Here is a 55,067-nt window from a genome sequence, read left to right on the forward strand (position 1 = left end):
CCGCGTGGCGCGGAGATTTCTATCCGAAAGGTCTTGCTCACCGCAAAGAATTGTCTTATGCCGCAGAGAGATTGACGTCGATCGAGATCAACGGCTCGTTCTACGCGCTGCAGAAGCCGGAAAGCTACACCAAATGGCGCAGCGAAACTCCCGAAGATTTTGTGTTCGCGATCAAGGGCGGCCGGTACATCACACACATGAAACGGCTGCTCGACGCCCGTGACGGACTCGCCAACTTCTTTGCCGCCGGAACACTCGCCCTCGGCCCCAAGCTCGGGCCGATTCTGTGGCAACTACCTCCGACGCTGCAGTTCGAATCGCAGCGATTGGCCGACTTCTTCGACGGTCTTCCCCGTACCACTCAGGCTGCAGCCGATCTGGCAGCACAGCACGACGACAAACTCACCGAAGACCGAGTGTTCGCCCAGACCGAGAGGGACGTGCCGATTCGCTACGCGGTGGAAGCGCGGCACGCCAGCTTCGAGACCGACGAAGCCGTGGACCTGATGCGCGAGCACTCCATCGGTTTTGTCGTCGCAGACACAGCCGGCAGGTATCCCCGCATCACCACTCCTACTACCGATTTTGTCTATGTGCGGATGCACGGGGACAAGGAACTGTATGCGAGTGGGTACACCGACGAAGCTCTGGACAAGTGGTCCAAGCGCTTTCGGGATTGGATGGACGAGGGCCTCGACGTGTACGTCTACTTCGACAACGACATGAAAGGCTTTGCGCCGCACAACGCAATGTCCTTGTTGGAGCGGCTGCGCTGACGGATCGCCTGGCCTGTCGGTGGGATGTGGAAGGCTTCCGCATGAACACGAGGACCGAGGAGATACCACGATGACGCCAGAACAGTGGACGCCAGAACAGAGCTGGCCGACGCATTGGCCGAAGGTCGCCCGTGACATCGCCGATGCCACGGCCGACGCACTCGCCGCGGTGCGGGCGGCAAATCGTGACGGACTACTCGTGGCTGTCGAGGAACTGCGCGGGCTCTCTTTCGAGCAGGTCAGCTCGGTTCACGCGGCGATCGTGCGCGAATTGCTCGAGGACACGCATCCGGACGGCTTGTCCAGCGAGGACGTGCAGGATGCGCTCACCGCCTGCGCCAAGTCCACGATCGTGTGGCTGCCGGATCTGGACGTGCAGGCGCTCGCTGCGGTCTACACCGGGGCGCTCGGGATCTCGGATCTGGAAGACGATTCGTTCCGTATCGGGCACGGCGCGTACCTGCGTTCGGCGGTTCTGGTCATCGGGAGTTTGTCGACCGGAGTGAAGAAAGCTCAGAGCGCGTACATCATTCGTGCAATCGGCGAAATCGCACGTGCTCAGACCATCGAGATGCCCTGAGCGTCAGTTCGTAAATCGAATTAGGCTGAGGTCATGTCCAAGATCGCCAGCGCAGATCGTGTGTCGTTTGCCGAGCTCCTCGAATTCGTCAGGCCGCGCCATCGGGCCACGTTCGTCACGGTGAAGAAATCCGGCGAGTTGCAGATCTCTCCGGTGACGTGCGGGGTCGACGACGAGGGTCGGATCGTCATCTCCACGTACCCGGAACGGGCCAAGGCCGCGAATGTCCGCCGCACCCCGGCGGTGTCTCTGTGTATCCACTCCGACGAGTGGAACGGCCCGTACGTCCAGGTGAACGGAACCGCGGAGTTGATTGACCTCCCGGACTCGGTGGAACCGTTGGTCGACTACTACCGATCCATCGCCGGTGATCATCCCGACTGGGACGAGTACCGCGAAGCCATGCGCAAGCAGGGTAAGAGCCTGATCCGCGTCACCGTCGACTCCTGGGGTCCGATCGCAACAGGCGGGTTTCCGCCCGGACGCTGACGCTATCGAGCAGGCGGCGAGAGTTCGACTACATGCGCGTCTTTGGCGGCCAGCGGCTCTTTGCAGTGCGCGCACACAACTTGGGCGTGCAGGATCTCACCGCAACGGTGTTCGACGACGGTCGGCGGTGGACCCGTCGTCGCAAAGGCGTCCCCCCATTCCATGAGCGCCATCAGAATGGGATAGAGCGCCTTCCCTGATTCGGTGGCGACGTATTCGTAGCGCGGTGGATGGTCTTCGTAGCGTCGCTTCGTGAGGACGTCGGCGTCGACAAGGGTGCGCAGACGCGCGGCGAGGATGTCGCGGCTCGCACCCGTGCCCGCGGCGATCTCGTCGAACCGTCGTTGCCCGAGGGCGATTTCTCTGAGCACCAACAGTGACCACTTCTCGCCGACGACCTCCAAGGCGTTGGCGATGGAGCAGTTGCGTCCTTTTGTCGCCGTCATCTCTGGGCCCCTGTTAGTTGGAAATGTTAGTTGGGAATTCCAACTTAGCACTTGACGGCATGTATTCGAGGGCGGAAGGTAGGTCGAGAAATCCAACGGAGCAGATGAGGGGTCGTCATGACGGAATTGAATCTCGAGGCAGCAAGCGGATTTGTCAGCGCTGCCGGATTGCAACTGGACGAGGTGTCCGGCACGAAGGTTGTCGGGCACATCGATCTGTCCGAGGAGCATCACACGCCGTGGGGCGTAGTCCACGGCGGTGTCTACACGACCGCCGTCGAGTCCGCCGCGAGCATCGGGGCCAGCACTGCAGTGGCGGACCGTGGCGAATTTGCCGTCGGAGTGCACAACGGAACGGATTTCCTGCGGGCGCGTACGGGTGGGCGCGTGGACGTCGTGGCTGTGCCGATACAGCAGGGCCGGGTTCAGCAGTTGTGGTCGGTGGTCATCACCGATCCGGAATCGGGCAAAGAGGTGGCGCGCGGTCAGGTGCGTTTGCAGAACGTACCGCTGCCGAAGTAGGTCAGTCCCAGATCCCCGAGTCGATGTTGAGTGAGATGCGTTTGAGCAGTGCCGTCAGTTGGGCACGTTCGTCCTCGTCGAGTCCGGTGAGTACTTGACGGTCGCGCTCGACGCGTCGGGGAAACTCTGCCTCGACCAATGCGCGACCGGCATCGGTGAGTTGAAGCAGAACCACCCGCCCGTCGTGTTCGAAACGTTGACGCTCGACAAAGCCCAGCTTGGCCAGGCGGTCTGCGTGTTTTGTGGTGGCGGCGCCGCTGACCATCGTGACGGCGGTGACCTCGCTCGCCCGCAGGGGACGGTCACTGCGAGCGAGTGCGCTCATCACGTCGAATTCGGCGCGAGAGACCCCGCTGGACGCCAGTGCGCGGTCGAGCTGGTGAAGAGACTGCGCGTTGATGCGGGCGATCCGGCCCATCACCTCGACGGGAGCAGTGTCGAACTCGGGGTAGGCGCGCTTCCATTCGCGACGGACTTTGTCGATGAAGTCGTCTTCGGATCTGTTCGCCGCGCCCATGTCCCTATCTTAGCGACAGAATTCACATTACTTCACAAGTAATTTACTAGTGAAATAAATGTATGCTGATTGGGTGAGCCGAACCGAAACCGCAGCCAGGACGCCCAGCCGTCTCACTCATTCGAGTGAAGCCATTGCACATACCGTCTCCGGGGCGACGTGGCGAGCGGCTTTTCGCGTCGGATCTGCCGACGCGACCATCGCCCCCGCGATCAGGGTCGGGCTCGCCACCGCCGTAGTCCTCGTGGTCGGCGGACTGCTCGGGCATCGGGAATTGGCTGGCTTCGCGGCCTTGGGCGCGCTGTGCGCCGCGTTCGGCAGGTACGAGCCGTATCCACGGTTGGCCGGCAAGCTGGCAATGGTGGGTGCTGCACTGGTGGTTTCGATTGCCTTCGGCGGCGCCATGGGTGTCGCGGGCGTTCCGATGTGGTTGCAGATCGGCATCCTCTCTTTGCTTGCGGGTGCGTCGTACTGCTTCATGTCGGGCTTCCGGATCACCGGGCCAGGGCCCGTCATCCTCGTCTTCGCGGCGACCGGTGCAGCCGGATATGCCTCCAGCGTTGATGATTTGGCGCGGGTGGTCACTGCCGGTGCGCTCGGAGTTCTGGTCGGTTGGGCGGCCGCGATGCTCCCAGCGCTCGTACTGCCGATGGGACCTGCCCGCCTGGCAGTTGCCCGTGCAGTTTCTGCGGTGGGGCGTCTCGAACAGTCCGGCGCAGACGGAGTGGAACCGGCGCTCGGATCGATTGCCAACGCCCGCTTGGTTATTGCGTCGAGTGGCCGGATCAAGTCGACCGTCGATCACGGACGCGAACTGGTGGCGGTGCTCGACGAAGCAGAAGCGGCAGTTCAGGAGTGGCAGTTGCACGGCGACGCCACCCTGATTCGCAGCATTGCTCGGCACGAGAAGGAGCTTCGGAAGCTCAAGCGATCCAGCATGATCGAACACGATCTCGCACCGGCAAAGAACCTGGCCGCGCCCGAAGGCTATTTTCTCGAAGGATTGAATCGGCTGTATTCGCGCCCGGTGCGGATGAATGCTCTCCGCATCGTGGCAGCGTCGGCTCTGGCCGGTTGGCTCGCGGCGGGAGCCGGGTTGGAGCATCCGCTCTGGGCGTCGATGGGTGCCATCGCCGCGATGCAGGGGCTGAACTACAAGCAGACCGTCCAGCGTGGGATTCAGCGGTTGGTGGGAAATGTCGGTGGCGCCGTCGTCGCTGCTGCTCTCATCGCATTGACGCTCGGCTACTGGCAAGCGGTTGCCGTGGTCGTGATTCTGCAGACTGCTGCTGAGTTGCTCGTGATCAAGAACTATGCACTGACATCACTGGCCGTCACCCCGATGGCACTGCTCCTCATCGGTTTCAGTGCTCCGATCGGGACCGAAGCGGCAGTGGCTCGCGTCGCGGACACTCTCATCGGCGTGGTGATCGGTGTTGTCGTCGCCGCTGTGACGATCAGTCGATCGGATCGCCACCACGTCACCGTGTAACCGGTTCTGCCGTGTTTCCGGTTCTGCCGTGTTTCCGGTACTGCGTAGGCTCCTGCAGGTGGAGGACAGCACGCCGATCGACGGCCGGAAACTGCGTTACCAGCATCGCCGTGCCGAATTGCTCGAGCAGGTAACCGCGTACGTCACGGCGAACGGCGTCGGTGAACTGTCCATGCGGCCATTGGCCAAGGATCTGGGGATCAGTCATGCGACACTCATCCATCATTTCGGTTCGAAGGAACAACTGCTCACTGAAGTGGTTGCCACCCTGCGAGACAGCTCTTCTCTCGACATCTCTTCCGGGACCGACATCGTCGAGATGTTGACGAGTTACTGGAATGGGCGCACATCAGCGGAATCGTTGCCGAACTTTCGCTTGATGTTCGAGATCTACGGACAGGCGTTGTTGCATCCGGAGCGGTATCGCGAGTTTCTCGACCATGTGGTGGGGGACTGGTTGGGTGGTTTGGCGGAAGCTGCGCTCGCGCACGGATGTCCACCCGATCGCGCTGATCGCTACGCGACGATCGTGTTGGCGCAGATTCGCGGGTTGACGCTCGATCTGGTGACCACCGGTGACCGCGTCAGAATCGACGCGGCGTTCGCCGAATTCGCGGCTGCGATGGGCGCTCTGGCCAGCTCCTGGAAGGCGATCTGACGCTCCGAATGCCGTGACGCTTCAGGCGATCTGCTCGAACAGGGACACGATGATCCCTTCAGGCCCCCGGACGTAGGCCATGCGCACGCTGTTCTCGTACTCGCCGATCCCGCCGATGAGTCCGTAACCGTCCGCAGCCACCGCGTCGACCGCAGCCTGGAGATCGCCCACCTCGAAAGACACGTTGCGTATCCCGATCTCGTTGGCCATCGGAGCAGGCGATCCGGGTACGTGCTCGGGCGTGACGAAGGACGAGAGCTCGAGCCGTGATCCTTCGCCCGGCGGGCGCAGCATGGCGATTTCGCACTTGGCTCCAGGGATACCGCAGACGGTTTCCACGAACTCACCCTCCACGGATCCGGTGCCCTCCACCTCGAGACCCAGACCGACGAAGAATGCCGTCGCTGATTCGAGGTCCGTGACGGTGATGCCGATGTGGTCGAAACGCTGTACGTGTGCCATGGACACATCCTCCTACTGTTTTTTCGTGCGGTTCGATGCTAGGTCGGAGTTAGGGCGTGAATCTCGACATATACGTTTCACGAAGCTGCAAGATTTTGCTTGACCGATCGGTTAAACAAAATCTACGATAACGTCCAACGAGGTCGCCCACCGCACGAACCGGAGTCGTCAGACGTGAAATTCCAGTCGAAGTCGTTTGCCCGCATATCCATCGCAGCCCTCTGTGCTGCAACGATCGGCTCCGCCGTTGCTGCGCCCATCGCGTCCGCACAGGCACCGAGCGCGTCGCAAGCCACCGGCACTGTGGTGTCGAGTGAGCCGCTACCGAAAGATCTGTGGATTCCGGGTACCGCCGACGCCAAGCGATTCACGTACTGGACCATCGGTTCCAACGGCGGGCCTGCGCTGAGCAGTGGCGCGTACTACGTCCCGGCCGGTCCGGCACCGGAAGGTGGTTGGCCCGTCATTGCGTGGGCGCACGGCACCACGGGACTCGACGATTCCTGTGCCCCTTCGCTGGTCGGTCCTGGCCTGCCCGAGCGCGACTACCCCTACCTGGGGCGTTGGCTCTCCGAGGGCTACGCCGTAGTCGCCACCGACTACGTCGGTCTGGGAACACCGGGGCTGATGCCGTATCTCGACGGAAAGGTGGAGGCGCACAGCGTCGTCGACTCGGTCAAGGCTGCTCGGGTGATCGACCCCACCATCTCGAATAGGTGGGCAGTGGTCGGGCAGTCGCAGGGCGGCGGTGCGGCCATCACGACGGCGCGCTACGCCACCGAATACGGTGGGGATTCTCTCGACTATCGCGGCGGGGTGGGTACCGGAGTGCCGGCCAACATCGAGTTGACCCTCCTGCCTGCCGGTCCGGGCTTCCCTCCCATCGCCCTCGGCGGCGGATTGACGTCGTACGCGCTCTACATCCTCGCGGGCTTGCGGGAAGCGCACCCCGAGATCGACTTGAATTCCTACCTGAACGACTTGGGAAGGGAAAAGGTCGACTCGGCCGAAAAGCTCTGCGCCGCAGACCTGGACGAGGCATCCAAGGATCTGGTCCTCGGTGACATCTTCTCCCGCCCGCTCAGTCAGATCCCGAACTTCCAGGGTCTGCTGAACGATTACATGGGTGTACCGACCAGTGGATACGATCGCCCCATCTTCATCGGCCAGGGCTTGCTCGACGTGGATGTCCCTGCACCGTCTGCACTTTCGCTGGTTGCAGCGTTGGTCGCCAACGGTGAACCGGTCACGTTCAAGACCTACAACACCGATCACAGCGGCGCTTTGGTCGAATCACAGGCTGACACGATTCCGTTCGTCGCGAACCTGTTCCGTTAGACATATCGAGAATCCAACTCATCCGAGGGTCGCTGTCGCACAACTGCGACAGCGACCCTCGGTCATTTCTGTGACTCCTTGATTGCGTTCAGCCGCGCCTCGAGGCCGTCGAGGACACGGTCGAGTGTGTAGCGATAGTGTTCTGCCCGTGTTGCTTCCGCAGCATCCGGTGGACCGGCGAACTTCCCGATCAGTGTCTCCATCGATGAACGAGGATCTGAGGGTCCGTCGTTACTCAGTCGTTCCAGCATCGCGCTGTGATCGGGTGAAGGCTGTCCGCTGGGAATGCGCCTGGCGTCGTTCATGGCGATCAGTGTGATTGTCGAGGTGAAGGCGACGGTGTAAGCCTGAGCGGCTTCTTCCCCGAACCCGGCGTCGATCAGCGATGCCAATCCGGCCTCCATGAGTTCCCGGCTGCGCTGGGTGGCAACTCCGTTCATCAGCAGCCACTGTGCCGCGCCTGGACACTCGATCAAGGCCTCTCGCATCTGCAAGAGCAGATGCGTCAGCCATTGACGCCAATCCTCTTGTGCGGATGGCACGTTCACGGCCGACACCGCACTGTCGACCACCGCAGCCGAGAGTGCGTCCCGATCTCCGACGAGTCGATAGACGACGGAGAACGACGTATCGAGTTCGCCGAGCAGCTGCCGCAGCGACCAGCCCTCGACTCCGTGCTCGCGACTGAGCCCGAACGCCACGGTCAGCACCGCGTCCGCAGTGATCCCGGTGTTGTAACTCCGGCGGCGCTGTGATTTCGCGGCGGACTTCTTGTCAGGTGATGGCGCAGTCATGGTCCGACCGAGCTTAGTGGCGTCGGATCGCGTCGCGTAGTCGACGCAACCGATTGACGGATGAACTTAGGTGAGGTTTACTTGCCAAATCCGAGCAGTGCTCCGATTTGTATCGATCCCCCGATTTTTCGAAGCTGAAGGACATTATGAAGTTGAAAACGCGACCCGGTTACCTATCGAGGCTGGGAGCTTCGCTGCTGGTCAGTGTCGTTGCCCTGACTGCGGCCGCCTGTAGCTCGAGTGAGGCGGGACCGACGACGGAACCTGCCGAGGGAACGCGTGTTGTGTCCCACGAATTCGGTGAGACGTCGGTTCCGGGCGACCTCGGGCGAATTGTTTCCCTCGACGAATACGCCGCACTCGGTCTCCTTGCCGTCGGCATCACCCCTGATGTGGTCTTCACGTCGTGGGGATCGGAGATCGGCCAGGACATCTTGGCGTCAGCTGGTACCGAGGTGGTCACGGTGCCGCCGCTCGGTGCACCCCCGATCGAGCAGGTCCTCGCCCAGGACCCCGGACTGGTCATCTTCACGTCGATGGGCGATCGGAGCTACTACGACTCCCTCGCATCGACCGTCCCCACAGTGCCGGTCCCGGCCGTCACCACTCCGTGGCGTGAGAATCTTGCCTTCTTCGGACGCGCTTTTGATCGTCAGTCGGTTGCCGACAAGCTGACTGTCGCCTTGGAGGGCAAGATCGCTGACGTCTCTGCTCGGTCCGGTGGTGAAGCGAACACCGTGTCGGTGCTGATGAGCAGTTCTGGAATCCTTGCCACCACCACCGAGCAGGCGCCGCCGTCCTTGTTGTTGGCGGAGAGCGGCTCCGGGCGTCCGGAATCCCAGCGATCGAATGCCGCTGGAGGACTGCCGTATGCGCCCCTGTCCGACGAGGCGATCCCGGCGCAGGATGCTCGGATCGTGGCCGTGTTCGACGAGGGCGTGTACGAGTTCGGCAAGGTTGCCGGTGTTCCCGGGTTCTCGAGTCTTTCAGCGGTGCAGGAGAACCGAGTGGCCAAGGTCAACGGAGACATGTGGCTCGCCACTCATCCCTTCGCCACCTTCTGGATGATCGAGGACATGGATGCCATGGCTGCCGGCAATCTGACCGGCACCGGAACCGAAGCTGTTGCCGCGAAGCGCTATCAGGAATTCACGGCGCTGACGGCATGAGTTCGAGTGCGTTGAGTCGGCGCCTGGCTCTGCGATGGGGAGCGGTGACGCTCGGCTCTGCGGCTTTGGGTTCTGTGGCACTGAGTGCGTGCAGCCGTGGCTCGGCGAACGAAACCACTTCTGAGATTTCACCGTTCGACGACGAAGTTCGTGCTGCCGAACAGGCGAGATTTCATAGCGGGCGCACAGTCGAACGGAATCTGACAGCTGCACCGGCTCGGGTGAGTCTGGGCGCCAGAGAGGTCGACACATGGTCGTACGGTGCGGAAGCAGTTGGCCCGGAGCTTCGAATCTCCAAGGGAGACCGGCTCAACGTTCTTTTGCAGAACGACCTTCCGACGGAGACCTCGGTGCACTGGCACGGCATTGCGATCCGCAACGACATGGACGGCGTCCCGCCGGTCACCCAGGAACGAATCCAACCAGGTGCCGAGTTCACCTACGACTTCGTGGCCCCGGATCACGGAACATATTGGTACCACTCCCATTCAGGATTGCAGGCCGATCGAGGGTTATTCGGTGCACTCGTGGTCGAGGACCCGAACGACCGGACCGGAGCCGACGAGGACGTCGTCATCGTGATCGACGACTGGCTCGACGGGCTGGGAACAACCCCGGATGCAGTGCTTCGCGCATTGTCACCGGACGTGCAGGGAGGACACCACGGGCACGGCGGCACTCCACCGGAAGTCGATGATGCAGAGATTGATTCTGCCGCAGAACTTCTCGCCAGCGGTCACGGCAATTCCGAGGCGCTCGGTGGAATGGCAACGCACATCACGTATCCACTGCACCTGATCAACGGACGGCCTGTGGAAGATCCCTTCGTCGTCAGTGCGACGGCCGGAACTCGGCTTCGATTGCGGGTGATCAATGCCGGGGCGGAGACTCCGTACCGTTTCTCGGTCGCCGGGCACGAGATGACCGTTGTCAGTGCTGACGGGCAGGACGTTGCCTGCACAGCCGGAGACGAGATTCTGATCGCACCCGCGCAGCGATACGACGTATTGGTGACGGTGCAGTCCGGCTCGTGGCCCATCGCCGCGAAGGTGGAAGGGAAGTCAGGTGGCGTCGCGTGCCTGCTTCGGACGCCGGATTCGGTAGCGGTCGTCGACCTGACTTCGCCTGCAGTGCTGTCAGGTTCCGGCGGTCGGCTCGTTCTGGAATCGGAGCTTCGCCCGTCAGGAGCACTGGAGCAGAGGGCACCGGATCGTGCGTATTCGGTGGATCTCATTCAGGCCGGCGATCGATACCTCTGGGGAATGGCGGGCGCCGATGCAGGTCGGTTGAGAATGAAGCAGGGCGAGCGAATACGAATCGTCATGAACAACGACACCGACATGTGGCACCCGATGCACACCCATGGGCACACCTTCTCGGTTCCCTCCTACGGCGGGCTTCGCCGAGACACCGTGATCGTACTTCCGCGTACACAAATGGCGATCGACTTCGACGCCGACAATCCAGGACGGTGGATGTTTCACTGTCACAACGCGTACCACTTCGAGGCCGGGATGACTGCCGACCTCCACTACGTTCGATGAGGAGAGCAGAATGTCATTTCGCACCGGATCGACCACATTGATCGCTGTTGCAGCGGTATTCACACAGACGTCGTGCGGCAACGATTCGACGGGATCTACCGAGCAAGCGCCGGTCGAGATCTCGGTGAAAAACCTTGCGTACACACCGAACTCCGTCACCGTGCACACAGGACAGACCGTCACGTGGATTTTCGAGGACCAGGGAATGCCGCACGATGTCGTGTTCGCCGAGTTGGGGATCAAGAGCGATCTCCAAGGAAGCGGAACCTACAGTCAGACCTTCGACAAAGCCGGAACGTTCACCTACACGTGCACACCACATCCGAACATGACCGGCACGATCATCGTCGAAGAATGAGTGCGGCAATGAAAATGAACGAGTCCGCAGCCCCGGAAGACTCGCCTGGACTCGTCGACCGAGACGCTTTGGGCAGGATGATCGCGCCGGTGAGAAATCAACTCCTCCTAGGGGCGGGTCTGTCGGCACTGTCGGTGCCGTTGCGATTCCTGCCCTACGTTGCGGTGGTCGAGATCACGCGGGTGCTCCTGACCGGCTCGTCGTTGAACCTGGTCTGGATGTGGGCCGCAATCGGTGCAGCGGGCACAATTCTCGGTTTTGTCGTCTACAACGCAGCACTGACCGTCTGTCACACCGCCGACGCGCATTTCAAATACTCGATCCGCTCGCGTATCGCTCGGCATCTGTCCCGAGTTCCTCTGGGGTGGTTTGCAAATGGTGGCACCGGTGAAGTGAAGCAGGCGATGACGGACGACGTGAAGCGGATGCATCTTCTCGTCGCTCACCTTCCCGCCGACGTGGTGCCCGCGATCCTGTCGCCGATAGTGGCCCTGATCTATCTGGTGGCGATGGACTGGAAGTTCAGCCTGGTCCTGCTCGGCTACATCGGAGTGTGTCTCGCTCTCGCCGCGCCGTCGATGCGCAGAGCCTATCGAACGAACGTCGACTCCTGGAATCTTGCAATGTCGACATTGACCTCTGCGACAGTAGAACTGGGCGACGGTATCGAGGTTGTCAAGACGTACGGGAGTGGGAGTCGCGCATTCGCGCGCTACTCGAGCGCTGTCGATTCGATGGTTGCGGTGTGCGTGCGATGGATGTCGGGGATGGGAAGGCCGGTGGTCGCGATGTCGATCCTCCTCTCACCGGCGGTACTCATCGTGGTCATCACGGCGACGGGAACTGCAATGTTGTCCGGGGGTTGGATTACCCCGGTAGCTCTTGTTGCCTTTCTGGTCGTCGGAATCGGTGTTCCGTCGTCGGTTCTGCACATGGGAACGATGGCCAACCTCTACCGCGAAGGCCAACTGGGAGCGACTCACGTCGAGAGCATCCTCGGCGAACCAGAACTGGCCGAACCTCAGGATGCAGTGCCTGCTCGCAGCACTTTGGTCGAATTCGACAGCGTCGGCTTCGAATACACCATTGGGCAGCGCGTCCTCGAGAACATCTCCTTCGAGATGCAACCGGGCACCGTGACCGCGATCGTTGGCCCCTCCGGCTCCGGAAAGACCACTTTGGCGCGTCTACTTCCGCGGTTCTGGGACGTCACGGACGGGTCTATTCGACTGGGCGGAAGTGATTTACGAGATCAGTCCAGTCGCGAACTCTTGAGATCAATGGCCATCGTCTTCCAAGATGTCGTGCTCCTGCGGGACAGCGTGCGCGAGAATATTCGGCTCGGTCGACCGGATGCAACGGATCTGGAAGTGGAGACAGCGGCGAGGCGGGCGCAGATTCACGACGTGATCATGCGACTGCCGGAGGGGTACGACACCGAGATCGGTGGTGGTTCGGGCGGTGAGCTGTCGGGTGGGGAGAAGCAACGCCTGACGATCGCCCGCGCCATCCTTCAGAACCCGCCGATCGTCATCCTGGACGAGGCGACTTCGCAGGCCGATCCCCACAGTGAATCGGCCGTTCAACGCGCACTGGGCGAGATCAGTGCAGACGGCGGCACCCTGATGGTGATCGCTCATCGACTGCACACCGTCTGATACGCAGATCAGATACTCGTTCTCGACGCCGGACGGATCGTGGAAAAAGGTACGCACGAACAGTTGTCGGCGCTCGGCGGAACCTACGCGCGGATGTGGGCGCTCCAGAACCCCCTCGTCGAAGACATCTCTCCGCGAAAGGCGCCGCAATGATTCGAGACCTGGACGAAATCCTCGGGCGCGACAATGGGATGCGAGGTCAGATAGCAGGTTTCACGCTCGCCGGGATACTCGAGGGTGTCGTCTTTGCACTGATGATTCCGATCCTGAAAGCGGTGGTTCGCGGCGATTACGACGCCGCAGTTCCGTGGGTTGTCACTGCTGCTCTCGTGGCGGTGGCCTGTGGCGCCGTACGGTGGATCGCCGAGAATCGGGCGTACCGCATCGGAATCGAGGGTTTTGCCGGTGGAATCATGCATCGCCTCGGTGAGCACTTGGTGCAGGTTCCGCTCGGGTGGTTCAGCAAGGCAAACCGTGGAGCGTTCACTCGCCTGGTCACCGAGGGCACGGCAATCTTGATGAGCATCCCGGGAATGATCATCGCGCAACTCGTCACCGTCACGGTGACTCCAGCGACAGTGGCGATCGCTGTCTTGTTTGTGGACTGGCGACTGTCTCTCGCGATGGTCGTCTTCGTTCCACTGGGGATTCGGGCTTACCGCAACGTGCAGCGGGCGGTTGTTCCCGAATACGAGGCGATCGGCAAGAGCGAATCCGAGTTGGCATCGCGCGTCGTCGAATATGCACAGGCGCAGCAAGTTCTACGTTCGGCCGGTAAGAGCGGCGAAGGCTGGACTCGGTTGGACGAAGCTCTTGTGTCCAACCGGGACGCACACCTGCAGGAAATCGGATCGGTCGACAAGTATCTGCTGCGCTTCATGATCGTCGTTCAGATTGCCTTTCTCACCGTCCTGGTTCTGGCGGCACTGCTGGTCACCACCGGGTCCATCGACACAGCAAGCGTGATCGTTGTTCTCGTGTTGGCCGTGAGGTTCGTGGAGCCGATGCAAATGCTCGCAGGATTCGGTGAAGGTATCTCACTGGCCCGGGTGTCGCTCGGATCTGTCCGCGAGATGATCGATGTACCGGTGCTGGCGGAACCTGAGGTGCCGAAAGAGCCTACGTCGTATGATATACGGTTCGATTCGGTCTCCTTCGGCTACGGCCCGGATCGCGTGATTCGTAACGTGAGCCTCGAATTCCCGGACTGCTCGGTCACTGCTCTGGTCGGTCCTTCCGGTTCCGGAAAGACAACTCTGGTTCGGCTGATCTCCAGATTCTGGGACGTCGACGAAGGTGCGCTAACCATCGGGGGAGCCGATGTTCGCGACATCGGAACGAGAGCATTGATGTCTCGGATATCGACTGTCTCACAGCAGGTTTACCTGTTCGACGGAACCATCCTGGAGAACGTTCGGTTGGCGAGACCGGATGCCACCGAGTCGGAGGTCCGTCAAGCAGTGGTGGATTCCAGACTAGGCGAAGTGATCGACCGTTTGCCGAGCGGCGAGGAGACCAGGGTAGGTGAAGGCGGATCACTGCTGTCCGGCGGTGAACGTCAGCGGGTCTCGATTGCGCGGGCATTCCTCAAGGACACTCCGATAGTTCTACTCGACGAAGCGACTTCCGCCCTCGACGGAGAGAACGAAGTCGCCATCACCGAGGCAATTCACCGATTGGCCCGTGGTCGAACGGTGGTGATCATCGCTCATCGCCTGTCGACAATTCAGGGAGCAGATCGCATCGTCTACCTCGAAGCCGGAGGGGTCGAGGAGGTCGGTTCCCACGAAGACCTGATCGCGCGAGGTGGAAAGTACTCGGATCTGTGGGCCGAGCGCAGTGGCGCGGAGGGATGGAGGATCGACCGAGCGCCTAAGCGGTGAAGAAACCGTGTGGTTTGATCGACGAATGGACGAAGCCGCTGCAGATCCAGTGAAACCGCCGCGCAAGCGCCGGTGGCCTCGTTGGGTCGCAGGCATTGCGGTGCTCGGAGCAGTTGTCTACGCGGGCTCGATCGTGTGGATCTCCGTGGCGTCGGCCGGCCACACGTCGGACGCCGCCGATGCTCCCGATGCTCCGGTCGTGATCGTGCTGGGCGCGCAGATCAAGGACGGCAAGCCGATGGCTTTCCTGAAAGGGCGGCTGGACGCAGCAGTAGAACTGGTGGAAGCGGGAAAGGCTAAAGCGGTCCTGGTCTCCGGCGACGCGAACGGCGGCTCGGGTGACGAGATCGCCGCGATGACGAACTACCTGGTGGAGCAGGGAATCGATGAGCGTCGTATCGTGGGGGATCCGTACGGCCTCGACACCTATGACACCTGCTTCCGGGCCATACATACGTATGGGGTGACCAAGGCGTTGATCGTCACTCAGGGGTATCACGTGCCCCGCGCTGTGGCGCTGTGCCGAGACGTCGGCATCGACGCAGACGGTGTGAACAGCGATTGCGGGTGCGCAACTCCGACGCTGATCAAGAACGCCGCCCGGGAGTGGGTTCTTGCCAAGCCCAAGGCAGCGCTGGACATGCTCTGGAGTCGGGACGCAAAGGTGACGTCGCCGTCGGAGGACTCGGTCCAGGTGGCGCTGTCGATTCCCTGACGCGGGGTGAGTGCGCACGGTTTCTGTCGAGTGAACACACGCTCCGGAGAGTCGGAGCGTGTGTTCACTCGAGGTGAAGGGTGCTAGCTCGACAGTCAGATCAGTGCTGCGGCGGCGAATGCTCCCAGTGCGATCAATGCCGCGCCGGTGACGCTCTGCACGCGACGGTCCACGACGCACATGATCGAGAGGAATCCCGGCATCGAGCCACCACGCTTGGTGTGCACGATTGCCGCGAGGCTGGGCATGCAGCGGCCAAGGGATACGACCGTGAACAGCGCCGCCCCGAGAGCCGGTGTACCCGAAGCCATGACGCCGAGTGCCAAGAGGTAGTACGCACTCGAGCGGATGAAGATCAGAAATCCCGGACCGATGATCGCGCCGAAGATCAGCGAGACCTTCCACGGCGCCATCGTGCGGCGGAGATGGCGCGGAAGCTGTTGGCGCCGCATCGGAGTCGGCATGCTCACCGCACCCAATTCATGCAGCCCGTATGCAACCGCGACGACGGCCCAGACGCCCAGCGCCCAGCCGATCGGCACGTACCCGGACATCGCCGCACCGAGAGCGCCGATCAATGCCCCGGTGACGGCTCCCGTCGTGACCGAACCCAGAGCGTGCCAGCCGAGTCGGCGGACGGGAGTCGAGGATCCCTTCCGATCGACTTGCTTCGGCGCCGCAACAACTCCGGCGACGGACATTCCGCAGGTCGACCAGTTCGCGGCCAGCGACGTAACCAGTCCGGCGCCGATAACAGCTGTGGTCAAAGCTGTTGTCGCAGATGGCGTGGCCACGAGTGCGAGGCCGGCACCCGCAGCGGCGCCCGCCGCGACGAGGCTGACACGGGTCGCGGTGCCGACCGAGCCTTGAAGGGTCGGCCGGATGTCAGGGACGTCGGTCTGCAGTGGGCCGTGTGAGAGAACAGTAGTCATCAGATCCTCCGAAGTGTTTGTGGTTCAGGAAAAGTGTCGAGCCGAAGTCGCAGCGAAAAGTGATGAGCCAGAGTTCACAGCACTGTGATGACTCCGATCATGTACGGGTGCACGGAGCACGAATATTCGTAGACGCCGACGCTCTCGAACGTGTGCCGGAACGTTCCGTCTCCGGTGATACCGCTGTCGAGCAGGCCGGGTGATTCCACGTGATGCAGGAGTCCGCCGTCGTCGAAGCGCCACTCGACGGTGCCGCCGTGCTCCACGGTGACGTCCATCGGACTGAACTGAACATTGCTGATCTCGACCACCACGTCGGGGACGGGATCTTCTGTGCCGCAAGCTGGGACACACGTCGCCGCGACGGCGAGGCCGAAGCCGGCGATCCACCTCCTCACTATTGAACGATCACGGTGCCCACCATCATCGGGTGGGGCGTGCAGTGGTAGGTGAAGGTTCCGGCGTCGTCGAACGTGTACGAGAAGGTTCCCTCGGTGAGCAACTCGCTCTTCAGTTTCCCGTCGAGATCACCGTTGCCGACCACGTCGTGGGGGAGTCCGCTGTCGTCGAACTTCCATTCGACGGTCTGTCCCTTCTCGATGGTGACCGATGCCGGTGTGTACGCCATGTTCTTCACCTCGATCACGACTGCAGGTTCGTCCGACGACGCACCGGCATCACTACTGCAGGCGGTGAGGCTCAAGGCAGCGCACGCGGCCAGGAAAGCGGGAACGAGTTTCTTCATGAGGTGTTCTCTCCATTCTTCGACTTGTCAGCGGACGTAACGCAGATTTGCCGTCATGCCGGCCTCGAAGTGGTAGGCGTTGTGGCAGTGGAACATCCACTCGCCGGGATTGTCGGCGTCGAACTCGATGGCAAGCTCGGTGCCGGGTAGGACGTTGACGGTGTCGCGGCGAAGTCCGCCGTAATCCGGTACCGCAAACGTGTGGCCGTGGGTGTGCATGGGGTGCCACATCGTGGACGCGTTCTTCATCGTGATCCGGACCCGTTCGCCCTGTTTCATGACGAGCTTGCCTGCATCGGCCCCCGCCATTCCCCAGACGTACCGATCGCCGGCCTGGATCAACTCGATGCGGTAGTCGCGATCAGGCGATTTCGTCTCGAGCCGTGCGGATTCCGCGGGCCGGAGTTCGCTTTCGGTGACCAGTCGGCCGGCCAGTTCCGAGAGGTTTCCGCCCACATCCGGGTTCGCCAGCGCCAACGCGTCGGTGCTGCGTAGGACGGTCGACGCATAACCATCTCGGCCCTCGACCTTCGCCACCACCGGCCATGTTCCCGACTTCACCGTCACCAGCACGTCGTAGCGCTGCGCCATTCCGACGATGATGGTGTCAGCGGGAGTTGGTTCCACGTCGTAGCCATCGGTAGCGACAATTGTCATCTCGTGACCGGCCACAGCAAACCGGTACGGAGTTTCGGCCGCTGCGTTGATGATTCGCAGTCGCAGGGTCGAACCGGGCGCTGCAGTGACGACAGCAGGATCGTTGGGTGGCCGCCCGTTAATCAAGTGCAGTGGATACGCGATGTGTTGAGTCATCCCGCCGAGTGGTTCGGAAGAACCGTGTCCGCCGCTCACCAACTGTTGCGCGACGGACATGTCGGCTTCCGAGTGTTCCGCCGGAGTTGTTGCCCCACCGCCGTGTCCGCCGTGCCCGCCCGAAATTGCCGGGTTCAGGGCCATCAGGACGGAATCCGGTGTGGTACCCAATCCGTCGAGCCAGTCGTCGAGCACCAGAACGGCATCGATGTCGGCCCCGGTGATGTCGTTCGGGTTCTCGACGATCAAGGCGCCGAACAGCCCCCGATCGGCTTGTAATCCGCTGTGCGAGTGGTACCAGTACGTTCCCGGATCCGGTGCGATGAAGTTGTACTCGAAACTCGAACCGGCGCCGATGGGAGCCTGCGTGGTGGGTGCCGCGCCATCCATGTCGTTGCGGATTCGAATTCCGTGCCAATGCAGTGTTGTTTCGGCGTCGAGGCCGTTCTGGACGCTGACGTTCACCCGGTCACCGGACTTCAGGCGAAGTTCCGGAGCCACCGCAGCGCCTCCGTACGTCCACGTGTCCACGAGGCGTCCGCCAAGATCTACCGTCGAGAATCCGGCGGCAAGGGCAAACGCAGCGGTGGTCCCGTTCCAGGCTCGCGCCGATTCTGCGGCGGCAACTTCCGGGTCGGTGGGCAGGATGTAGTCGAGATCGGTCGTCGGCGTCGGAGATGCTGCAGTGGAACTGCATCCGGCAATCGTCCCCATTGCGCCGAGCCCGAGTGCTCCGGCGCCGAGTGCTCCCAAACTCAGGAAGCGGCGCCGGCCCATCACCACACCGGATCCGGGACGACTCATCGGAATACTTCTGGTGTGATCAACCCGCTGACATCCCCGACGTTGCCCGAGACATCGACGGAACTGACCTGCTCGCCGGTGCTCGCGTTGTAACCCACGATCTTCTGCGGAGCGGAGCCTTCGACCTCAGGTCCGGTACCGAGCACGTAGAACGTGGCGCCGTCGACGGAAAAGGTCATGCTCTTGATGTCTGTCAAGCCGAGGTCTGCAAGCGTCAAGCTCTTCACCGGGGCGAAGGTCGTTGCATCGGACAAGTCGATCTTGACCAGTGAGCCTCCCCGAGCAGAGTCCGGATGAATAGCCGTGTCCGTGTACGCGATTGCGAGCCGGGTTGCGTCGGCGTTGATGACGTTCTCCGAGAATCGACCGGAGTCCTGCCCGGCGTTTCCGATCGGCTTGACACCTTCCTGAGGTAGTCCGTTGGAGAAGTCGAAGACGTACACATCGCCGTTCTCACTGACCAGCAAGGCTTTATTCGCTTTCGATGCCCACGTGACCTTGCGGGTGGAGACAAAATCCTCGGGTAGGACCTTGCTTCGGGCGGTTTCCTTCGGAACACCGTCGTCACCGATCGTGACGTGCAGCAGTTCCCGGGTGTCCTCGCAGACGCTGTACAGCTCGTGATCGACCGTCCACGTGAACGGACCGCAGCCGACTATCTGGAGTGCACCGGTCGCTTCCTTCTTCTCGAGGTCGACCACCCTGATGCCGTACAAACCGTCGTCCCACGTGACGAAGAACTTGCCGTCGGAGGTCACGGCGTTCGAGCCGGGACGGGAATGTACGCGTGCGACGTCCGGAAGCATGACCTCGGCTGGTTCCAGTAGGTTCCCGGAGTAAGTGCTGACCGTGAAATCTGCCGCGCCGCGGGAACCTCGGGGCCGCCACACCTCGGCAGCGAGCACCGCAGGATCCTCGGCGGAATCCCCGACGAATCCGTGAATGACCGGATCCCAGATACCCGGGCCGACGGTGATCCGGCTCTCGGCCACACCGGTTTTCGGATCGATGACGTTGACGCTGAGCTCGAGTTGGCCGAATCCACCTTCGACGCCCAGCAAGCGGTCAGCTGCGATCGGGGTGATCGAACCGACGTGCAACGGCTCGGGAATGGTGTCGCCGATTTCCTGGTCGTCGTGACCGAGGGAGATTCCCTCGCCCGGTGCAGTGAACGGAACTGTCGGATAGGTGACATCACCTGCGCTGGAGGGTTCGTCGTTGTCGGACGAACTGCAACCGGCCAGCGCGAGTACGACGGTGAGTGGGATGACGGCAACGGCGGGTCGCGCCAGTTTTCGGGTTCGCGGACTGCTCATGATCCGGCACCGACCTTGGGGCGCTCGGCCGGTCGAGTCTGGCAGTCCTCACCGATGATGGGCGCCATCGTGCAGGTGTATGCCTGGGACTCGTCGGAGACACACCAGATGATTTCCTGGTCGTAGCTTCCGGAGACCGGGTTGTACATCACGGCCTGCATGTCCGGTTCGCCGCAGAATGCGTTGGAACACGAAGGCGCACCGCAGCAGTCGTAGTAGGCGATCAGATAGGTCTTGCCGGTATCAGGGTTGGTGCAGCATCCGACCCAGAACTCTGCGCCGGGCTTGCTGCCGGGGGCACAGGTGGTGACACCGCCGCCGTTGCATGCGGCACAGGACGTTCCGTCCATGTTGCACCAGCGCCAGTACTCGCACTCGGCCGGATCTTTACCGTCGTAGACAGGGACAAGAGGTTCGGGGCCAGGTGCCGGCGCAGGAACCTCGGGCTCTTGGGCGAAGGCACTACGTGTCACGGGAAGTGTGCTGATCAGTGCCACTCCTGACACACCCATGGTCCACTTGCCGATCCGACTGATCATGGATCGCCGCGAAACTCGTTCGGAGAGTTTACGTCCGGTTCGGCTGGTAAGCGAACCGCCCTGGCCCGCCATCCATTCGGCCTGGGCCTGAACTGTCGCCTCGTCGACGGGATATCGATTCTCCGTCATGTTGTGCTGCGGGAATTCATTGTCGTCCAACGATTTTCTCCTGATTCGTGAAGAGGATCGAACTGTGCAGGAAGATCAGGCCGCGCTGCCGGATTTCGCCTGGGCATGAAGGTGCTGGAGTGAGGGGGTGCCGAATTCGAGCGCATTGAGGAGGCTTTCCACCTGAGCCATGTGATTGCACAGGCCCTTTCCTCGGATCTTGCCGTGCTCGTCGAGAATCACGCCGTACGGAGTGGTGCCCACCTGGTATGCGATACCGACGTCTCGAGCGTCGATGTAACTGAGCTCGGAACCGATCCCGCTGCCGGCCAGGAACTCGCGATGCTCTTCGGGTGTTCCGTCGGAGATGATGATCACGTCGAGATCCGATTCGGCTCGGGCCATTGCCCTTACGCCGGGAAGAAGGCTCTTGCACGTCGAGCAACTCGGTGCTGTGAACAGCAGGAGTTGAGGTTTGTCGCGGTGACCACCGACTCCGACGGTCCGTCCTTCCTGATCGATGAGACCGGCAAACGATGGGCCGGCCTGTTCGACCTTGGGCCCGGTATCCATCATCCGGGCACCGAGAGGTCCGAGACGTACTTGTACGCGGCCGATTTCACGAGCCAGAGCAAGAACCATCAAGAACAGTACGGCTACGGCGATCACCAGGATCACTGTCGCGACAAGGAGGAAAGTGGTCATCGTGGTAGTCCTGCCTTCGAGTTTTCAGTGGTGGGGATGTAAGTTCACGAGCCGTACCGGGACGCGGTTTCGGCGGTTCGGAGGCGGATGGAGGCGCTCGACAGGTAGTCGTCGACCGGGCGTCGTCCGAGGTGGACCACCGAACGAATCTGTGCGAGCGCAACTCCCGCCAGAACGAGGAGGAATCCGAAGGTCGTCGCCACGACCTGGACGCCGATCTCAGCCTGTCCGGCGGTGACCGACAGTGCCACAGCGATCACCGCGAGTGTTCCGGCGCGAACGGCGTGGAACCATCCGATACGCGGAATCTCGCCGACTCCGAATGCAAAACATCCGCAGTCCAGATCGCGTCGCCCACGCAGGAGGTTGATCGTGAGGCCCGTGAAGAACGACGCGAACATGACGGCAGCAACCAAGGCGGCGAGGCGATGGGCCACGCCGAGAACCAGAAGGATGCCTACGACGGTTTCCGCGACGGGAAGGATGCGAGCGAGCGGTACTTCGAGTCGCACCGGCAACACTTTGTATCCGCGCACCGAACGAAGGACCCCGTCGTGGTCGTTCAGCTTGGGAATGCCGGCGAGCAGGAGAACAAATCCGATGATCGCCGAAGTGGTGGCGCTGACCAAGTCCATGCTTCCTCCGTTCCTCTCGGGTAGTGCCGGTGGTGTGTGGGACACATCCTGTACGGGCGATGCTGCGAATCCGCGTCGACCGCGCTACGCCTGGACGAGGTGCAACTGAGAGAGCAGTTGTCGTGTGAGAATCGGAGAACTCGCAGGTCAAGGTGCTCCCGGAGGGGCCGGATACCGTCGGCCGCCCTTGATCCGGCATGACGCTGGGTGGGAAACAGAGTCGGATTCTCACTTGAAAGTTCTGTGCGCGCCATCGTGGAAACTGCGCGGAAACATAAGCGGACTAACTTGACCGAATTCTGACAATTCGCTCGTAGGTTCGGGCCTGGACGCGACGGACGGTGACTCATGGCCGTGAGTGCGGCACTGCGTGCGGCGATCACGCGAGCGCAGAATGCGGATCAACACAGTGAGCCCGTGTTCTCCCCGCTCCGTGGTCTCGGACGAGGACGTCTGACCCCGATCGACCTGTTGGGGCAATCACTTTCCACGATCGCTCCGGCAACGGGAATGGTGTTCATCGCCCTGTGGATGATCACCTACAGTCCCGGCTACGTCGGGTTGGCTGCGATTGCTGCGACAACTTCGGCGGTGTTTCTCGTTGCGTTCTGCATCACTCAGTTCACGCGGAGACTGGCCGCAGCAGGATCGTTGTACAGCTTCGTCTTCCAAGGCTCCGGTATCCGGGCGACACTGACGGCGGGTGCCGCACTGGTACTCGGGTATCTCGGAATCTCGGTTTCGGTTTTCTCGCAGGCAGTTCCGAGTCTGCTCGATACCATCGCCATTGTCGGCCCCGACGTGCGAGGGCCTGCCGCGACGGTGATCACGACGGTGGCGATTGCCCTGGCCGTCGCGTGGATTGCAGTGCGAGGCGTCCGGTTCGCCACCCGAGCGATCCTGGTCGTCGAAGCGTGCTCGTTGATTCTCATCGTCGTGGTCATGCTGGCGACGCACAGTGACACGACAACTGCTGTTGCCCTGCCGAATCCGTCGCTGAGTGCAGTTCCGTTTCTCGCGATGCTGACGGTGCTCAGCATGGCGGGCTTCGAAAGCTCGGCCTTCTTCGGCCCGGAAGCGAAACGACCACTCATCAGCGTCACACGCACGGTTCTCATTTCGCCGATCATCTGCGGGGTCCTCTTCGTTTTTGCGGCCTGGGCGGCGATGACCGGCCACGGCGCAACGATCGTCGGAGCGTACTTCGAAGGAACGGCATCCGGAGCCAGCGCGGAAGTGGTTCTGGCAGTCAAGATCGGAATGACGTGTTCCTGGTTCGCATCCACTCTCGGTTGTGCGCAGGCGGGTTCGCGGTTGTTGTACTCGATGGGGATCGAACGGGTACTGCCTGCGCCGCTCGCTCGCGTGCACAGACGGTTCCGCACCCCGTACGTTGCGGTACTTGCGTTTGTCGCGGTAAGTGCGGCGGGCGTATTCGTCTATTCGGATACGGTTCGCGACGATTCGGGATCCTTCGACGGCGTGGTGGAGACCGCGTTGGTCTGCGCTTACACGCTGGTGGCCTTTGCTTCGTGGAAGTTCTTGCGCCGAATCGGGGAACATACGCCGCTGACCCGGATTTGCACCCTGTCGGTGAGTACCGCCGGTGCCGGTCTACTGGTCTACATCGTTCTCGACGGTGCGGTTCACGGGATGTGGGCACTGCCGATCGCTGCTCTTGCTGTTGCTGTGTCGGGGACAGTGTGGAGTTCATTGCTCCGTAGAGCCAGACCGGAAAGCCTTCTGATGGTTGGCGCTTTCGACAGCGTCGAGACGGCGGACCTGTTGCCCGGTGCTGGCACTCTGCTGATCGACGGTGACGGGCGAAGGCGACTCGTTCCGGATCGTGGGACCGCCGAGGGTGACTCGCCGGAGCATGGGCGGTGACCGCGGACCGTGCAACCGCTGGTCCACGATCAGGAAAACAGATCGGCGACGAGACCCACTTCAGTGGACAACAACCGCGTGCGGTCCAGAAGGCGCTGGGGATGCTCGAGGCGGTGGCTCATCTGGGACCGGGAACAACCGCGAAGGAGATCGCCACTTTTGCAGGCGTTCCATCGGCCACGGCGTACCGGATGCTGAATCTGCTGGTGGCGGAGGGCTTTCTCGTGCGGGTGCCGGACCTGTCAGGGTTCGCGTTGGGACGTCGGACTGCCGAGCTCTCGCATGCGGCGTCGTCGAGTGGTCCGGCGCCGACGCTGCACGAGCGCGTCGAGGACATGCGGACACACACGAGGTTCGGATTGCACGTCGCGTCATTCGCCGGTGGGCGCTTGCGGTTCGTCGACAAGGATCCGGACCACGAGATCATCGGAATCGCCGCACTGGCCAAGAACCTTCACGCGAATGCGCTGGGGAAGGTTCTGTTGGCGCACGACGAGCGGTTGCTTTCGGGTTTAGAACTTCGCCGGGTCACGGAGTTCACCCTCGGTGATTTCGATGCGTTGTATGAGCAGTTGAGGTCTGTTCGCCTGCAGGGTTTTGCATTCGAGAACCAGGAATGCCGCCTGGGTCGATCCGCGGTGGCAGTACCGGTTCGAGATCACGCAGACCAGGTGGCAGGCGGGTTGTGTGTTCAGGGAGCGAGCGGGCGAGTGACGGACGAGGATCGAGAGTTGGTCGGTTTCCTACTCGATTGTGCGCGTCAGCTCACCGGATTGCTCTGACGTCACACGCGCAGGCTCAGGGGGAGCCCGGCGGTCATCAGGACCACGGACTCCGATTCACTGGCGATTCGGCTGTTCACCAGACCGAGTAGATCGCGGAACAGCCTCCCGGACTTCGTGTCGGGGACGACGCCGCTTCCCACTTCGTTCGTGACGGCGACAATCGGAACCGGACAGGCGGTCCAGGCGTCGGCCAACCGGTCGATATCTGCGTGGACGGCGCTGAGATCTTTTGTCGCCCACGCCTGGTGTCGATCCAGACGTGCGGTCAACCACGTGCCTAGGCAATCGAGCAGGACCGGTGTTGTTGCGCCTGAAAGAATTTCGGCCACCTCGGAGGTCTCTACCGTCGTCCACGTCGACGGCCTCCGCGCGCGATGCGACGCAATTCGTTCGATCCAGTCGGGATCGTCGTCCTGCGGATCCCCCGTGGCGATGTACGTCACGTTCCGGTAGCCGGCAAGCAGGCCCTCCGCGTAAGTGGACTTGCCCGAGCGGGCGCCACCGGTGACCAGAGTTCGATGGCTCTGTCCTACCCCGATCTCGAGCACAGCTCCATCCGGAACCGCTCGCGCCCCGGACGTTCGAAGTTCCTCCGCGAGTTCGTTTTCGACCGGGTTGTGGTGCCCGAGGTGTACGGCGACCACATCGGTTCGATCGGTGATCGCGGTGCAATTGCGTAGTCGGGTCACCGTCTCCGCGAAACTCGGCAGATCATGGTGCCCGGTGCCGTGGTCAGTTTTGTAGCCGAAGGTCTCTTCGAGAAAGACGGCGTCGAAACGGGCGTCGGCAAGTGCGTCGACAGTGGATTCGGGCAGAGGCCCGGTGTCGGTGGCCCAGAAGATTCGGGTTCCGGATGCGTCGGTGATGTCGTAGAGAAGGGTGGGTACTTCGTGCGCGGCTTCGAGTGCGCGAACACGATAGGTGCCCAACATGATCGACTGGCCGGTCTCGAGCGGTGTGAAGGTCACCGGGTCATCCGGGCCCACCCAGTCTCGGCAGGGAGCGAGCGCGTCGGGTGGTCCGAGAACCTGGAGCGGTTCGGTGCGAGACGCCCAGGACCGGAACAGCAATGCCATCGGGCCGAGGTGATCAGGATGAGAATGCGTCAGCAGGATGTGTTCGACGTGTGCCAGCGTGCGACCGAATCGCGACGCGGCGCGCGGTACTTCGGGTCCACAGTCCAACAGGATGCGGTTGTCCAGCAAGGCAGCGGTGTGTCCGCGAATGGTTTCGTTCGACAATGCCGCCAGGCAGGAAGGGCAAGTGCAGAACGGGTTCGGCCAACCGTCGGCAGCGCCGGTGCCGAGCATCACCAATTCCATCAGCGGGTGCCTTCCTGCCGAATCGGAACAACGATGGGACCGCTGGGCCGTTCCAGGATTTCGACGCGAGCGCCGTACACGCGGCCGAGGAGGTCTGCCTCCAGCACCGCTGAGGGTGTACCGTCGGCAACCACGCTGCCCTTGTCCAGCAGCACAATTCGTCGACCGTATTGACCCGCGAGAGTGAGATCGTGCATCGCGGCGATGACCGTGATGTTGTCGTCTTCTCGCAGTTCCTCCACCAAGTCGAGAACCTGCTGCTGGTGGCCGATGTCGAGGGCACTGGTGGGTTCGTCCAGGAGCAGTACCTGCGGTTCTTGAGCCAATGCCCGAGCCAGGACCACGCGCTGCAATTCGCCACCGGAAAGTTCGGTGGCTCGTCGATCTGCGAACTCGGTGAGGTCGAGCCTCTCGATCACCGAAGAGATCACCGAACGATCTGTGGCGGTTTCGGTTCCGAAGCGTCGTAGATACGGTGTACGGCCGAGCGCAACCAGTTCGGCAACCGTCGCGCCCTCGGGTACCACCGGGCGCTGAGGCATCAGCGCGACGACGGCGGACATGGCCTTGCGGCTCGAACTGCGTGGGTTGAGTCCCCCGACGGTGAGTTCACCGGTGGACGGAATCAATCCAGCGAGGGCATGCATCAAGGTCGTCTTGCCGGCGCCGTTCGGCCCGACCACGGCAACCCAATCGCCGGGTGTCACATCGAGATCGATGCCGTCGACGACGTCTTTGCCGCCGAGGCTGATTCGGAGGTCGCGGCATCGCACTGCGGTGTCGGTCATGCGGAAACTCGACTGCGGCGCAGAACCAGAAGGAAGAACGGAGCGCCGATCATCGCGGTCACAACTCCGATGGGGAGTTCGGCCGGTGCCATGACCGTGCGGGCGGCAACGTCGGTGAGGACGAGAAATGCCGCTCCGAGCATGAGTGACAGGGGGAGAAGCAGTCGATGAGACGGGCCGACGACCAGTCGAACCGCATGGGGAACAACGATTCCGACAAAGCCGATGAGTCCACTTGCACTCACGACCGCGGCCGTTCCCAGAGTTGCGGCGAGCACCAGCACCAGGCGTGATCTGGCCGGGTCGACGCCGAGGCTGGCGGCTTCGACGTCACCGACGGCCATCACGTCGAGTACGCGCCGGTGTACCAGGATGACGGCTGAGGCCAGCGCAACGTACGGCAGGACAACCAGAACTTCCGACCAACCGTCGGTGGACAGTCCGCCGAGTAGCCAGGAATAGACCTCGCGCAGTGAATCGTCGAACCGCTGCTGAACAAAAGTCTGCGCTGCATTCGTGAACGCCGCGACTGCGACACCGGCGAGGATGATGACTACCGCGTTCTGCGGCCCGCCAATGCTTCGGCCGAGCGAATAAGTTGCGAACACTGCCAGCACACCACCGACGAAGGCGGCCATGGGAATTCCGAAGATGCCCAGCGCTCCACCCGAAACGATGGCGAGGGTTGCGCCCAGTCCGGCTCCGCTGGAAACTCCGAGGAGATACGGATCTGCCAAGGGATTTCGAAACACGCCCTGGTAGGCGGCGCCGGCTACGGCCAACATTGCTCCGACCAACGCGCCCAGGACTACTCGCGGAAGCCGGATCTGCCAGAGAATGGCCTGCTGTGTTGCGGTGAGGCCGGAATCGAGGTGGATGCCGGGTATGCCGTCCAGAAGTTCGAGAATGGTCCGATCAGGCGTCAATCCGGCCGGCCCCACCAGAACACCGATCAGCAAGGCAGCGCACAGAATGAGCGCGGCGCCGAGCAGAACGGCGGTCCGATGTTGGGAGATACCGGCTTTGATCATCGAGTGCTCAGGCCGCGGGAACTTGGGCAACGATGGCCGCGACGGCCTTCACCTGGTCGGCGACACGAGGTCCCCAGCGGCTGGAGAGGTCTTCGTCGAGCACATGGATCTGGTTGCCGGTAACCGCTTTCATGCCGCTCCACCCGGGTCGAGCGGCGACGGATTCTGCTGTCACTCCGCAGCATTGGGAGTCTGCGAGAAAGATGAGATCGGGATTGGCCTGTACCACGAATTCGGCGGACAACTGCGGATAGTCACCCTGCCCCGCGGCGTCGGCGATGCTCTTCATTCCGAACAGCGAGTAGATCTGCCCGACGAAGCTCGAACTCGTGACGGTGTAGAGCGAGGAGTCGAGTTCGTGGAAGTACGTCAGCGGCTGTTGGCGCGCAGGAACACTGGCGACAGCGGCGTCGATGTCCGAGCGCATGGTGTCGACAACTTCGGTGCCCTTGTCCTCGTGGCCGGTGGCCTTCGCGACGCGCTCGATCTGGGCGTAGACGTCGTCGATGCTTGTGGCTGCCGGTAGTAGGAGGGTCGGCACCTTCGCCTTTTGCAGCCCGGAGACAAGATCGTTCATGTCATCCGATGCGATCACCAGATCCGGTGCGTAGCCGAGGATGGCTTCGACGTTCGGTTGAAAGCCCGAGAGATCGGTGACCGGGATACCGGCCGGGTAGTCGGACTGATTGTCGACGGCCTTCACCTGATCGCCCGCGCCGACGGCCCACAGGGTCTCGGTGGCGCTGGGACTGAGTGACACGATCGACTGCGGACGTGACTCGATGGTGATGTCCGTGCCGGAATCCGTGGGACCGGAAACAACAGTCACCGGGAACGAGCCGTCCGAGGCCGCTGTGGTTGCGGGTGCATCGGACGTCGAACTACTGCACGCACCGGCAAGCAGTGCGGTGCTCACCGTCAGTGCTGCAAGTACAGATCTGAATCTACGTGTCGGCCGAGTACTCACAGCCACCCCTCCGCTAGTGGTGAAGGGTCGCGAGCAGCGCGGCCGCGAGGCGAAGCGCCACGAGCGGTCCTTCGTCCGAGAACCATCGTGTCGCCACGAGGCCGGTGACCTGACTCGTTCGCCTCGAGTAGTGACGGGCGAATTCACAGTTGCGTCGACAGTGCCGGGGTTTCACCGAACTTCACACGAGCAGCGTGGCACCCCGGTGAACCGGGGCATCTGCACTTTACAGGGGTCGTCTGGCTTGACCCGGGAGGTCAAGGCAGGGTAAATATCTATTCCACTAATGAACTAGTGAAAGGGTTCGGATGATCGACTTCCGTATCGACCGCCGATCCGGCATTCCCACTTACGTGCAATTGGTCCTTCAGGTGAAGCAGGCGCTCAGGCTCGGTGATCTCCAAGTCGGGGATCGGCTGCCCACAGCCAAGGACGTCGTGGGAGCGCTCGCGATCAACCCGAACACAGTCCTGAAGGCCTACAAGGAACTCGAGCGCGACGGACTTGTTGCTCCGCGGCCTGGATTGGGCACGTTCGTCGTCAAGTCCCTGGCCAAGCCCGGTATGGCGGAAAGCTCTGCGCTACGGCGCGAGTTGGCGCGTTGGGTGGCAGATGCCGTGGCCGCTGGACTCGAGCGCACGGACATCGAAGCGTTGGTGAGTTTGGAGCTCGAGAAGACGTTCATCGAATCGGATCCGTCCGGAAAGCAGGGGGAGACATCATGACTGCGCGAGAATTGGCACTGACGATGCAGGACGTGGACAAGCGCTTCGGCAAGAAGAAGGTGCTCGACGCCTGCACATTCGAGGTCGCGACAGGAAGCATCACTGCCCTGGTCGGGGTGAACGGAGCGGGCAAGTCCACACTGATGTCCTTGGCGGTCGGGTTGACGATGCCTGACCATGGTTCGATCTCCGTCCTGGGCAGCACGCCGGATCAGGACGGCATCTGTCCAGGCCTGTCGTACCTCGCTCAGCACAAGCCCCTGTACCCCAAATTCACTGTTGCAGAACTTCTTCGATTCGGCGCATACACCAACGACGAGTGGGATGCGAAGTACGCTCTGGATCTGGTGGAGCGCGCTGGGATTTCTCTCGATGCAAAGGCGAAGACTCTGTCACCAGGTCAACGAACTAGGGTTGCACTGGCTTTGGCGCTCGGACGCAGGCCGCAGTTGCTTCTACTCGACGAGCCTCTGGCAGATCTCGATCCCGTGGCGCGGCGGTCTGTGGCGACCACTCTGCTCGAAGACGTTGCCGAGTACGGCACCACAGTTCTGTTGTCGTCACACATCGTTTCCGAATTGGCAGACGTCTCGGATCGACTTCTTCTGCTGGGCGGCGGAAACGCGAGATTGTCCGGTCCGTTGGATGAATTGATCGCTGCCCATTACGTATTGATCGGGGACGGCGATCCCTCGGACGTGGTCGGCGCCGGTGCGGTCATTCATACCGAGAAGGGGGTGCGGTCGAATTCTCACGTGGTGGAGGGAATCCGTCCGAGCCCTCGGGCCGGCTGGGTGATCGACGACGCAACTCTCGACGACGTGGTGCTCGGGCACCTGAGCGCAGAAACGATGGTGGCGGCATGATCTGGGTTACGTGGCGGCACCACCGGACATCGCTCGTTGTGTCGTTGGGATTCCTCGCGGCATTAGCAGTCATTGTCTTGTCGAGTGGTGCGATCATCAAGAGCGGCGGACAAGCCCAACTCTTCGGATCGCCTCTCAGTTGCTTCGATGACATCACCGCTATCTGCACGGCAGAGACTGCTCTCACACTGACGACAGTGGTTGCTACTGCTCTGCCGGTGTTCCTCGGCGTGTTGATCGGTGTCACCGTGTTTTCGCGGGATGTCGAACAAGGAACACACGTATTGGGGCTTACTCAATCGGTCAGTCGGACTCGTTGGTTCTGGACCCGGGTGTTAATCGTCTTCCTGCCGATTTCTGTGGCTTCGTCATTGCTCGGATTTGCACTGCAATGGGCTCGATCTCTCCCGGACAACTCCCGGTATGCATTTGTTGCCGGGCGTTCGACTTTCGTCGAGATATCGAACCTGTCGTATCCGCTCTTTCAATCCAGCGGACTGGTCTTGGGTGCATACACATTCATGGCACTCATGCTCGGAGCAGCACTGGCTTTGCTGGTGCGTAGTTCGATCGGCGCAATGGCGATCACGATGGTCGGTGTTGTTGCGATCCTGGCAGCATTTCAGTTGGTTGCACGACCCGATTACGCCGAGCCGAGTGTCCGAACGTCACCCGTCGCCGGATTCAGTTCCTACTATTCGAGCGATACCAGTATCCCCGCGGTCAATTGGGAACTCGCGCAGGGATATGTCGACCTCCGAGGTAACTGGGTCGACGTCAAATACGACGAGTGCACGTGGGGTGGATCAGGCGATGAGGACCCGTACGACCAGCGCCCGGAGGAGACCGGCGCCGAGTACAACCTCCGCATGGATGTGCTCTCAGCGCAGCAGAACAGAGAGATGGAGATCTGTTTGCGGCAGCACGGGGTCGACCACTACGAAGTTCGCTACCACTCGGATGATCGGTTCTGGCGTTTCCAGTTCACGGAAGCTGCACTCGTCCTGATCCTTTCAGGCCTGTTCCTCCTGCCGGCGCTCTGGGGTCTACGACGCCTCAAGCCGTGACTCAGCGGGCGACCGGCGCGACCGTCAGCTGGTTGATGTTCGCGCCGGTCATCGAGCAACCCTTGGTGGGGTAGGCGAGGAAGACCGAGTCGTAGCTGTTGGGTGGGTAAACCCTCAGTCCCGCAACGTCGGTCACGCCGCACTGATCTGCCGGGTAGTTCTCGACGTTCGTAGCTCGCACCAAAGACGTTGCGGCAGAGCCAGGGGCAAGGGAGACGAGTGAACCGGATCCGGAGCGGCCGGCTGCAGCACCCACTTCGCTTCCGGACGCTCCCGTGACATACGAGACGCCGGGGAAACCGTCGAGCGTGCACGTGCGGCCGCCCGTGTTGGTGAAGACCACCGGAAGCTCCACAGAACCGGCGGCGCCACTCGACTCGCCGAGGGTGACGTTCAGTTCCCCGATCGCGCAGCCTTCGGGATTGGGTGCCGTCGAGGTTGTCGTTTGGGTGTGGTCGGTATGGGTCGTCGAAGGTGAAGCGGTGCCGGTCTGGGTCGTCGGCGCAGAGGCGGTCGTCGTTGAGGCGGGTGCCGGTGAACTCTCGGCCGTTCCCGTTTCATCCGAGCCGCAACCGCTGAGAAGGGCGAGAGCAGCAAGTGGAGCCGCCAACAAGCCGACGTTGCGCATGCGGTTCGAATTCATCGCTCTGTACTCCTCAGGCTGGTCGACAACTGTTTCCGAACATCCGTGTCCGGTATATCCGAGTTTGAAGCCGGATGTGCAGAAACGAATCAGGCTCGCCGGTGATCAGGACCTACTTCCCGGATGGATTGCCGTTGCGGATCTAGCATGAGAAATGACCTGTCCGGATCGCGACCACCGGGAGTAGCGCATGTTCACCTTCACCAGCGACGACGGAGTGGTCATTCATGTCCACGAATGGCCCACCGAGCAGGAACCTCGAGGGGTTGTTCAACTCGCGCACGGTATGGGTGAGCACGCAAAACGCTACGCACACGTTGCCGAAGCCCTGAATGCTCGCGGTTTCCACGTCTACGCGGCGGACCACCGCGGCCACGGTGAGAGCATGCACGCCGGCCCAGGCAACATCGGCGACGACGGCTGGAACCGCTTGGTGGCAGACATGGTGACCCTCACGGGCATCATCCGCGACAAACACCCCGGCCTGCCCGTCGTACTGCTCAGCCACAGCCTCGGTTCGTTCGCTTCGCAGCAGTACATCCTCGATCATTCGCACCTGATCGACGCCGTCGCACTGTCGGGGACCACCGCGGTCGATCAACTGATCGAGAGCCTCGTCAACGACGGCCCGGACGTCCTCGCCCAGTTCAATGCGGAATTCGAACCGGCCCGTACTCCGCACGACTGGCTCAGCCGTGACGAAGCGCAGGTGGATTTGTACATCAACGATCCGCTGTGCGGTTTCAGCCTGGACGACGCCGGCATGGGTGGACTTATCGCAGCGGGACCGAGGTTCGTCGACGTCGAGGGCGTGCGACAAGACCTTCCGATCCTGGTCTTCGTCGGCACCTCGGATCCTCTCAACGCCGCGCTGAGCCGTACCGACGTCGCAGTCGAACGGTACAACTCGGCGGGGATCGAAGACGTCACCTACTACACCTATCCGGGTGCCAGACACGAGATCTTCAACGAGACCAACCGCGACGACGTCATCAACGATCTGACGACGTGGATGGACCGCGTACTAGAAGCGTGACCGCCTCACCGGAAAGGGGAACACGATGTCCACAGTTCCGGCCGCACGACCCGATCCAGACCCGCGAGATGTCAAGCGCTGGAGACGATACCTCGCCGACGAACAAGCCGAGGCCGCCGTCTACCGAGACCTCGCGAGTAGGCGCAGCGGCGAGGAGCGCGAAATCCTTCTCGCACTGGCCGACGCGGAGGGGCGACACGAGGCGCACTGGCGAGCGCTACTCGGCGATCACGTCGGCAAACCACTTCGCGGCGATATCCGCACTCGGATACTGGGCTTTCTGGCCAGGCGCTTCGGCTCCGTCTTCGTGCTCGCTCTTGCACAGCGCGCGGAGACGCGATCCCCGTATCCCAACGACGCCGACGCGACTGCATCGATGGGCGCGGACGAGAAGATCCACGAAGAAGTGGTGCGGGCCTTGGCCACTCGGGGTCGGAACAGACTTTCGGGGACGTTTCGTGCCGCCGTCTTCGGAGCCAACGACGGCCTCGTCAGCAATCTCGCTCTCGTGCTCGGCATCAGCGGTAGCGGCGTCTCCAATCAGATCGTTCTGATCACCGGCATGGCCGGGCTTCTGGCCGGCGCCCTGTCGATGGGCGCCGGCGAGTACGTTTCAGTCCGCTCGCAGCGAGAGTTGTTGGAAGCGTCCAATCCTGGTCCGGCTGCCAGCGAAGCTGTCGGACTGCTCGACGTCGACGCGAACGAATTGGCCCTGGTCTACCGGGCCCGCGGCATGTCCGCCGAGGAAGCGGATCAGCGCGCCGCCGAGGTCCTCGCGAACAGCACCTTCGGCGCCGCCGACGTTGTCGACGACCATGAAGCTGTCGGAACCGGGTTGGGCGCAGCGGCGGCAAGTTTCTGCTTCTTCGCCTCGGGCGCAATCATTCCGGTGCTGCCGTATCTGTTCGGCCTGGAAGGCATGACGGCTCTGATCGTCGCATCTGTTCTCGTGGGGATCGCGTTGCTGACGACGGGCGTTGTGGTCGGGTTGCTCTCGGGCGGGCCGCCATTCAAGCGGGCGCTACGCCAACTTGCGATCGGCTACGGCGCTGCCGGCGCGACGTATCTGCTCGGCATGTTGTTCGGGACTTCGCTCTGAGCGTCGGCTTATGCGCGTAGGGCGGGATCGCGGTGAGCCGGATCGATCCGAACCGGAATCTGGCACACCACGGCCTCGGTGTGTTTGCGCAGTGCATGAGCGATCTCATCGGTCCGTTGGCTCGGGAGGAACCGGTGCCATCTGGTCGCCGGGTCGATGGTGGCGACGACAACAAAGGTCTCTCGGTGGGGGAAGTGTGTGCGGATGTATCGGGCGAGGGTGTTCCCCACGGAATTCTCGGTGTCCTCGATGACGATCAAACGCGAATTCGGATGTCGGGCTTGCCATCGGCGTGTGAAGTCCGTCGTCGATTCGTGGGCCAGGCAGACTCGAATTGCGATGGGCTGTGACGACATCGCCGTTGCCGCGGCCATCGCGCGGGTGGAGAGCGACGTAATTTCGGACACCGGTACTAGGACCGCTGGTTTGTATCCGATGGACAGAGAATCGTTCTCACCCTGAACGGTTAACCGCGTACCGATATGTGTGTACGCACCGCGGATGCGTTCCATGCCGAGGACGAGCGCAGGGAGCGCGAGAGCGATCAGCCAGGCGCCCTCGGTGAACTTCATGGCGGTAGTCACCACTGCTGCGATCGAAGTCAACGCAGCCCGAAACCGTTGAGCGCCAATCGCCACTTCCAGCCCGGCGTCTGTTCGATGAGCCAGTGGCGCACCATGCCGAACTGCGCGAGCGTGAATCCGATGAACACACCGATGGCGAACAGAGGAACCAAGGTATTCATGTTTCCGCCGGATCCGATGAGCAGGAGAGCGCCGACGCCACCGAGCGACAAGACGCCATACGTGAAGACGTCGCGCGTCGACTTTCGGCTGAAGCGGTGCGGGAGCACGTTGTCGTCCGCGAGGATCCGCATCAGGTTGGGAAGTCCGCCGTACGAGGTGTTCGCGGCCAACGCCAACAGAATTACGGTGGAGAATTGGACGACGTAGTAGCCCACACCATTTCCGAGAGCAGCGGAAGTGAGTTGCGACAGGACTGTTGTTCCAGGGACAGGTGCGAGTGAGAACTTCTCGATCAACACGGCAAGGCCGATCAGCATGGTGCCCAACAGGATTCCCAGAGCTACTTCGGCACGCTGAGCGCTACGCACGCGAGGCTTCTTGAAACTGGGTACCGCATTGGCGATGGCTTCGACTCCGGTCAATGCGGCGCAACCACTCGAAAATGCCTTGAGCAGAAGGAGAATGCCGATCGTGTGTGCGTTGTCGGCGAGGAAGGGAGCCGTGGCGGCGGCAGGGTTTTCCCGAAGTAGTCCGGCACCGATCACCGTGAAGATGCTGACGACAAAAACCACGGTGGGCAACATGAATACCCGCGCGGAATCTGCGATGCCCCGCAGATTCAGTGCCGTGATGCCGCCGAGTATCGCCAGTGCGATCCAGACCGTGTAGGGAAGAAGCGCAGGGAAGGCGGAGGTCAGAGCCGCGACACCGGCTGCGATCGATACCGCGACGTTGAGGGTGTAGTCGACGATCAACGACGCGGCGGCGGTCAAACTTGCCCGCGGGCTCAGATGCTTCTTTGCGACGGCGTAGGCGCCACCGCCTTCGGGAAATGCGGCGATCACTTGGCGGTACGACGCCACCAGGACTGCAAGCAGCACTGCGATGGCGATCGTCACCGGCACGGTGAAGCCGATCCCCGCGCCGCCTGCGAGGGCCAACACCAACACGATGGCCTCTGGACCGTACGACACCGAGGCCATCGCGTCGAGCGACAGACCCGCCAGTCCGGTTGCGACGGAGAGCTTTTGCTTCTCAGGTTCGCCGCCGGCGCGGATGGTCGACGATATGACTCCACGGTGTCCGAGTATCACTGCATGTCTCACCGAGTCAGTATCGTCATTTCCCGTAGCTCTGAGACTGATCTTGACGATGCTTTGACGCGATGGCCTGCAAATCTGTACGGGTTCACAACGGGGGTTCGAGTCGCGGGAAGCCTTGTGACAGCTGATCAATCCAGCGAGCGCGCGTGGCGAGAATATCGCGGTTCCGAGACTCCGATTGGGCGGCGACGTGCGAAAGTAGGTCGCGAAGTCGGCCCAGAACGAGTGGCGAGTTCGATGCCGAGGCTATGACGTCGTCCAGTCCGGTTCTGACGAAGCTCGTGAAGTCGGGCAGTGCAATCACCACACGCAGATCACCACGCTCGTCGACGGCCCGGATCGAATCTGCGCGTACGGAGGCCACCAGAGAGAGGAGGTCCTCGATCTCGTCCAGAGCCTGCACGGCCGTCGCAGGATCGTTGATAGCGGGTGAGAGCGCTCTGAGCGCGATGTCAGCCAACAACCGAATCGCGAGTAGGGGGTCCTGGGTGAAGGTCCGCTCACTCCCACTGACCAAGGCGTCAAGGATCGTGTTGGCGGGCATGGGTCCGCCGTAGACGTCGGCGAGCGGCAATCCGTCTCGCAGCGTGCTACCCGGCGACACTCGGAGGACCACCATGGATCGGCAGTTCCGAGCGTTCTGCAGCAGATCTTCGACGAGGATCTGCTGCAGAACGGCCGGCGGTCGATGCCACTCGATTGTCGTGATCACCGGAAGTGTTGGTAGAGGAGGCAACTCCAGATCAGTGGTGGGGTACACGGCGGCGAAGACTGCTCGGCCACGACTCGAGATCGTGGTCAGTACCGGAGCCAACTGGATGGCCGAGAATGCGCGCAGCTGGAGCAGCCTGATCAGCGTCAGCGTGGCCAAGAGCGCCAGCACTGCGAGACTTGGCACAACCACGGACACATCCGTTTCGTTGCTGATGGCGAGCGCCGCCGTGATGTCGAAAACCGACTGGCCTATCGCGAAGGCAAATGTCCGCCACACGATGGGGTCGTCGCGGAACAACAACAAGCGAGGGGTGAAGGTGGTCGCGGCCCATTGGACGACGAGGAACAGCAGCGAGAAGATCACTGCCACTACACCCAATAGCCCCAGTCCGAGGGCAACGAGCATCTCGCTGACCTGACGGGCGGGAATCATCGGGCCGCTCCGGACGTACGGCATCCCCAGTCCGGCAGCCAGTCCCACGACGACGCACAGGATCTGGGTCAGGCCTGCACGTACACGGCGCCGGGGGACGAGGAAGGCATGCCCGATCGGGGTGGGAGCGAAACGTCCGGGCTGATCCACACTTCAAGCCTCCACGCTGCGGCAATGGTGCGCCTTCACCCGAAACGGATGATGTCGACGTCGTCGTGATCCTGAAACGCTTGAAAGAGCCATGTGAGAGACAGAAGGCGAGACGTCATGACGGATCCGACAGACCAGAGCCGCGCCGTACTACCGATTCCGGATCGACAACATCTTGGTCTGGTGACGTACGACGCGAAGGATCCGGACACCGAGTTTCCGCCGATCACTCCGCTACTACCGCCGGCCGGCGCACCCAATGTTCTGGTGGTCCTGTTGGACGACGTGGGATATGGCGCGAGCAGTGCCTTCGGAGGACCAGCGGACACACCGACTGCTGAGCGATTGCAAAGTAACGGGCTCACGTACACGCGGTTTCACACGACGGCACTGTGTGCTCCGACCCGCGCCGCTCTTCTGAGCGGGCGCAACCATCATTCGGTCGGCATGGGATCGATCACCGAAACCGCTACCTCGGCTCCTGGTCTTTCCGGCCTGCGGCCGAATACCAAAGCCGCACTGCCGATGACGTTGAAACTCAACGGATACTCGACGGCGCAGTTCGGCAAGTGTCACGAGGTTCCGCCGTGGCAAACATCCCCGGTGGGTCCGTTCACGTCGTGGCCGACGGGAGAAGGCGGATTCGAGCATTTCTACGGATTCATCGGCGGGGAGAACAACCAGTATTACCCGGCGCTGTACGAGGGCGTCGCGCCTGTCGAGCCGGACAAGACACCGGAGGAGGGTTACCACCTCACTGAGGACCTTGCCGATCACGCGATCGACTGGGTTCGGATGCAGAAGTCATTGGCTCCGGACAAGCCGTTCTTCGTCTACTTTGCACCCGGCGCCACACATGCACCGCACCATGTTCCGAAGGAGTGGGCAGACAAGTACGAGGGCCGGTTCGCAGGAGGTTGGGACGCTCAACGCGAATCGATTCTCGAGCAGCAGAAGCAGCGGGGAGTCGTTCCCGCGGATGCGGTCCTCACCCCGCGTCCCGAGGCCATTCCGGCGTGGGAGGACATGAGTGAGGAGATGAAGCCCGTCCTCGAACGCCAAATGGAAGTCTATGCAGGATTTCTCGAACACACCGATTTCCATGTCGGCCGGCTTGTCGATGCGATCGAAGAACTCGGAGCTCTCGACAACACCCTCGTGTACTACATCATCGGAGACAACGGAGCGTCCGCAGAGGGGACGATCAACGGCGCTTTCAACGAGATGGCCAACTTCAACGGACTCGCCGCCATCGAGACGCCCGAGTTCATGGCGGAAGTGAAAGACAAATTCGGTACCAAGGACGCATACAACCACTATTCCGTGGGGTGGGCGTGGGCAATGTGTACCCCGTACCAGTGGACGAAACAGGTTGCGTCGCATTGGGGTGGCACTCGCAACGGGACGATCGTGCACTGGCCTGCAGGGATTCGGACCAAGGGGGAGACGCGGTCGCAATTCACCCACGTCATCGACGTCGCACCGACGATCCTCGAGGTCGCGAAACTGCCGGAACCGACCTTCGTCAACGGCGTCCAGCAATCACCCATCGAGGGGACCAGCATGGTCTACACCTTCGACGACGCCGAAGTCGCCGAACGTCACGATCTGCAGTACTTCGAGATGGCCGGCAACCGTGGAATCTATTACAAGGGTTGGAGTGCGGTCACCAGACACAGCACTCCGTGGCTGTTCGCGGAGGCACTCCCCGCACTCGACGACGACGTGTGGGAGCTCTACGACGGGTCTCAGGATTGGACGCAGTCCAAAGACTTGGCGGCCGAGATGCCGGAGAAACTCGCTGCACTGCAACGCTTGTGGTTGATCGAAGCGGTCAAGTACAACGTGCTTCCGATCGACGACCGAAGATTCGAGAGGTTCAACCCTCACATCGCGGGGCGTCCGCAGTTGGTGTCCGGGAATCGACAGGTTCTGTTTCCCGGAATGAAACGGCTGAGCGAGCACAGCGTGCTGAGTATCAAGAACCGATCATTCAGTGTCACAGCAGCAGTCGACGTCGCGGATGGCATTACTGCCAACGGTGTGATGATCGCGCAGGGAGGCAGATTTGGTGGCTGGGCACTTTACGCGCGGGAAGGCCGCGCCAAATTCGTCTACAACCTATTGGGCATGACCGAGTTCGTCATCGCTTCCGACGTTGACATTCCGGCAGGATCACACCAGATCAGAGCTGAGTTCACTTACGACGGAGGTGGTCTCGCGAGAGGCGGTGGGGTCACGATCTATCACGACGGTCGCGAAGTGGGCTCAGGTCGCGTCGAGCAGACGCAACCGATGGTCTTCTCCGCGGACGAGACCACCGACATCGGGGATGACTACGGCATGCCTGTCAGTGTCGATTACAGTGGCGCAACCACATTCAACGCACGTATCGACGTCGTGCAGATCGATGTCGGTGACGACGACCATACCCACCTCATCGATCCGGAGGAGGTGGCGCGAGTGGCGGTGTCCAGACAGTGATTCCACAGGCAAGAGCAGCAGTCACAATCTCCTGAGGGAGGGTCGCAATGCCGACCGTCATCCGAACTGTTCACGATCTGGTCCGCCACGCGCGCGGGCCGACGCACCATCACCACCATCAATCCGTGCACGAGGCGCGGCGAATGCGTGCCCACCACATTCTGGTCACGCATTCGCTCGCCTGATTTCGGGGCTACAGGTCGCGCGCCAATGCTCGTCCGGCTGCGCGGCCCGAGAAGATGCAGCCGCCGAGGAAGGTCCCCTCGAGTGCGCTGTAACCGTGGACTCCGCCGCCGCCGAAGCCCGCGACTTCACCGGCTGCGTACAGGCCGTCGAAGACACTGCCGTCGGCCTTGATGACCTGCGAATCCAGGTTGGTTTCCAAGCCGCCGAGAGTCTTGCGTGTGAGCAGGTGCAACCGGACCGCGATCAGTGGGCCGTTCTTGGGGTCCAGGATCTTGTGCGGTGCAACGACGCGCACGATCTTGTCTGCCAACAGATTACGGGCACCGTGGATGGCGGTGACCTGGAAGTCCTTGCTGTACTTGTTGTCGACTTCGCGGTCGCGGGCGATCATCTCGCGCTCGATGTCCTCGTAGTCGAGGAGCGGTTCGTCGGTGAGGGCGTTCATGCCGTCGACCAGATCACGAAGGTTGTTGCGCACAACGAAGTCGGCGCCCTTCTGCTTGAACGCCTCGACCGGTCCCGGCGCGCCCTTCTTGATTCGTTCGAGGAGGAGCTTGAAGTCGCGGTTGGTGAAGTCCGGGTTCTGTTCCGATCCCGAGAGTGCGAACTCCTTCTCGATGATCTTCTGGTCGAGGATGAACCACGTGTACTCGTGGCCGCTGTCCAGGATGTACTTGAAAGTTCCCATCGTGTCGAAGCCCGGGAAGTTGGGGACCGGCAGACGCTTGCCGGTGGCGTCGAACCACATCGAGGACGGTCCGGGAATGATTCGGATTCCGTGGTTCGGCCAGATGGGATTCCAGTTCTGGATGCCTTCGGTGTAGTGCCACATGCGGTCGCGGTTCACGATGTTTCCGCCCGCGGATTCGGTGATTTCGAGCATGCGCCCGTCGACGTGCGCCGGTACTCCCGTCAGCATGTGCTTGGGTGCCTTGCCGAGTCGCTCGGGCCAGTTTTTCTTCACCAGTTCGTAGTTGCCGCCGATTCCACCGGATGTCACTACGACGGCCTGTGCGGCGAACTCGAACTCGCCGACGGGGGTGCGTGAGCTCTTCACACCGCGCAGATCACTGGAAGGTTCGAGGACGGTTCCTCGTACACCGGTGACCGCGCCATCGGTGACCACCAACTGATCCACCTGGTGGCGGTGCTTGAACGTGACGAGGCCACGTTTCTGGGCAGCAATGACCTTGGTCAGAAAGACATCGACGACGCCAGGTCCGGTGCCCCAGGTGAGGTGGAAGCGAGGCACCGAATTTCCGTGTCCGAGAGCCATTCCGCGGCCACGTTCGGCCCAGCCGACATTCGGCATCAGGCGAAGCCCCAGATCGTGCAGGTACTGACGCTTGTCGCCCGCTGCGAACTCGACGTATGCCTTGGCCCACTGACGCGGCCAGTGATCTTCGCGGTCGCGGTCGAATCCCGCTGTGCCCATCCAGTCCTGCATCGCCAACTCGAGGGAGTCCTTGATGCCGAGTCGGCGTTGTTCGGGGCTGTTCACGAGGAAGAGTCCGCCGAGAGACCAAAATGCCTGCGCGCCGAGGTTGGCAGCGTTCTCCTGTTCCACGACAAGGACTTTCCGGCCCGCGCGCGTCAGTTCGTAGGTGGCGACCAGTCCCGCCAGCCCTGCCCCGACAACGATGACGTCAGCTTGTTCGCTCACGACAACTCCTCTTCCGATTGGTTGTTCTGGATTATTTCGCTGTAGGACAGCAGAATTCGAGTGAAGATATCGCGGCGCAGTGCAAAGGCGGCATTGGTGTCGGTGTCGACGAGGCACTGCACGCTGGTGCCGTCGTGCACTGCAACCAATGCCCGTCCCAACGCCGTCGGGTCGCCGACGATTGTTCGCCCGACATCGCTGAGCGCGGACTCCACGATGGGCAACAGGGTGCGAAGGATCGCGTCTTCACGGTCGGCAAGGGCTTTGCGAAGTGCCGGGTTGCGGAGCGCGTGGGCTGTGAATTCCGCGTTGATCCGGTACCACTGCGGGTCGACCGGAACCACCGCCACGATCCGGGCGACAGCGGCATGGATGTCGACGGTGTTACCGGCGGTGATCGACTCCGTCGCCAACCGCAGATCGGCGAGCATTGCTGCGGATCGCTGCTCCCACATCGCGAAGAACAATTCGTCGAGTGAATCGAAGTTGGAGTAGAACGCGCCTCGGGAGTATCCGGCGCGTTCGCAGATCTGCTCGACCGTGGCGTGCCCGAACCCGGATTCGGAGAAGACATCTGCAGCCGCGTCGAGCAGACGCTGCCGGGTCTGACCACGGCGTTTGGTGACACGCTTGGCCGGCGAGTTGTCCGTTCCAGTCGTCATCGGCGCCTCCGTCAGGGTGGGACCCCAAACGATACACCGATGTATCCGATGCGCAGGCGTATCTCGATCTATTCTTCTTCGCAGGTATTTCTATGCATATCTAGTAAATGTGCAAGAGAGGTGAATATTCAGATGTGATCGCTACAGATGCAGATCACGCTTCCTGATCGCCGCAGTGGCGACGACGCTGATCGCCGAGGTGGTCACCAGATATCCACAGGCCAGCCACGGTGAACCGCCGGTGGCGCCGATCAGTGCAGTAAGGATCAGAGGTGTGACGCCGGAGGCGTAGATGCCCGAGAACTGGTAGACGACCGACAACCCGGTGTACCGGATTTCTGTGGGGTAGAGGCTCGCATACAGCGTTCCCTGGGCGCCGTAGAACAAGGCATGAATCACTCCGAAGACCACGACCATCGCGACTCCGAAGAGCAGGAGATTCTCGGTACCGAACAGTGCGAAGGCGGGGAAGATCGCGAGGCCGTACGCGGCGATGCCCACGATGTAGACCCGTTGCGGGCCGAACCGATCAGCGAGTGAACCGGAAAACGGCAGCAAGATCGCCATCACTACTGCGGCCACGGTGACCACGAGAAGTACCGGAACCTTTTCGAAATGCAGAGTCTTGGTTGCATACGTGATTGCAAAGACGCCCCAGGTGTTGAACGCGGCGCCCTCGCCCCAGCGAGACAGCATGCCCAGTACGGTGTTTCGCGCGACTCTTCCTTGAAAGACTTCCCTGAGCGGGGCGGATGAGCGCTGTTCGAGGTCGCGAACGGCCTGAAATGCCGGCGTCTCGTCGACCTTCAAACGGACCACCAACCCCACGATCACGAGTACCAAGCTCAGAACAAAGGCTATGCGCCAGCCGAAACGGAGAAACTGTTCGTCGTCGAAGACCGTTTGAAGTAGTGCGAACATTCCTGTGCCCAAAGCCAAGCCGAGAGCCAGTCCGATCTGCGGGATGCTGCCGAACAGCCCGCGCTTCTTCTCCGGACTGTGTTCGACCGCCAGAAGAACGGCTCCGGCCCACTCACCACCGAGAGCAAATCCCTGCAGGATACGAAGCAGCAGAAGCAGAATCGGTGCAACGACCCCGATTTGAGCTGCGGTCGGAAGGACACCCATGAGCGCCGTCGCGATACCCATGATGAACATCGTGAGGGCAAGCGTTTTCTTGCGCCCGATGCGATCGCCGATGTGACCGAACACCACTCCGCCGATGGGGCGAACGAGAAAGCCGACCGCGAAGGTCGCAAAAGAAAGCATTGTCCCGACAAAGGAACTCTGGTTGGGGAAGAACAGTTGGTTGAAGACGAGGCTCGCGGCCGTCGCATAGAGGAAGAAGTCGTACCACTCGACCGTCGTGCCGAGCAGGCTCGCGGCGACGACGGTTCTCAGTCTGGATCGCCGCTCGTCGTCGGTCTCGTTCGAGAACGGTGAATTGTGCTCGACTTCGGCAAACGTGGTCATCGGAGCCCCCGGGTCGCGGTGCAAATTCACGAAGGTATCGCCGGAGCCGAAAGTGGGCACCCGTAGCGATCAGGGTGATTTCAACCCTGTTCTTCGAGGTGGACTGTGGTTGTAATGACAGAAGAGTTCTGCCTGTTCGTCGACGAAAGGAATCACCGTGTCACTGCGCTTCCACTGGTTCTTGCCTACTTACGGTGATTCCCGGAATCTGATGGCGGGTGGGCACGGCAGCTCGATGTCCGGTGATCGTCCGGCGACGCTGAAATACCTCAATCAGATCGGCGCGGCCGCCGAGACGAACGGCTTCGAGGCCGTCCTCACGCCGACCGGCGCGTGGTGCGAAGACGCATGGCTGACGACAGCGATGATGCTCGAGACCACCGAGACGCTCAAGTTTCTGGTTGCTCTGCGACCGGGATTGCTCAGCCCGACGCTGGCCGCCCAGATGGCCGCAACCTTCCAATGGCAGTCGGGCGGTCGTCTGCTGCTCAACGTCGTGACCGGCGGGGAGGACCACGAGCAGCGCACGTTCGGTGACTTCCTCGACAAGAACCAACGGTACGCACGATGCGGCGAGTTCCTCGACGTGATCCGCCAGTTGTGGTCCGGTAACGGTCCGGTTGATTTCTCCGGCGAGTACGTCAACGTGGAAAAGGCTACGCTGCAGCGTATTCCGGATCCGGTACCGCCCATCTTCTTCGGCGGATCGTCGCCGGCGGCCGGAACCGTCGCATCGCGTTACGCGGATACGTATCTCACGTGGGGTGAGACGCCGTCCGCTGTTGCCGCCAAGATCGCCTGGATCCGCGACCTCGCGGAAGTCCAAGGTCGTCACCTCGACTACGGAATCCGTCTGCATGTCATCAGCCGGGACACCTCGGAACAGGCATGGGCAGAAGCGGATCGGCTGCTCAGTGCGCTCGATCCGGCGACCGTCGAGCAGGCTCAGGCGAGTCTTGCGCGATCCGGCTCCGAAGGTCAGCGTCGAATGCTCGAATTGCACGGCGGCGGTTCGGCTTACAAGGAGGGCGTCGGAGCGAGGTCGCTGGAGATTGCGCCGAACCTGTGGACCGGCGTCGGATTGGTGCGAGGGGGTGCAGGCACCGCATTGGTAGGTTCGCACCAAGAAGTGGCTGATCGGATTGCCGAGTACGCGGCGATCGGCCTGGATCACTTTGTATTGTCGGGCTATCCCCATCTCGAAGAGGCGTATCAGTTCGGTGAGGGTGTGCGTCCGATCCTCGAAAAGCGTGGATTGGTAGCACCGCACGGTTCGGTCGGCGGACCGGTGCGAACGCCCTTCGTCTCCAGTGGGAACTGAGTCGAAAAGCAAGCTCTTCGAGAAGGGGACGTTTGTCCCGATCTTTCGGGCACGGCCTCCCTCCGGGACTATTCACGCAATTCGGTCAGTAGATCCGTTCTAGGCTGCGCACTGTTGCCGAACTCAAGGCGCAGAACGAAAGGATCCTCGATGAAGCTGGGCACGAGTGGAGTACGTCGCGTCGTGGGAACCGTGGCAGTCGCCGCTGCAACCGCGGCAGGCGTCGCGATGGTCAATCCTGCAACTGCGTCGGCCGAGGTGGTCCCGCCGGTCGTCTCGTACAAGGTGACCGGAAACGATCTGGCACTGACGATCACGAACAACAACACGGGCATTGCCCCGTTGTGCCAGGCGTTTGTCGTCAACGCCGCGGATTCTGCTGCCGTGCTTGATGATCCGCTCAAGCTGCTCGATCCGAACCTTGTGGTGTACCCCAAGATCACCGACCCGTCCTCACTGTTCGCTGTCGGTAAGGGGCAGACGGTCACCAACACCGTGACCGATGTTCCGGACGGAACCTACGCCGTGCTCGGTGCCTGCTCCAATCTTCTCGATCTGGAGACGTTGGGTAAGCCTGTTCCTGGCGTGCCGAGCCTCGTTGTCATCGGTGGACCGTTCAGCGGCATCAATACCGGAAGCCTGAGCGACCTGTTCGGCAGCGGCAGCCTCGAAGGACTTTTCGGGTAGCTCACCGTCTGTCTCCCCAATTTTCCGACTGAGCGGTCTATTCTTCAGGCATCTGGTGATCTGACCGACTTGCCTGGAGGTTCGGAAATGCGAAGTCGTGGATTCAAACGCGCTCTGGGAAGCATTGTCGCGGCGTCGGCCGCCGTCGTGGGACTTGTTGTCATGACTCCGGCGACGGCGTCGGCAGCACCGGCGATTCTCCCGCCTCCGATGTCGGTGAGCGCAGCGGACAATGCGATCACCTTCACCATCACCAACCCGAACCCGCGGTTCAGCTTCATCAACTGCACAGTGGCGATCCTCAACGCCAGAGATGTCCCCGACGTGATTCGTGATCCGGCAAAGCTGCTCCAGCCCGGCGTGTTGGTGTATCCGACCGTCAGCAACATCCTCGATCTGTTTGCTGTTTCGCCTGGGCAGACGATCACGCGGACCGTCGGCAATCTGCCGGCCGGGGTGTACGCCGTTGCGGGAGCGTGCGTTCGACTGCTCGATCCGACCAACCCCACTATCGCGATTCCGCAGGCCGTTGTGGTCGGCGGCTGGTTCGAGGGCGCCGGAACCGGAAGTCTCTCAGGTTCTTTGGAGGACCTGGGATATAACACGGTCCAAGACTTGATCGACGCGTGGAATCGAATCAGCTCGGGAAGCAGCGGCGGCAGCTTCCAGTTCGACTACCAAGGTGGCTCGGATTTCGAGGTAGTGGGTCCCACGTCGTAGTCGGTCCGGCTCACTTGCGCGCGCGGTGGCGTCGCACCGCGTCGCGATTCGCACACGTGGGGGAGCAGTACCGCTGATTGCCGTTGCGTGAGGTGTCCGCATAGATGTTGGTGCACTCGTCCAGGGTGCACCGACCTAATCTGTGCATTCCGCGGCCGACGAGGTGCAGCGCCGTGCCTACCGAGAAGAGGGCTTTGAGGACCTCGGCGAGCGACTGTTGCGGATCGCGGTAGTGCAGATGCCACCCGTCGTTTGCGTGGTTGGTCATGCGCGGATACGCCGACGCTTGCTCGAGCATGACGTTCACCAACTCGGCGCGGGCTGCCTCCTCCGTGACGTCGACGATTTTCGACCACTCGATCAGAAGGTCGAGGGTCTCGTCGAGGTCCTTCTCGGCGATGGGGAAATCGAGAATGATGCCTGCATCGACGCAGCGTTCGACGAGTTCGGCCAAGGTCTCGGGATTTCGATTGGCCAGGTCGGCGGCCAGCGTCACCGCATATTCGCCGTAAGGGTTGAGATGCACAATGCCATTACATCATGCTCGTCGTATGAAGAAAACAGATTTCGCGCCGATAAGTTGCATCCACCGCTGGGAGATCGAATCTCGGCATCGGACCAGCGAGGGGACGGTCACCTACCTGCGCTGCCATTGCGGGTCGTGGCAGACCTTGCTCGCCGAATGGGTGTCGGGCGGTGCGGGCTCGGCCGTCGCTGCGCCGATCAAGGTCAGGTCCAGGTAATGGTCAGCTAATCGCTCCGTTTTGCCTCGGGTGACATGGAACGTGTTCTAGATTCAGGGTTGTATGCCTCGGTATCGCGGCGCAGACTCTGAAAGGGAAGACGATGCAGTTCAACCTCGCTGATGTATTCGAAACCGTCGCCAGCTCGGTGCCTGATCGCGTCGCCTTGACTTACGAGGGAGAGAACTTCTCCTACGCTGAGCTGGACGCGGAAGCCAACCGAACGGCCAACCTGCTCGCGCAAGCCGGCATCTCGCGCGGCGATCATGTAGCCCTGTTCCTGAAGAACAGCGTCGAACATGTCACGTCGATCCTCGGGTTGATCAAGATCCGTGCGGTCCCGATCAATGTGAACTACCGGTACACGCCCGCCGAGCTGGAGTACATCTTCACCAACTCCGACTCGGTCGCAGTGGTCGTGGAACTCCCCGAGCATCAGCGTGTCCTTGCTTCCCTTTTCGGTGCATGCCCGAAGGTGAAGACGGTGATCGTGATCGGCGAGGTCGAGGCCGAACTGGTCGCTGCCGCGAAAGCGCATGAAGTGTCGGTGGTTTCCTTCGACGACGCTCGCGAGATGTCACCGGTAGGGGAGTTCGATTCTCGTTCGGGCGACGACGTGTACCTGCTCTACACCGGCGGGACGACCGGATACCCGAAGGGTGTCATGTGGCGTCACGACGACTTCTTCCGTAAGCCGCTCTCCGGCGGAAATCCGTACGGCGAGGAAGCTCGACAGGACCTCGCCGAGATAGCCAGCGCTGCAAAGGAATTTCCGGAACTCTCGTTCCTCATTGCCGCCCCCCTCATGCACGGCGCAGCGTTGTATTCGCTGTTCACCTTCCTCACCCTCGGTGCCCGCGTGGTTCTACGACGAGAATTCGTTGCGGAGAAGGTCGTCGAAGCGATCGAGAAGGATTCGGTACAGGTGATCCTGATCGTCGGTGACGGCATGGGACTGCCGTTGGTCGACGAGATGGAACGACGCAAAGACGAGGTCGATTTCAGCAGTCTCTTCTCGATCACGTCAGGTGGTGCGATCTGGTCCACCAGCGTTCGAGACCGCATGCTGGCGGTGAAGCCGGACCTGCTGTTGCGGGACAACTTCGGAGCCTCGGAGTCCGGTAATGACGGCGCCTTCTCCATCGATGAGGCGGGAAATCTGCGAATGCCGCCCTCGCCGAACATGATCCTGGTCGACGAGCGGCTCGAAGAGATCCCCGCCGGCTCCGACGACGTGGGCTACATCGCGCGTATCGGAAACGTCCCGCTCGGGTACTACAAGGACGAAGAGAAGACCGCCCGCACGTTCCCGACCCGCGCTGACGGCACCCGTCTTTCGGTGCTCGGCGACATGGGTAAGGTTGAAGCGGACGGCACGATTGTCTTCCTGGGCCGCGGCTCACAGTGCATTAACACCGGCGGCGAGAAGGTTTTCGCCGAAGAGGTCGAGGCTGCCCTTCACGCGCATCCGGCGATCTCCGACGCGCTTGTCGTCCCCGCACCCGACGCGCGCATGGGGCAGCAGGTTGCCGCGGTGATCGCGACCTATCCCGAGTCCGACGAGCTGACTCTCGAAGCGGTTCAGGAACATTGCCGTAAGACGTTGGCCGGTTACAAGGTGCCGCGCACGATCGTGCTGGTCGATGAAGTCAAGAGGACCCCGGCCGGTAAGGCGGACTACCGCTGGGCGACGACACTGGCGTCGTCCTAGCAGTGTGGAGTGGGTGGCGACAACCTTTCACACGGATTTCACCACGACATAAGAGACATACCGGAAAGATGGCGCAGAGTAAGCCGTTCGCGCCTTGCGTCGTCACTCCACGAAAGGGCCTCAGCTCATGCTCATCATCGGAATACTCCTGTTCGGGATCGTCATCGGAGCGGGAGCCCAGCTGATTCTGGGGAAAACGACCGCACGAGTGGACTGGACCTTCGCGTTCATCGCGGGAATCGGTGGTTCGCTGGTCGGCGGATTGCTCGTGAGTTTGATTGCAGGCGACGGATTATCATTGCGCCCGAGCGGCATCCTCGGGTCCCTTGCCGGCGCTGTCATCATCACCGCGGGGTGGCAGTGGTACCGCGGGAGGAACGCAACTACAACTACGCGTCCGTCTGATCGCTGATTTCCACAGTTCCGTCAGGGGACGGAGAGCGTCGACATATGACCGAACTACTCGATGAAGTCCTCACCGCACATGGCGGAGTCGAACGTTGGCAGTCTGTTTCAGCGATCACGGCACGGGGACGTTTGGGCGGTCTGCTGCCTCAGCGCTTCCCCGGCAACAAGCTGGCGAAGTTCACGGTCGAGGTTGAAGTCGCCGAGCAACGCACTGTCCTCCAAGACTTTCCGCGTGTCGGCGAGTGCGCTGTGTTCGACAAGGGCGTCGTGCGGATCGAAACTCGTGACGGCGAAGAACTCGGGAGTCGAACCGACCCACGTCCAGAGTTTTTCGGGTTGAGTGGAGTCCGGCGCAACCTCCACTGGGACGCGCTCGACACCGCTTACTTTGCCGGCTACGCCTTTTGGAACTATCTGAACGCACCGCTGCTGCTCGCCCGCGACGACATCACTGTCACCGAAGCCGAACCTTGGCAGGAATCCGGGCAGCAATGGCGACGACTACAAGCAACATTTGCGCCAGAAATCGACACCCATTGCCGGCAGCAGACCTTCTATGTCGACAACGGTGGCCTCATCCGCCGTCACGACTTCGTCGCCGAACCGGTAGGCAGCTGGGCGAAAGCTGCTCTCTACTGTGACCATCACCGTCAGTTCGACGGTCTCACCTTTCCCACTCGACGGCGCGTTCTCCCGCGGGGCCCAGGCAGTCGCGTTCTCTCGCGGCCGACCCTCCTGGCGCTCGACTTCGACGACATCGAGATCAAGCGATGAAAATCAGTTCTCGGTTACCTGTTGTCGAGTGTGAACAAACGGAACACGGTCCGCATGCACAGAACGACGCCGACGAAGCCCAGTACCGCACTCGCGAGTGCATAGCCCGACAGCTGAGGTGTGAGTTGTGGTCCGCCAGGTACGAACAGCAGGATCGCCGCGACGATCAGCGCGGTCACTCCCGCCGCCATACCCAGGGCGTTGTTCGCCGACCGTCGTAGCCATCGCCTGTCGTCGGGGTGTGCAACCGAGCGAGTGCGAAGTGTGAAGCTTCCCGAGGCAATCGAGGTCGCGATCTGATCGAGCTGACCAGGCAGGCGCCTGACCACCGCGGTTGTGACCGCCGTCGTCGACAGGATTGCCTGCGCGGCTGCAGTCGGGCTGGCGACATGGGTCAACAGTCGGGGTACTTCGGCCCGAACAGCAGCGACGAGGTCGATCTGCGGATCCAGGAGCCGCAGGGCGCGCTCCAAGGACGCGAGCGAACGGAAAGCGGCGGCGACGTCTCCCGGCACTCCGATTCGGTGTTCGCGAAGCACAGTGAACATTCGCGCGAACGATGCCATGGAAACATTGGGTTGGACACTGAGCAGGGTGATCTCTCGGCCCACCTGGTGACGTAGTGCTCCGCGATCAACTTCGGGCGGTACGTCGAATGCCATCAGCATCGCGTCGACTGTCGCCACCGGATCACCTGCGAGGGCAGCGTTGAGGAGCACGGCGAACAAGATCCGTGTCTCGCCGTCCAGAACCCCTACTGCGCCGAAGTCGAGGAGCCCGACCCGGCCGTCATCGAGGATCATGATGTTGCCGGGGTGCAGGTCCGCGTGAAACACCCCGTGGACAAAGATCCCGTCGAGCAACGACGCAAGAAGTTCGTTGGCGACGCTGCTGCGGGTGTCGCGGTCGAGGCCGGTGAGCGCCGACTCACCGTCGGAGAGCGGTGTGCCGTGAAGACGTTCCATCACGAGCACCCGTCCGCTACTGAGGTTGGGGTAGATATGCGGAACGACGATATCCGGGCGGTTCGACATGGTGGAAGCAATCGCGCCGGTATTCGCTGCTTCGGTGCGGTAGTCGAGTTCCTCGAGCAGTGACGTGACGAGGCCCCCGGCGAGTCGGTGAACGCCGATATCGCATGCCCAGGGAAAACGGGTCTCCGCGCGGGATGACACGCGAAGGAAGATATCGCAATCCACGCTCACTTGTGCGCTCGCCTCGGGGCGTTGAACCTTCACCACAACGTCGACGCCTTCAACCGTGCGCGCGGAATGTACCTGTGCGACAGAGGCAGCGGCGAACGGCTCCACATCGAACCATGCGAACACCGACTCTGGTGCGTCGCCGAGTTCCGATGCCAGTAGCTCCGCAATGCGGACTGGATCAGCCGGTCGTGCCGAACTTTGCAGAGACGAGAGAGTGCGAGCCAACTCGGGTGGTATGAGGTCGTCTCGCGTGCCGAGGATCTGTCCCAACTTGACGAAAGTGACACCGCACCGGTTGATTACTTCCACCAGCGCGTCCCCGAACTGAGGCGCTGATGGCCCAGCACGGAGAGCCGGCCCGCCTCCCGCTCGCACGACGATGCCCATGATCTGGACGTATCGCTTGGTTCGTCGCCACGATTTGCGGCTGCGCTGCAATGCTTCTGGCGGTCCGGGGATGGACCCTGTTGGAAGGACAACTTCGAGGAAAACCAATGCGGCCAGGCATGCTGCGAACACCCAGAGCGCGACAACTCCGAAGAATATGAGCGCTGTTCCTACGCTCACCAGAAGTTGATCGTCCTGGCTGGCAATTCCTGCAAGCGTTGCGACGTATCCCGACAGTGGAACCCCCACCGAGAGTGCTATCACCGCGACCGCAAGGGTTCGCGGCCATCCGACTCTCGTCCCCAGCGTTCGTCGCATCACGCCCGCCAGTGCTGCTGCAAGAAATGGCGTCGTGACGATCCAGACCATCAAGTCCATTGCGATAGCGCTCGGGTTCGCAATCTGCGATACATCCAGGAAAACCCCGAGCCCACCCCGACTGCCGGGTAACAAGCCCGACAGTGCCCAAGCGTCGAACATGCTTGGGCACTTCGGTGTTCATTCGCTCCGATGTCGACTCGTCCTGATCTACCGTCCACAACCGGATTGTGAGTGCTCAGGTAGAGACCACCTATCGCAGATTTCGACGACCCGCGCCCGTGGCGGCCCGGAAGATCGTCACTCGGTTAACTTCCCCGGACTGTCTGGGAGGCAGAGGCCGAACGCCAGATCTGCCCGCAGTTATACCGAAGCTTTCGCACCAGCGACTTTCCTCGCTCAGCGGTGTCGGTGCATTGCTCGGTGTCCAATCGTGAAGACATCGAAGTTAGGACGACCCTTTGTGATTCACGCCCGGACCCGCGGATGTACGATACCGTACGACCTAGCCGCAGTTCTATGGAAATAAGAGCAGGCCAATGTCCAAACTGGCGAACAGTAACACCTAAGGATGACCGTGATCAAGCCCCGCCATCTTATAGCTATTTCTTGCGTCGGAATGTTACTGACTGCGTGCTCGGATAAGAGTACAAATGCGATTCCCGAGACCGCGAATGCTGTATAAAATATTAGCACTTCAACTTCCGAGGAATTCCCTGAGAAATCACAAAGCGATCGGATTGTATGCGGTGGCGAGGTAGGTCTGGAACGGTGGGGAATAGGTGTGTATTCGACTTACAAAGCACTTCTTCGCGGGGAATCGTCCTCGATTAGCGCAACAACGCTTGCTCGGCAGTTGACTGACCTGACGATGATTGCGACTAGTGTCGAAAGTGAAGACGGTTCGAAGACTATCAATGACGCTAGTTCGGATATCCGTTTGGCCATTACCAAAATGATCCAGGACGCCGACCGCAAGGCTCAGCACTTCACTGACGCCGCTGATAGAAGATTTACGCCCGACAACGATGTGACTGATGCGATGACCTCCTACACCAATGCGCTCGTCGCATGCACGACAGCTGGATATCAACCATCGTGGTTTAACCTTAGTGAATTAACTGGAAAATAGTTCCATTAACTCTTTGGCTGAAGTGTGAAGTCGAAGTTTACGGGTAGCTTGATCTGACTATGCTCCCCAACTCGTGAACGAAGTGGAGGTAGCCTAGTTGATAACCAAGTCCTTTGGACGTGACGTAAGTGTTGACTAATCGGCAGAACGCTTTCTGGGGCCGTCGACTTGTTGGAGCTGCGTCAGTTTCCCGGTGGATCGACGGTGAACGTGAACCCTCCGGAAGTCATTGCGTTGGTTTCTTCGAAGATCGAACAGAGAGCTTCGGCGGCGTCGGTCGCCAATGCTCGGGCAGCGCTGGGGGTTCGACCTCGGGCCGTCACCGCGAGCCCAGGTATGTCCGCATCTGTGATCGTCAGATCGGACTCGTAGTCGGAAGCACTGCCACCGAGTATCTGCGCGAGTTTTTCAGCAGGAAGAGACATGCCGTTGGAGGCTTCCCGATCGCCGATGTACGCATCGCGCGGGGACCCGTCGTAGAGTCCGGTTCGATTACTACTGAACTGAACTACTGCAGTTTCGGTGAAGGAGATGGTCTTCGTCCACCACAGACCTCCCGCTACGACCAAAATGGCGGCGGCAACGGCCACCATTACCTGACCGCGGCGGTCGGAGAGGAATGTTCTCATCTGTCAGTTGTACCGCCTTGGCCGGCTGATTGACCGGCTTCATCACTACCTTGTCGGCGGCTGGTCCGCGAGATCACGTCCGCTTCGCGTCGTCATGATTGCGGACGAACTTCATGAGTCGGGGAATTACCCGATCAGGTATGTGTCCCAGGATTCCGTGGCCGGTTCCGGCATAAATCTCCACTTCGGCTTCAGGTACGAGATCAGCTAACCTCGCGGCCACCTGCTCGGGGCTGGAGACCACCGTCTCAGCGCCGGAGATTACGAGCATTGGGACCGAGATCGACTGCACTTCTGCATCTTTGAGCATTCGTGCCCACCCGACACCGGGCCGGTAGTTCAATGCCTCTGTAACCAAAGCGAACTCGCGATCGCCGATGACGTACCCGGGGGACAGCCAATCGTTGAGCTTGCGAATATTTTTGTCGGTGCGGCGCATACCGGCGCGGATCATCTTCAGCAGCACACGCCACGAGGGCTTGTCGAAGACTCCACCCGGTTCGATTAGGGTCACACTCGCCAGTCGTTCAGGGGCGTGAAGTGCTACTAGAACGGCGTGCCACGCACCATGCGAGTAGCCGACCAGGTGGACGCGATCGACCCCGAGTTCGTTCAATACCTCGCCCACCCAGGTGGCGAAGTCGGATTCCCCGGTCAATGGAGCGGTCTGCACACTGCGGCCTGCAGTACCGATCGTGTCCAGCGCATAAACGACTCGGTCTCGGCACAGGTCCTCGATGACGATGTGCCATTGCAGACAATTGGCGCCGACTGCGTGCAGCAGGACGATCGGCGTCTCCGTGCCGGTCCCCGACCTACGGACATGGGTGGTTCCGAACGATGTCGGCACGTCGAGTTGTGTCGACGGAACCGGCCAGGTGCCCTCCAGTTCTCGGTAGATGCTCTCGTACGCCTGCTTTGATGCCTCGTTCTTGAATCGTCCGATCTTCGGCATGAGCCTCCCTCTCGCTGCTTTCAATTTTGATGGTATGACCGTATCACTAATGCGGTACGTGCGTATCATTAACGAGTCAGAGTCATCCATTCGAAAGGGGAAGGACAGCCTCATGCCGCGACTGGTCGACCATGAAGTGAGGCAACGGGAGATCACCGATGCGGTGCGGCGAGTGATTGTCGACGGTGGGCTCGCGGCGGTGACATTTCAGTCCGTTGCTGCCGAGGCAGGGATTTCGGTGCGACTCGT

58 protein-coding genes (2 of these 58 running past the window's edge) are annotated in these 55,067 nt (G+C 61.6%); 31 read left to right on the plus strand and 27 right to left on the minus strand.

Annotation, left to right across the window (positions count from 1 at the left end; genetic code table 11):
- The 3 genes from RhoBH5_RS16635 to RhoBH5_RS16645 form a co-directional block, all read left to right on the plus strand.
- Positions 1-776, plus strand: partial view of a DUF72 domain-containing protein gene (locus RhoBH5_RS16635; protein ID WP_058226655.1) — the 3' portion only. Its footprint begins 40 nt before the window's first position; 776 of the gene's 816 nt are visible here — the last part of the coding sequence; the start codon falls outside the window, past its left edge; its stop codon occupies positions 774-776.
- A 70-nt stretch (positions 777-846) separates the two neighbouring features.
- Positions 847-1,356: a hypothetical protein gene (locus RhoBH5_RS16640; protein ID WP_270008539.1), complete on the plus strand. Its 510-nt coding sequence runs from the start codon at positions 847-849 to the stop codon at positions 1,354-1,356.
- 33 nt (positions 1,357-1,389) lie between these two features.
- On the plus strand, positions 1,390-1,845 hold the full coding sequence (locus tag RhoBH5_RS16645) for a PPOX class F420-dependent oxidoreductase (RefSeq protein ID WP_030536493.1): 456 nt from the start codon (positions 1,390-1,392) through the stop codon (positions 1,843-1,845).
- A 2-nt stretch (positions 1,846-1,847) separates the two neighbouring features.
- On the opposite strand, the gene RhoBH5_RS16650 is transcribed toward RhoBH5_RS16645, so the two are convergent.
- Positions 1,848-2,291, minus strand: coding sequence for a winged helix-turn-helix transcriptional regulator (locus RhoBH5_RS16650; RefSeq protein WP_042447121.1), 444 nt, complete (start codon positions 2,289-2,291; stop codon positions 1,848-1,850).
- Positions 2,292-2,408: 117 nt separating this feature from the next.
- Here RhoBH5_RS16650 and RhoBH5_RS16655 point away from each other — a divergent pair, with 117 nt between their 5' ends.
- Positions 2,409-2,813 (plus strand): PaaI family thioesterase, encoded by a 405-nt coding sequence (locus RhoBH5_RS16655; RefSeq protein WP_003940256.1) that lies wholly within the window; start codon positions 2,409-2,411, stop codon positions 2,811-2,813.
- A gap of 1 nt (position 2,814) precedes the next feature.
- Here RhoBH5_RS16655 and RhoBH5_RS16660 read toward each other — a convergent pair whose 3' ends face one another.
- Positions 2,815-3,330, minus strand: a complete 516-nt coding sequence (locus tag RhoBH5_RS16660) for a MarR family winged helix-turn-helix transcriptional regulator (RefSeq protein WP_003940222.1) — start codon at positions 3,328-3,330, stop codon at positions 2,815-2,817.
- Positions 3,331-3,388: 58 nt separating this feature from the next.
- Between RhoBH5_RS16660 and RhoBH5_RS16665 the strand changes: the two genes are divergently transcribed.
- A complete protein-coding gene (locus RhoBH5_RS16665; RefSeq protein WP_270008540.1) occupies positions 3,389-4,822 on the plus strand; it encodes an FUSC family protein in 1,434 nt (477 codons plus the stop codon).
- A gap of 58 nt (positions 4,823-4,880) precedes the next feature.
- Positions 4,881-5,480, plus strand: a complete 600-nt coding sequence (locus RhoBH5_RS16670) for a TetR/AcrR family transcriptional regulator (RefSeq protein ID WP_003940389.1) — start codon at positions 4,881-4,883, stop codon at positions 5,478-5,480.
- Positions 5,481-5,501: 21 nt separating this feature from the next.
- On the opposite strand, the gene RhoBH5_RS16675 is transcribed toward RhoBH5_RS16670, so the two are convergent.
- Positions 5,502-5,942, minus strand: coding sequence for a VOC family protein (locus tag RhoBH5_RS16675; protein ID WP_064687801.1), 441 nt, complete (start codon positions 5,940-5,942; stop codon positions 5,502-5,504).
- A gap of 174 nt (positions 5,943-6,116) precedes the next feature.
- On the opposite strand from RhoBH5_RS16675, the gene RhoBH5_RS16680 reads away from it, so the two are divergent.
- Entirely contained in the window at positions 6,117-7,280 is a 1,164-nt protein-coding gene (locus RhoBH5_RS16680; RefSeq protein ID WP_003940397.1) for an alpha/beta hydrolase family protein, read from the plus strand.
- A gap of 62 nt (positions 7,281-7,342) precedes the next feature.
- On the opposite strand, the gene RhoBH5_RS16685 is transcribed toward RhoBH5_RS16680, so the two are convergent.
- A complete protein-coding gene (locus RhoBH5_RS16685) occupies positions 7,343-8,074 on the minus strand; it encodes a TetR/AcrR family transcriptional regulator (protein ID WP_030536498.1) in 732 nt (243 codons plus the stop codon).
- Positions 8,075-8,358: 284 nt separating this feature from the next.
- Here RhoBH5_RS16685 and RhoBH5_RS16690 point away from each other — a divergent pair, with 284 nt between their 5' ends.
- The 6 genes from RhoBH5_RS16690 to RhoBH5_RS16715 all read left to right on the plus strand — a co-directional run bounded on the left by RhoBH5_RS16690 (position 8,359) and on the right by RhoBH5_RS16715 (position 15,401).
- The gene (locus RhoBH5_RS16690) at positions 8,359-9,243 is read left to right on the plus strand and encodes an ABC transporter substrate-binding protein (protein WP_270008541.1); all 885 of its coding nucleotides are present in this window, start codon (positions 8,359-8,361) and stop codon (positions 9,241-9,243) included.
- Entirely contained in the window at positions 9,240-10,787 is a 1,548-nt protein-coding gene (locus RhoBH5_RS16695) for a multicopper oxidase family protein (protein WP_270008542.1), read from the plus strand. The genes RhoBH5_RS16690 and RhoBH5_RS16695 overlap by 4 nt, the downstream gene beginning before the upstream one ends.
- A 10-nt stretch (positions 10,788-10,797) precedes the next feature.
- Complete coding sequence (locus tag RhoBH5_RS16700; protein WP_270008543.1) at positions 10,798-11,145, plus strand: plastocyanin/azurin family copper-binding protein; 348 nt, start codon at positions 10,798-10,800, stop codon at positions 11,143-11,145.
- A gap of 8 nt (positions 11,146-11,153) precedes the next feature.
- Entirely contained in the window at positions 11,154-12,803 is a 1,650-nt protein-coding gene (locus tag RhoBH5_RS16705; protein WP_270008544.1) for an ABC transporter ATP-binding protein, read from the plus strand.
- A 149-nt stretch (positions 12,804-12,952) separates the two neighbouring features.
- Entirely contained in the window at positions 12,953-14,686 is a 1,734-nt protein-coding gene (locus RhoBH5_RS16710) for an ABC transporter ATP-binding protein (protein WP_270008545.1), read from the plus strand.
- A 25-nt stretch (positions 14,687-14,711) separates the two neighbouring features.
- Entirely contained in the window at positions 14,712-15,401 is a 690-nt protein-coding gene (locus RhoBH5_RS16715; RefSeq protein WP_019745580.1) for a SanA/YdcF family protein, read from the plus strand.
- Positions 15,402-15,496: 95 nt separating this feature from the next.
- On the opposite strand, the gene RhoBH5_RS16720 is transcribed toward RhoBH5_RS16715, so the two are convergent.
- From RhoBH5_RS16720 to RhoBH5_RS16755, 8 genes are all read right to left on the minus strand, one after another.
- On the minus strand, positions 15,497-16,333 hold the full coding sequence (locus RhoBH5_RS16720; RefSeq protein ID WP_042925930.1) for a hypothetical protein: 837 nt from the start codon (positions 16,331-16,333) through the stop codon (positions 15,497-15,499).
- Between the two features lie 74 nt (positions 16,334-16,407).
- Complete coding sequence (locus RhoBH5_RS16725) at positions 16,408-16,731, minus strand: cupredoxin domain-containing protein (protein ID WP_270008546.1); 324 nt, start codon at positions 16,729-16,731, stop codon at positions 16,408-16,410.
- Positions 16,731-17,078, minus strand: a complete 348-nt coding sequence (locus RhoBH5_RS16730) for a plastocyanin/azurin family copper-binding protein (protein ID WP_003940240.1) — start codon at positions 17,076-17,078, stop codon at positions 16,731-16,733. The genes RhoBH5_RS16725 and RhoBH5_RS16730 overlap by 1 nt, the downstream gene beginning before the upstream one ends.
- A gap of 27 nt (positions 17,079-17,105) precedes the next feature.
- Positions 17,106-18,695 carry a multicopper oxidase family protein gene (locus RhoBH5_RS16735; protein ID WP_270008547.1) on the minus strand — a complete coding sequence of 530 codons (1,590 nt, stop codon included), beginning with the start codon at positions 18,693-18,695 and terminating at the stop codon, positions 17,106-17,108.
- Positions 18,692-20,011, minus strand: coding sequence for a hypothetical protein (locus RhoBH5_RS16740; RefSeq protein ID WP_270008548.1), 1,320 nt, complete (start codon positions 20,009-20,011; stop codon positions 18,692-18,694). The genes RhoBH5_RS16735 and RhoBH5_RS16740 overlap by 4 nt, the downstream gene beginning before the upstream one ends.
- On the minus strand, positions 20,008-20,679 hold the full coding sequence (locus tag RhoBH5_RS16745) for a methylamine dehydrogenase light chain (protein WP_029256402.1): 672 nt from the start codon (positions 20,677-20,679) through the stop codon (positions 20,008-20,010). Before RhoBH5_RS16745 ends, RhoBH5_RS16740 begins: the two co-directional genes overlap by 4 nt.
- A 75-nt stretch (positions 20,680-20,754) precedes the next feature.
- Complete coding sequence (locus RhoBH5_RS16750; RefSeq protein ID WP_270008549.1) at positions 20,755-21,363, minus strand: redoxin domain-containing protein; 609 nt, start codon at positions 21,361-21,363, stop codon at positions 20,755-20,757.
- A 44-nt stretch (positions 21,364-21,407) separates the two neighbouring features.
- A complete protein-coding gene (locus RhoBH5_RS16755) occupies positions 21,408-21,998 on the minus strand; it encodes a MauE/DoxX family redox-associated membrane protein (RefSeq protein ID WP_063315621.1) in 591 nt (196 codons plus the stop codon).
- Positions 21,999-22,346: 348 nt separating this feature from the next.
- Between RhoBH5_RS16755 and RhoBH5_RS16760 the strand changes: the two genes are divergently transcribed.
- Positions 22,347-23,885, plus strand: coding sequence for an APC family permease (locus RhoBH5_RS16760; RefSeq protein WP_030536507.1), 1,539 nt, complete (start codon positions 22,347-22,349; stop codon positions 23,883-23,885).
- Positions 23,882-24,667: an IclR family transcriptional regulator gene (locus RhoBH5_RS16765; RefSeq protein ID WP_020909339.1), complete on the plus strand. Its 786-nt coding sequence runs from the start codon at positions 23,882-23,884 to the stop codon at positions 24,665-24,667. Before RhoBH5_RS16760 ends, RhoBH5_RS16765 begins: the two co-directional genes overlap by 4 nt.
- A gap of 2 nt (positions 24,668-24,669) precedes the next feature.
- Here the strand turns inward: RhoBH5_RS16765 and cobU are convergent, their stop codons facing one another.
- Genes cobU through RhoBH5_RS16785 form a run of 4 tightly spaced genes read right to left on the minus strand, consistent with a single transcriptional unit; the run spans position 24,670 to position 28,778 of the window.
- Positions 24,670-25,992, minus strand: a complete 1,323-nt coding sequence (cobU, locus tag RhoBH5_RS16770) for a bifunctional adenosylcobinamide kinase/adenosylcobinamide-phosphate guanylyltransferase (RefSeq protein ID WP_270008550.1) — start codon at positions 25,990-25,992, stop codon at positions 24,670-24,672.
- A complete protein-coding gene (locus tag RhoBH5_RS16775; protein ID WP_270008551.1) occupies positions 25,992-26,780 on the minus strand; it encodes an ABC transporter ATP-binding protein in 789 nt (262 codons plus the stop codon). Before RhoBH5_RS16775 ends, cobU begins: the two co-directional genes overlap by 1 nt.
- A complete protein-coding gene (locus tag RhoBH5_RS16780; RefSeq protein WP_270008552.1) occupies positions 26,777-27,811 on the minus strand; it encodes a FecCD family ABC transporter permease in 1,035 nt (344 codons plus the stop codon). Before RhoBH5_RS16780 ends, RhoBH5_RS16775 begins: the two co-directional genes overlap by 4 nt.
- A 7-nt stretch (positions 27,812-27,818) precedes the next feature.
- Positions 27,819-28,778 carry an ABC transporter substrate-binding protein gene (locus RhoBH5_RS16785; protein WP_020970983.1) on the minus strand — a complete coding sequence of 320 codons (960 nt, stop codon included), beginning with the start codon at positions 28,776-28,778 and terminating at the stop codon, positions 27,819-27,821.
- Between the two features lie 308 nt (positions 28,779-29,086).
- Between RhoBH5_RS16785 and RhoBH5_RS16790 the strand changes: the two genes are divergently transcribed.
- The 3 genes from RhoBH5_RS16790 to RhoBH5_RS16800 are packed head-to-tail and all read left to right on the plus strand — an operon-like array spanning position 29,087 to position 31,436.
- Positions 29,087-29,503, plus strand: a complete 417-nt coding sequence (locus tag RhoBH5_RS16790; RefSeq protein ID WP_007729675.1) for a GntR family transcriptional regulator — start codon at positions 29,087-29,089, stop codon at positions 29,501-29,503.
- Positions 29,500-30,369: an ABC transporter ATP-binding protein gene (locus RhoBH5_RS16795; protein WP_270008553.1), complete on the plus strand. Its 870-nt coding sequence runs from the start codon at positions 29,500-29,502 to the stop codon at positions 30,367-30,369. The genes RhoBH5_RS16790 and RhoBH5_RS16795 overlap by 4 nt, the downstream gene beginning before the upstream one ends.
- Positions 30,366-31,436: a hypothetical protein gene (locus RhoBH5_RS16800; protein ID WP_065454941.1), complete on the plus strand. Its 1,071-nt coding sequence runs from the start codon at positions 30,366-30,368 to the stop codon at positions 31,434-31,436. Before RhoBH5_RS16795 ends, RhoBH5_RS16800 begins: the two co-directional genes overlap by 4 nt.
- 1 nt (position 31,437) lies before the next feature.
- Here the strand turns inward: RhoBH5_RS16800 and RhoBH5_RS16805 are convergent, their stop codons facing one another.
- The gene (locus RhoBH5_RS16805) at positions 31,438-32,079 is read right to left on the minus strand and encodes a DUF4232 domain-containing protein (RefSeq protein WP_042447085.1); all 642 of its coding nucleotides are present in this window, start codon (positions 32,077-32,079) and stop codon (positions 31,438-31,440) included.
- A gap of 190 nt (positions 32,080-32,269) precedes the next feature.
- Between RhoBH5_RS16805 and RhoBH5_RS16810 the strand changes: the two genes are divergently transcribed.
- Positions 32,270-33,115, plus strand: coding sequence for an alpha/beta hydrolase (locus RhoBH5_RS16810; RefSeq protein WP_003939910.1), 846 nt, complete (start codon positions 32,270-32,272; stop codon positions 33,113-33,115).
- A gap of 25 nt (positions 33,116-33,140) precedes the next feature.
- A complete protein-coding gene (locus tag RhoBH5_RS16815; protein ID WP_007729922.1) occupies positions 33,141-34,214 on the plus strand; it encodes a VIT1/CCC1 transporter family protein in 1,074 nt (357 codons plus the stop codon).
- 8 nt (positions 34,215-34,222) lie between these two features.
- Here the strand turns inward: RhoBH5_RS16815 and RhoBH5_RS32700 are convergent, their stop codons facing one another.
- From RhoBH5_RS32700 to RhoBH5_RS16825, 3 genes are all read right to left on the minus strand, one after another.
- On the minus strand, positions 34,223-34,819 hold the full coding sequence (locus RhoBH5_RS32700) for a hypothetical protein (RefSeq protein WP_442972464.1): 597 nt from the start codon (positions 34,817-34,819) through the stop codon (positions 34,223-34,225).
- Complete coding sequence (locus RhoBH5_RS16820; RefSeq protein WP_442972465.1) at positions 34,816-36,066, minus strand: APC family permease; 1,251 nt, start codon at positions 36,064-36,066, stop codon at positions 34,816-34,818. The genes RhoBH5_RS32700 and RhoBH5_RS16820 overlap by 4 nt, the downstream gene beginning before the upstream one ends.
- 82 nt (positions 36,067-36,148) lie before the next feature.
- A complete protein-coding gene (locus RhoBH5_RS16825; RefSeq protein WP_007729928.1) occupies positions 36,149-37,360 on the minus strand; it encodes a DUF2254 family protein in 1,212 nt (403 codons plus the stop codon).
- 117 nt (positions 37,361-37,477) lie between these two features.
- Between RhoBH5_RS16825 and RhoBH5_RS16830 the strand changes: the two genes are divergently transcribed.
- The gene (locus RhoBH5_RS16830; protein ID WP_007729931.1) at positions 37,478-39,844 is read left to right on the plus strand and encodes an arylsulfatase; all 2,367 of its coding nucleotides are present in this window, start codon (positions 37,478-37,480) and stop codon (positions 39,842-39,844) included.
- 47 nt (positions 39,845-39,891) lie between these two features.
- A complete protein-coding gene (locus tag RhoBH5_RS16835; RefSeq protein WP_153211511.1) occupies positions 39,892-40,029 on the plus strand; it encodes a hypothetical protein in 138 nt (45 codons plus the stop codon).
- 8 nt (positions 40,030-40,037) lie between these two features.
- Here RhoBH5_RS16835 and RhoBH5_RS16840 read toward each other — a convergent pair whose 3' ends face one another.
- From RhoBH5_RS16840 to RhoBH5_RS16850, 3 genes are all read right to left on the minus strand, one after another.
- Positions 40,038-41,693 (minus strand): FAD-binding dehydrogenase, encoded by a 1,656-nt coding sequence (locus RhoBH5_RS16840; RefSeq protein ID WP_007729934.1) that lies wholly within the window; start codon positions 41,691-41,693, stop codon positions 40,038-40,040.
- On the minus strand, positions 41,690-42,355 hold the full coding sequence (locus tag RhoBH5_RS16845) for a TetR/AcrR family transcriptional regulator (RefSeq protein ID WP_007729937.1): 666 nt from the start codon (positions 42,353-42,355) through the stop codon (positions 41,690-41,692). The genes RhoBH5_RS16840 and RhoBH5_RS16845 overlap by 4 nt, the downstream gene beginning before the upstream one ends.
- Before the next feature lie 141 nt (positions 42,356-42,496).
- On the minus strand, positions 42,497-43,828 hold the full coding sequence (locus RhoBH5_RS16850) for an MFS transporter (RefSeq protein WP_039973131.1): 1,332 nt from the start codon (positions 43,826-43,828) through the stop codon (positions 42,497-42,499).
- Positions 43,829-43,985: 157 nt separating this feature from the next.
- Here RhoBH5_RS16850 and RhoBH5_RS16855 point away from each other — a divergent pair, with 157 nt between their 5' ends.
- From RhoBH5_RS16855 to RhoBH5_RS16865, 3 genes are all read left to right on the plus strand, one after another.
- A complete protein-coding gene (locus tag RhoBH5_RS16855; protein WP_003940457.1) occupies positions 43,986-45,149 on the plus strand; it encodes an LLM class flavin-dependent oxidoreductase in 1,164 nt (387 codons plus the stop codon).
- Positions 45,150-45,299: 150 nt separating this feature from the next.
- Positions 45,300-45,836 carry a hypothetical protein gene (locus RhoBH5_RS16860; RefSeq protein WP_270008554.1) on the plus strand — a complete coding sequence of 179 codons (537 nt, stop codon included), beginning with the start codon at positions 45,300-45,302 and terminating at the stop codon, positions 45,834-45,836.
- A gap of 87 nt (positions 45,837-45,923) precedes the next feature.
- Positions 45,924-46,556 carry a hypothetical protein gene (locus RhoBH5_RS16865; protein WP_007729953.1) on the plus strand — a complete coding sequence of 211 codons (633 nt, stop codon included), beginning with the start codon at positions 45,924-45,926 and terminating at the stop codon, positions 46,554-46,556.
- Positions 46,557-46,566: 10 nt separating this feature from the next.
- On the opposite strand, the gene RhoBH5_RS16870 is transcribed toward RhoBH5_RS16865, so the two are convergent.
- A complete protein-coding gene (locus RhoBH5_RS16870) occupies positions 46,567-47,082 on the minus strand; it encodes a CGNR zinc finger domain-containing protein (protein WP_003940315.1) in 516 nt (171 codons plus the stop codon).
- A 25-nt stretch (positions 47,083-47,107) separates the two neighbouring features.
- Here RhoBH5_RS16870 and RhoBH5_RS16875 point away from each other — a divergent pair, with 25 nt between their 5' ends.
- The 4 genes from RhoBH5_RS16875 (at position 47,108) to RhoBH5_RS16890 (ending at position 50,192) form a co-directional block, all read left to right on the plus strand.
- On the plus strand, positions 47,108-47,299 hold the full coding sequence (locus RhoBH5_RS16875) for a hypothetical protein (RefSeq protein WP_039973125.1): 192 nt from the start codon (positions 47,108-47,110) through the stop codon (positions 47,297-47,299).
- Between the two features lie 103 nt (positions 47,300-47,402).
- Positions 47,403-49,010: an AMP-binding protein gene (locus RhoBH5_RS16880; RefSeq protein ID WP_007729954.1), complete on the plus strand. Its 1,608-nt coding sequence runs from the start codon at positions 47,403-47,405 to the stop codon at positions 49,008-49,010.
- Between the two features lie 127 nt (positions 49,011-49,137).
- A complete protein-coding gene (locus RhoBH5_RS16885) occupies positions 49,138-49,422 on the plus strand; it encodes a hypothetical protein (RefSeq protein ID WP_003939785.1) in 285 nt (94 codons plus the stop codon).
- A gap of 38 nt (positions 49,423-49,460) precedes the next feature.
- The gene (locus tag RhoBH5_RS16890; RefSeq protein ID WP_039973126.1) at positions 49,461-50,192 is read left to right on the plus strand and encodes a hypothetical protein; all 732 of its coding nucleotides are present in this window, start codon (positions 49,461-49,463) and stop codon (positions 50,190-50,192) included.
- Positions 50,193-50,206: 14 nt separating this feature from the next.
- Here RhoBH5_RS16890 and RhoBH5_RS16895 read toward each other — a convergent pair whose 3' ends face one another.
- The gene (locus tag RhoBH5_RS16895; RefSeq protein WP_270008555.1) at positions 50,207-52,264 is read right to left on the minus strand and encodes an ABC1 kinase family protein; all 2,058 of its coding nucleotides are present in this window, start codon (positions 52,262-52,264) and stop codon (positions 50,207-50,209) included.
- 622 nt (positions 52,265-52,886) lie between these two features.
- Between RhoBH5_RS16895 and RhoBH5_RS16900 the strand changes: the two genes are divergently transcribed.
- A complete protein-coding gene (locus RhoBH5_RS16900; RefSeq protein ID WP_270008556.1) occupies positions 52,887-53,234 on the plus strand; it encodes a hypothetical protein in 348 nt (115 codons plus the stop codon).
- Positions 53,235-53,416: 182 nt separating this feature from the next.
- On the opposite strand, the gene RhoBH5_RS16905 is transcribed toward RhoBH5_RS16900, so the two are convergent.
- The gene (locus RhoBH5_RS16905) at positions 53,417-53,863 is read right to left on the minus strand and encodes a hypothetical protein (protein WP_270008557.1); all 447 of its coding nucleotides are present in this window, start codon (positions 53,861-53,863) and stop codon (positions 53,417-53,419) included.
- A gap of 73 nt (positions 53,864-53,936) precedes the next feature.
- Complete coding sequence (locus RhoBH5_RS16910) at positions 53,937-54,818, minus strand: alpha/beta fold hydrolase (RefSeq protein WP_042447046.1); 882 nt, start codon at positions 54,816-54,818, stop codon at positions 53,937-53,939.
- A 112-nt stretch (positions 54,819-54,930) separates the two neighbouring features.
- Between RhoBH5_RS16910 and RhoBH5_RS16915 the strand changes: the two genes are divergently transcribed.
- A protein-coding gene (locus RhoBH5_RS16915; protein WP_003939902.1) for a TetR/AcrR family transcriptional regulator crosses the window boundary here: on the plus strand, positions 54,931-55,067 show its 5' end (the start). Its footprint extends 508 nt past the window's final position; 137 of the gene's 645 nt are visible here — the first part of the coding sequence; the start codon lies at positions 54,931-54,933; its stop codon lies off the right edge, out of view.

Source organism: Rhodococcus sp. BH5 (assembly GCF_027583855.1).
Taxonomy (GTDB): domain Bacteria; phylum Actinomycetota; class Actinomycetes; order Mycobacteriales; family Mycobacteriaceae; genus Rhodococcus_F; species Rhodococcus_F qingshengii.

Bases quoted from the DNA above. Each gene is read 5' to 3' on its own strand.
- RhoBH5_RS16740 (WP_270008548.1), bottom strand. From the start codon at position 20,011: ATGAGCAGTCCGCGAACCCGAAAACTGGCGCGACCCGCCGTTGCCGTC.
- RhoBH5_RS16810 (WP_003939910.1), top strand. From the start codon at position 32,270: ATGTTCACCTTCACCAGCGACGACGGAGTGGTCATTCATGTCCACGAA.
- RhoBH5_RS16850 (WP_039973131.1), bottom strand. From the start codon at position 43,828: ATGACCACGTTTGCCGAAGTCGAGCACAATTCACCGTTCTCGAACGAG.
- RhoBH5_RS16780 (WP_270008552.1), bottom strand. From the start codon at position 27,811: ATGATCAAAGCCGGTATCTCCCAACATCGGACCGCCGTTCTGCTCGGC.
- RhoBH5_RS16760 (WP_030536507.1), top strand. From the start codon at position 22,347: ATGGCCGTGAGTGCGGCACTGCGTGCGGCGATCACGCGAGCGCAGAAT.
- RhoBH5_RS16795 (WP_270008553.1), top strand. From the start codon at position 29,500: ATGACTGCGCGAGAATTGGCACTGACGATGCAGGACGTGGACAAGCGC.
- RhoBH5_RS16745 (WP_029256402.1), bottom strand. From the start codon at position 20,679: ATGACGGAGAATCGATATCCCGTCGACGAGGCGACAGTTCAGGCCCAG.
- RhoBH5_RS16685 (WP_030536498.1), bottom strand. From the start codon at position 8,074: ATGACTGCGCCATCACCTGACAAGAAGTCCGCCGCGAAATCACAGCGC.
- RhoBH5_RS16645 (WP_030536493.1), top strand. From the start codon at position 1,390: ATGTCCAAGATCGCCAGCGCAGATCGTGTGTCGTTTGCCGAGCTCCTC.
- RhoBH5_RS16700 (WP_270008543.1), top strand. From the start codon at position 10,798: ATGTCATTTCGCACCGGATCGACCACATTGATCGCTGTTGCAGCGGTA.
- RhoBH5_RS16815 (WP_007729922.1), top strand. From the start codon at position 33,141: ATGTCCACAGTTCCGGCCGCACGACCCGATCCAGACCCGCGAGATGTC.
- RhoBH5_RS16755 (WP_063315621.1), bottom strand. From the start codon at position 21,998: ATGGACTTGGTCAGCGCCACCACTTCGGCGATCATCGGATTTGTTCTC.
- RhoBH5_RS16880 (WP_007729954.1), top strand. From the start codon at position 47,403: ATGCAGTTCAACCTCGCTGATGTATTCGAAACCGTCGCCAGCTCGGTG.
- cobU (WP_270008550.1), bottom strand. From the start codon at position 25,992: ATGGAATTGGTGATGCTCGGCACCGGCGCTGCCGACGGTTGGCCGAAC.
- RhoBH5_RS16835 (WP_153211511.1), top strand. From the start codon at position 39,892: ATGCCGACCGTCATCCGAACTGTTCACGATCTGGTCCGCCACGCGCGC.
- RhoBH5_RS16865 (WP_007729953.1), top strand. From the start codon at position 45,924: ATGCGAAGTCGTGGATTCAAACGCGCTCTGGGAAGCATTGTCGCGGCG.
- RhoBH5_RS16860 (WP_270008554.1), top strand. From the start codon at position 45,300: ATGAAGCTGGGCACGAGTGGAGTACGTCGCGTCGTGGGAACCGTGGCA.
- RhoBH5_RS16885 (WP_003939785.1), top strand. From the start codon at position 49,138: ATGCTCATCATCGGAATACTCCTGTTCGGGATCGTCATCGGAGCGGGA.
- RhoBH5_RS16905 (WP_270008557.1), bottom strand. From the start codon at position 53,863: ATGAGAACATTCCTCTCCGACCGCCGCGGTCAGGTAATGGTGGCCGTT.
- RhoBH5_RS16890 (WP_039973126.1), top strand. From the start codon at position 49,461: ATGACCGAACTACTCGATGAAGTCCTCACCGCACATGGCGGAGTCGAA.
- RhoBH5_RS16910 (WP_042447046.1), bottom strand. From the start codon at position 54,818: ATGCCGAAGATCGGACGATTCAAGAACGAGGCATCAAAGCAGGCGTAC.
- RhoBH5_RS16640 (WP_270008539.1), top strand. From the start codon at position 847: ATGACGCCAGAACAGTGGACGCCAGAACAGAGCTGGCCGACGCATTGG.
- RhoBH5_RS16830 (WP_007729931.1), top strand. From the start codon at position 37,478: ATGACGGATCCGACAGACCAGAGCCGCGCCGTACTACCGATTCCGGAT.
- RhoBH5_RS16805 (WP_042447085.1), bottom strand. From the start codon at position 32,079: ATGAATTCGAACCGCATGCGCAACGTCGGCTTGTTGGCGGCTCCACTT.
- RhoBH5_RS16695 (WP_270008542.1), top strand. From the start codon at position 9,240: ATGAGTTCGAGTGCGTTGAGTCGGCGCCTGGCTCTGCGATGGGGAGCG.
- RhoBH5_RS16800 (WP_065454941.1), top strand. From the start codon at position 30,366: ATGATCTGGGTTACGTGGCGGCACCACCGGACATCGCTCGTTGTGTCG.
- RhoBH5_RS16705 (WP_270008544.1), top strand. From the start codon at position 11,154: ATGAAAATGAACGAGTCCGCAGCCCCGGAAGACTCGCCTGGACTCGTC.
- RhoBH5_RS16665 (WP_270008540.1), top strand. From the start codon at position 3,389: ATGTATGCTGATTGGGTGAGCCGAACCGAAACCGCAGCCAGGACGCCC.
- RhoBH5_RS16720 (WP_042925930.1), bottom strand. From the start codon at position 16,333: ATGACTACTGTTCTCTCACACGGCCCACTGCAGACCGACGTCCCTGAC.
- RhoBH5_RS16660 (WP_003940222.1), bottom strand. From the start codon at position 3,330: ATGGGCGCGGCGAACAGATCCGAAGACGACTTCATCGACAAAGTCCGT.
- RhoBH5_RS16790 (WP_007729675.1), top strand. From the start codon at position 29,087: ATGATCGACTTCCGTATCGACCGCCGATCCGGCATTCCCACTTACGTG.
- RhoBH5_RS16875 (WP_039973125.1), top strand. From the start codon at position 47,108: ATGAAGAAAACAGATTTCGCGCCGATAAGTTGCATCCACCGCTGGGAG.
- RhoBH5_RS16650 (WP_042447121.1), bottom strand. From the start codon at position 2,291: ATGACGGCGACAAAAGGACGCAACTGCTCCATCGCCAACGCCTTGGAG.
- RhoBH5_RS16845 (WP_007729937.1), bottom strand. From the start codon at position 42,355: ATGACGACTGGAACGGACAACTCGCCGGCCAAGCGTGTCACCAAACGC.
- RhoBH5_RS16895 (WP_270008555.1), bottom strand. From the start codon at position 52,264: ATGTTCGACGCTTGGGCACTGTCGGGCTTGTTACCCGGCAGTCGGGGT.
- RhoBH5_RS16750 (WP_270008549.1), bottom strand. From the start codon at position 21,363: ATGACCACTTTCCTCCTTGTCGCGACAGTGATCCTGGTGATCGCCGTA.
- RhoBH5_RS16715 (WP_019745580.1), top strand. From the start codon at position 14,712: ATGGACGAAGCCGCTGCAGATCCAGTGAAACCGCCGCGCAAGCGCCGG.
- RhoBH5_RS16710 (WP_270008545.1), top strand. From the start codon at position 12,953: ATGATTCGAGACCTGGACGAAATCCTCGGGCGCGACAATGGGATGCGA.
- RhoBH5_RS16730 (WP_003940240.1), bottom strand. From the start codon at position 17,078: ATGAAGAAACTCGTTCCCGCTTTCCTGGCCGCGTGCGCTGCCTTGAGC.
- RhoBH5_RS16775 (WP_270008551.1), bottom strand. From the start codon at position 26,780: ATGACCGACACCGCAGTGCGATGCCGCGACCTCCGAATCAGCCTCGGC.
- RhoBH5_RS16735 (WP_270008547.1), bottom strand. From the start codon at position 18,695: ATGAGTCGTCCCGGATCCGGTGTGGTGATGGGCCGGCGCCGCTTCCTG.
- RhoBH5_RS16675 (WP_064687801.1), bottom strand. From the start codon at position 5,942: ATGGCACACGTACAGCGTTTCGACCACATCGGCATCACCGTCACGGAC.
- RhoBH5_RS16655 (WP_003940256.1), top strand. From the start codon at position 2,409: ATGACGGAATTGAATCTCGAGGCAGCAAGCGGATTTGTCAGCGCTGCC.